Annotated in this window: 39 protein-coding genes and 1 tRNA gene; 28 read left to right on the forward strand and 12 right to left on the reverse strand. The window is 53.1% G+C overall.

Features of this window, described 5'->3' with window-relative positions:
* Window positions 1-78 precede the first annotated feature (78 nt).
* Window positions 79-152 (reverse strand) — tRNA-Lys (locus L0M99_RS08270).
* Between the two features lie 125 nt (window positions 153-277).
* Here L0M99_RS08270 and dnaE point away from each other — a divergent pair.
* Window positions 278-3,826 carry a DNA polymerase III subunit alpha gene (dnaE, locus tag L0M99_RS08275; protein ID WP_024058431.1) on the forward strand — a complete coding sequence of 1,183 codons (3,549 nt, stop codon included), beginning with the start codon at window positions 278-280 and terminating at the stop codon, window positions 3,824-3,826.
* 543 nt (window positions 3,827-4,369) lie between these two features.
* Here the strand turns inward: dnaE and L0M99_RS08280 are convergent.
* Entirely contained in the window at window positions 4,370-4,594 is a 225-nt protein-coding gene (locus L0M99_RS08280) for an RNA-binding S4 domain-containing protein (protein WP_038108798.1), read from the reverse strand.
* Window positions 4,595-4,673: 79 nt separating this feature from the next.
* Here L0M99_RS08280 and L0M99_RS08285 point away from each other — a divergent pair, with 79 nt between their 5' ends.
* From L0M99_RS08285 to L0M99_RS08325, 9 genes are all read left to right on the forward strand, one after another.
* Entirely contained in the window at window positions 4,674-5,444 is a 771-nt protein-coding gene (locus tag L0M99_RS08285; protein ID WP_238128346.1) for a hypothetical protein, read from the forward strand.
* A 78-nt stretch (window positions 5,445-5,522) separates the two neighbouring features.
* Window positions 5,523-6,848 carry a histidinol dehydrogenase gene (gene hisD / locus L0M99_RS08290; protein WP_238128347.1) on the forward strand — a complete coding sequence of 442 codons (1,326 nt, stop codon included), beginning with the start codon at window positions 5,523-5,525 and terminating at the stop codon, window positions 6,846-6,848.
* Between the two features lie 16 nt (window positions 6,849-6,864).
* Window positions 6,865-8,115: a dicarboxylate/amino acid:cation symporter gene (locus L0M99_RS08295; protein WP_024058435.1), complete on the forward strand. Its 1,251-nt coding sequence runs from the start codon at window positions 6,865-6,867 to the stop codon at window positions 8,113-8,115.
* 104 nt (window positions 8,116-8,219) lie between these two features.
* Window positions 8,220-9,371: a histidinol-phosphate transaminase gene (locus L0M99_RS08300; protein ID WP_238128348.1), complete on the forward strand. Its 1,152-nt coding sequence runs from the start codon at window positions 8,220-8,222 to the stop codon at window positions 9,369-9,371.
* Entirely contained in the window at window positions 9,368-9,967 is a 600-nt protein-coding gene (gene hisB / locus L0M99_RS08305) for an imidazoleglycerol-phosphate dehydratase HisB (protein ID WP_024058437.1), read from the forward strand. Before L0M99_RS08300 ends, hisB begins: the two co-directional genes overlap by 4 nt.
* Window positions 9,964-10,731: a hypothetical protein gene (locus tag L0M99_RS08310; protein ID WP_024058438.1), complete on the forward strand. Its 768-nt coding sequence runs from the start codon at window positions 9,964-9,966 to the stop codon at window positions 10,729-10,731. Before hisB ends, L0M99_RS08310 begins: the two co-directional genes overlap by 4 nt.
* The gene (gene hisH, locus L0M99_RS08315; protein WP_024058439.1) at window positions 10,724-11,362 is read left to right on the forward strand and encodes an imidazole glycerol phosphate synthase subunit HisH; all 639 of its coding nucleotides are present in this window, start codon (window positions 10,724-10,726) and stop codon (window positions 11,360-11,362) included. The genes L0M99_RS08310 and hisH overlap by 8 nt, the downstream gene beginning before the upstream one ends.
* 9 nt (window positions 11,363-11,371) lie before the next feature.
* Window positions 11,372-12,097 (forward strand): bifunctional 1-(5-phosphoribosyl)-5-((5-phosphoribosylamino)methylideneamino)imidazole-4-carboxamide isomerase/phosphoribosylanthranilate isomerase PriA, encoded by a 726-nt coding sequence (gene priA / locus L0M99_RS08320; protein ID WP_024058440.1) that lies wholly within the window; start codon window positions 11,372-11,374, stop codon window positions 12,095-12,097.
* 1 nt (window position 12,098) lies between these two features.
* Window positions 12,099-12,887, forward strand: coding sequence for an SseB family protein (locus tag L0M99_RS08325; RefSeq protein ID WP_024058441.1), 789 nt, complete (start codon window positions 12,099-12,101; stop codon window positions 12,885-12,887).
* 29 nt (window positions 12,888-12,916) lie between these two features.
* On the opposite strand, the gene L0M99_RS08330 is transcribed toward L0M99_RS08325, so the two are convergent.
* Genes L0M99_RS08330 through L0M99_RS08340 form a run of 3 tightly spaced genes read right to left on the reverse strand, consistent with a single transcriptional unit; the run spans window position 12,917 to window position 15,623 of the window.
* Window positions 12,917-13,936 carry a metal ABC transporter permease gene (locus L0M99_RS08330; protein WP_024058442.1) on the reverse strand — a complete coding sequence of 340 codons (1,020 nt, stop codon included), beginning with the start codon at window positions 13,934-13,936 and terminating at the stop codon, window positions 12,917-12,919.
* The gene (locus tag L0M99_RS08335; protein ID WP_024058443.1) at window positions 13,933-14,670 is read right to left on the reverse strand and encodes a metal ABC transporter ATP-binding protein; all 738 of its coding nucleotides are present in this window, start codon (window positions 14,668-14,670) and stop codon (window positions 13,933-13,935) included. The genes L0M99_RS08330 and L0M99_RS08335 overlap by 4 nt, the downstream gene beginning before the upstream one ends.
* Window positions 14,661-15,623 (reverse strand): metal ABC transporter substrate-binding protein, encoded by a 963-nt coding sequence (locus L0M99_RS08340; RefSeq protein ID WP_238128349.1) that lies wholly within the window; start codon window positions 15,621-15,623, stop codon window positions 14,661-14,663. The genes L0M99_RS08335 and L0M99_RS08340 overlap by 10 nt, the downstream gene beginning before the upstream one ends.
* Window positions 15,624-15,865: 242 nt before the next feature.
* Here L0M99_RS08340 and L0M99_RS08345 point away from each other — a divergent pair, with 242 nt between their 5' ends.
* Genes L0M99_RS08345 through dnaG form a run of 5 tightly spaced genes read left to right on the forward strand, consistent with a single transcriptional unit; the run spans window position 15,866 to window position 23,180 of the window.
* Window positions 15,866-17,260 (forward strand): glycine--tRNA ligase, encoded by a 1,395-nt coding sequence (locus tag L0M99_RS08345; protein WP_024058445.1) that lies wholly within the window; start codon window positions 15,866-15,868, stop codon window positions 17,258-17,260.
* A gap of 12 nt (window positions 17,261-17,272) precedes the next feature.
* Window positions 17,273-18,619, forward strand: a complete 1,347-nt coding sequence (locus L0M99_RS08350; RefSeq protein ID WP_238128350.1) for a YibE/F family protein — start codon at window positions 17,273-17,275, stop codon at window positions 18,617-18,619.
* Window positions 18,609-19,823 carry a tRNA dihydrouridine synthase DusB gene (dusB, locus tag L0M99_RS08355; protein WP_238128351.1) on the forward strand — a complete coding sequence of 405 codons (1,215 nt, stop codon included), beginning with the start codon at window positions 18,609-18,611 and terminating at the stop codon, window positions 19,821-19,823. Before L0M99_RS08350 ends, dusB begins: the two co-directional genes overlap by 11 nt.
* Window positions 19,824-19,858: 35 nt before the next feature.
* Window positions 19,859-21,112: a deoxyguanosinetriphosphate triphosphohydrolase gene (locus L0M99_RS08360; protein ID WP_238128352.1), complete on the forward strand. Its 1,254-nt coding sequence runs from the start codon at window positions 19,859-19,861 to the stop codon at window positions 21,110-21,112.
* 49 nt (window positions 21,113-21,161) lie between these two features.
* Window positions 21,162-23,180: a DNA primase gene (dnaG, locus tag L0M99_RS08365; protein ID WP_238128353.1), complete on the forward strand. Its 2,019-nt coding sequence runs from the start codon at window positions 21,162-21,164 to the stop codon at window positions 23,178-23,180.
* Between the two features lie 104 nt (window positions 23,181-23,284).
* Here the strand turns inward: dnaG and L0M99_RS08370 are convergent, their stop codons facing one another.
* Together L0M99_RS08370 and L0M99_RS08375 are read right to left on the reverse strand one after the other, a co-directional pair.
* Window positions 23,285-24,259, reverse strand: a complete 975-nt coding sequence (locus L0M99_RS08370; RefSeq protein ID WP_238128354.1) for a diaminopimelate dehydrogenase — start codon at window positions 24,257-24,259, stop codon at window positions 23,285-23,287.
* A 102-nt stretch (window positions 24,260-24,361) separates the two neighbouring features.
* Window positions 24,362-25,147 (reverse strand): glucosamine-6-phosphate deaminase, encoded by a 786-nt coding sequence (locus L0M99_RS08375; protein WP_238128355.1) that lies wholly within the window; start codon window positions 25,145-25,147, stop codon window positions 24,362-24,364.
* Between the two features lie 172 nt (window positions 25,148-25,319).
* Here L0M99_RS08375 and L0M99_RS08380 point away from each other — a divergent pair, with 172 nt between their 5' ends.
* The 4 genes from L0M99_RS08380 (at window position 25,320) to L0M99_RS08395 (ending at window position 29,554) form a co-directional block, all read left to right on the forward strand.
* Window positions 25,320-26,363 carry a LacI family DNA-binding transcriptional regulator gene (locus tag L0M99_RS08380; RefSeq protein WP_238128356.1) on the forward strand — a complete coding sequence of 348 codons (1,044 nt, stop codon included), beginning with the start codon at window positions 25,320-25,322 and terminating at the stop codon, window positions 26,361-26,363.
* A 184-nt stretch (window positions 26,364-26,547) separates the two neighbouring features.
* On the forward strand, window positions 26,548-27,912 hold the full coding sequence (locus tag L0M99_RS08385; protein ID WP_238128357.1) for an MFS transporter: 1,365 nt from the start codon (window positions 26,548-26,550) through the stop codon (window positions 27,910-27,912).
* 7 nt (window positions 27,913-27,919) lie between these two features.
* A complete protein-coding gene (locus tag L0M99_RS08390) occupies window positions 27,920-28,765 on the forward strand; it encodes a hypothetical protein (protein ID WP_238128358.1) in 846 nt (281 codons plus the stop codon).
* Window positions 28,766-28,774: 9 nt separating this feature from the next.
* The gene (locus L0M99_RS08395) at window positions 28,775-29,554 is read left to right on the forward strand and encodes an inositol monophosphatase family protein (RefSeq protein WP_238128359.1); all 780 of its coding nucleotides are present in this window, start codon (window positions 28,775-28,777) and stop codon (window positions 29,552-29,554) included.
* A 158-nt stretch (window positions 29,555-29,712) separates the two neighbouring features.
* Here L0M99_RS08395 and L0M99_RS08400 read toward each other — a convergent pair whose 3' ends face one another.
* The 3 genes from L0M99_RS08400 to L0M99_RS08410 all read right to left on the reverse strand — a co-directional run bounded on the left by L0M99_RS08400 (window position 29,713) and on the right by L0M99_RS08410 (window position 35,607).
* A complete protein-coding gene (locus tag L0M99_RS08400) occupies window positions 29,713-32,082 on the reverse strand; it encodes a glycogen/starch/alpha-glucan phosphorylase (RefSeq protein ID WP_238128360.1) in 2,370 nt (789 codons plus the stop codon).
* 171 nt (window positions 32,083-32,253) lie between these two features.
* Window positions 32,254-33,987, reverse strand: coding sequence for a glycoside hydrolase family 13 protein (locus L0M99_RS08405; RefSeq protein WP_238128361.1), 1,734 nt, complete (start codon window positions 33,985-33,987; stop codon window positions 32,254-32,256).
* A gap of 30 nt (window positions 33,988-34,017) precedes the next feature.
* On the reverse strand, window positions 34,018-35,607 hold the full coding sequence (locus L0M99_RS08410) for a DEAD/DEAH box helicase (protein WP_283217142.1): 1,590 nt from the start codon (window positions 35,605-35,607) through the stop codon (window positions 34,018-34,020).
* Between the two features lie 291 nt (window positions 35,608-35,898).
* On the opposite strand from L0M99_RS08410, the gene L0M99_RS08415 reads away from it, so the two are divergent.
* Window positions 35,899-36,504 carry a ferritin-like fold-containing protein gene (locus L0M99_RS08415; protein ID WP_238128362.1) on the forward strand — a complete coding sequence of 202 codons (606 nt, stop codon included), beginning with the start codon at window positions 35,899-35,901 and terminating at the stop codon, window positions 36,502-36,504.
* Window positions 36,505-36,541: 37 nt separating this feature from the next.
* Here the strand turns inward: L0M99_RS08415 and L0M99_RS08420 are convergent, their stop codons facing one another.
* On the reverse strand, window positions 36,542-36,769 hold the full coding sequence (locus tag L0M99_RS08420) for a DUF3107 domain-containing protein (RefSeq protein ID WP_024058461.1): 228 nt from the start codon (window positions 36,767-36,769) through the stop codon (window positions 36,542-36,544).
* A 259-nt stretch (window positions 36,770-37,028) separates the two neighbouring features.
* Here L0M99_RS08420 and L0M99_RS08425 point away from each other — a divergent pair, with 259 nt between their 5' ends.
* On the forward strand, window positions 37,029-40,310 hold the full coding sequence (locus tag L0M99_RS08425) for a PD-(D/E)XK nuclease family protein (RefSeq protein WP_238128363.1): 3,282 nt from the start codon (window positions 37,029-37,031) through the stop codon (window positions 40,308-40,310).
* Window positions 40,307-43,792, forward strand: coding sequence for an ATP-dependent DNA helicase (locus tag L0M99_RS08430; RefSeq protein ID WP_238128364.1), 3,486 nt, complete (start codon window positions 40,307-40,309; stop codon window positions 43,790-43,792). Before L0M99_RS08425 ends, L0M99_RS08430 begins: the two co-directional genes overlap by 4 nt.
* A 13-nt stretch (window positions 43,793-43,805) precedes the next feature.
* Here the strand turns inward: L0M99_RS08430 and L0M99_RS08435 are convergent, their stop codons facing one another.
* Window positions 43,806-44,891: a phosphotransferase gene (locus L0M99_RS08435; protein ID WP_238128371.1), complete on the reverse strand. Its 1,086-nt coding sequence runs from the start codon at window positions 44,889-44,891 to the stop codon at window positions 43,806-43,808.
* A 510-nt stretch (window positions 44,892-45,401) separates the two neighbouring features.
* Between L0M99_RS08435 and L0M99_RS08440 the strand changes: the two genes are divergently transcribed.
* From L0M99_RS08440 to L0M99_RS08465, 6 genes are all read left to right on the forward strand, one after another.
* Window positions 45,402-45,725, forward strand: a complete 324-nt coding sequence (locus L0M99_RS08440) for a hypothetical protein (RefSeq protein ID WP_024058465.1) — start codon at window positions 45,402-45,404, stop codon at window positions 45,723-45,725.
* Window positions 45,726-45,985: 260 nt separating this feature from the next.
* Entirely contained in the window at window positions 45,986-46,486 is a 501-nt protein-coding gene (locus L0M99_RS08445; protein WP_238128365.1) for a PH domain-containing protein, read from the forward strand.
* The gene (locus L0M99_RS08450; RefSeq protein ID WP_238128366.1) at window positions 46,487-48,166 is read left to right on the forward strand and encodes a PH domain-containing protein; all 1,680 of its coding nucleotides are present in this window, start codon (window positions 46,487-46,489) and stop codon (window positions 48,164-48,166) included. It abuts the gene before it with no gap.
* A gap of 584 nt (window positions 48,167-48,750) precedes the next feature.
* A complete protein-coding gene (locus tag L0M99_RS08455) occupies window positions 48,751-49,638 on the forward strand; it encodes a patatin-like phospholipase family protein (RefSeq protein ID WP_238128367.1) in 888 nt (295 codons plus the stop codon).
* Window positions 49,639-49,772: 134 nt separating this feature from the next.
* Window positions 49,773-52,445, forward strand: a complete 2,673-nt coding sequence (locus tag L0M99_RS08460) for a YhgE/Pip family protein (RefSeq protein ID WP_238128368.1) — start codon at window positions 49,773-49,775, stop codon at window positions 52,443-52,445.
* Window positions 52,442-54,793 carry a YhgE/Pip domain-containing protein gene (locus L0M99_RS08465; RefSeq protein WP_238128369.1) on the forward strand — a complete coding sequence of 784 codons (2,352 nt, stop codon included), beginning with the start codon at window positions 52,442-52,444 and terminating at the stop codon, window positions 54,791-54,793. Before L0M99_RS08460 ends, L0M99_RS08465 begins: the two co-directional genes overlap by 4 nt.
* Window positions 54,794-55,176: the final 383 nt, after the last annotated feature.

A 55,176-nucleotide genomic window follows, 5' to 3' on the forward strand; every position in this document is an offset into this window, starting at 1 on the left:
CCCCGAACCCTCTGATTAAGAGTCAGATGCTCTAGCCAGTTGAGCTAGTGGCGCAGGTAAAAGCCAAAATGACTTTCGTACGCCACCGGGGACTCGAACCCCGAACCCTCTGATTAAGAGTCAGATGCTCTAGCCAGTTGAGCTAGTGGCGCATCGCTGCTAAACGCAACGAATAAACTCTAACCCGCCAGGTGCGTCCTCGCGAAACCAATACCGGCATTGGGAGCAGTTTCACACGTGGAAGAAACAAAGTTGGCGCCAGGCTAAACTGGGGGACATGGCGCCAGCGAATGATTTTGTTCATCTTCATGTTCACACTGACTATTCCATGTTGGATGGTGCCGCCCGGATCGGAAAACTAGTGGAGCGGGCGGTAGAAATAGGCCAACCAGCCGTAGCCATCACCGACCATGGCTATCTTTTTGGCGCCTACGAGTTCTATGCTGCTGCCCGCAAAGTAGGAATAAAACCCATAGTTGGCCTCGAAGCCTATATCACCCCCGGAACCTCCCGTTTTGACCAGACCCGGCAGCGTTGGGGAGAAGAAAGTCAGCGGGCAGATGACGTATCAGCACGCGGTGCCTACACCCATATGACCCTGCTATCGCGCACCACCGAGGGGATGCACAATCTGTTCCGCTTAGGCTCGCTCGCCTCCATCGATGGACAGATGCAAAAGTGGCCGCGCGCTGACCGAGACCTGCTGGAACGTTACTCCACCGGGTTAATCGGAACCAGTGGGTGCCCCTCGGGAGAAATCCAAACCCGCCTGCGCCTAGGACAGTGGGAAGAAGCCAAAAAAGCCGCAGGGGAACTACAAGACATTTTCGGTAAAGAAAACTTCTTTATCGAACTGATGGATCACGGGCTGCGAATCGAACGGCGGGTGCGCAACGAGCTACTAAAACTGGCAAAAGTTATCGATGCCCCCCTGGTAGCTACCAACGACTCCCACTACGTCCTCGAAAGTGACCAACCCACCCAAGATGCTCTGCTGTGTATCAACTCAGGTTCGCGTCTCAACGATGCTGACCGCTTCCGTTTCGAAGGCTCCGGGTATTACCTGAAAACAGCAGAGCAAATGCGCGAACTCTTCTCCGAATTCCCTGAAGCCTGTGATAACACCCTGAAAATCGCGGAAATGTGCGAAGTGCATTTCAAAACCACTGCCGAGGGCGCCGACTATATGCCCCAGTTTGAAGTACCTGCCGGAGAGGACACCACCAGCTGGTTCGTAAAAGAAGTCCAACGTGGCCTGCACCGGCGCTACCCGCAAGGCATACCCGAAAAATCTCAAAAACAAGCCGACTATGAATGCGGGATCATCACCCAGATGGGATTCCCCGGATACTTCCTGGTGGTAGCCGACTATATTAACTGGGCGAAAGCGCAAGGAATCCGGGTAGGGCCAGGGCGCGGATCGGGAGCCGGATCCATCGTGGCGTACGCGATGGGGATTACCGAACTTGACCCCCTCGAACATGGGTTAATGTTCGAACGTTTCCTTAACCCCGAGCGGGTATCCATGCCCGATATTGACGTAGACTTCGATGAGCGCCGGCGCGGAGAAGTAATCGATTACGTGACCGAAAAATACGGGAAAGACCGGGTCGCGCAGGTAGTCACCTACGGCAAAATTAAAGCCAAACAGGCCTTAAAAGACTCTTGCCGGATCATGGATAAGCCCTATGCGCTGGGCGATCAGCTCACCAAGAAAATGCCGCCCGCGATTATGGGTAAAGATATTCCGCTCTCGGGAATCTACGATGACAAGCATCCGCGCTACGGGGAAGCCAGCGAGTTTCGCCAATACGTTTCCGATAACGCGGGCGAGGTAAAGCCAGTTATCAAAATGGCGCAGGGGCTAGAGGGCATCACCCGGCAATGGGGAGTGCACGCCTGCGCGGTAATCATGTCCAGCCATGATTTAACCGATATCGTGCCGATGATGAAACGACCCGCTGACGGGGCGATTATCACCCAATTCGACTATCCCACCTGTGAAACCTTGGGACTGTTGAAGATGGATTTCCTGGGGCTACGCAACTTGACCGTAATCTCGGACGCCCTCGACAATATCGTGGCCAATGGGAAAGAAGCCCTAGATTTAGAGCAAGTTCCCCTAGATAACCGCCCCACCTATGAACTACTTTCCCGGGCGGAAACCCTGGGGGTATTCCAGCTAGATTCTGCGGGGATGCGGTCGCTGATGCGGCTAATGAAACCCACCGAGTTCTCCGATATTTCCGCGGTCGGCGCCCTGTATCGTCCTGGCCCTATGGGGGCGAACTCGCACACCAACTATGCTTTGCGTAAAAATGGACGCCAAGAAATCGAGCCCATTCACCCCGCCCTCTCGGAAGCCCTAGCCGACATTTTGGACGAAACCTACGGCCTAATCGTCTATCAAGAGCAGGTAATGGCAATCGCCCAAAAAGTCGCTGGCTATTCCCTGGGGCAAGCAGATATTTTGCGGCGCGCCATGGGCAAGAAAAAGAAAAAGGAGATGGATAAACAGTATTCGCGCTTCCATGACGGGATGATCGAACGCGGATACCCCGAGGACGCAGTCAGTAAACTATGGGAAATCCTGGTGCCGTTCTCCTCCTACGCTTTCAATAAATCGCACTCTGCCGCCTACGGCCTGGTTTCCTATTGGACGGCGTATCTAAAAGCCAACTATCCCACCGAGTATATGGCGGCGCTGCTGACCTCCACCAAAGACAACAAAGATAAACTGGGGCTTTACCTGCGAGAATGTCGTCGGATGAATATTGCGGTGTTACCTCCGGACGTTAATGCCTCCGCCTCGGATTTCACGGCGGTTGGCGAGTCTATCCGTTTCGGCCTGTCGGCGGTGCGCAATGTCGGTGTCAACGTGGTTGCCGAAATCGTTAAAACGCGCAAAGAAAAAGGCGACTACACTTCCTTCCATGATTTTCTGGACAAAGTGCCCATCGAGGTTTGCAATAAACGAGTAGTCGAATCCTTGATTAAAGCGGGGGCTTTCGATTCCTTAGGGCACGCTCGCCGCCCCCTCGAGTCTATCCATGTCGAGGCCGTCGACTCCGTAATCGACGTGAAACGCAACGCCGCCATGGGGCAAGAAGATCTCTTCGGGATGATGGATGCCGATGAAGGAGTTACCTTCACCGTGCAAATCCCCGATCTTCCCGAATGGGATAAACAACAAAAACTAAAATTTGAACGCGACATGTTGGGGCTTTATGTTTCTGACCACCCCTTACAGGGGATGGAGACGATCCTTGCCCACAATAGTGACACTGAAATCGTGGATCTTTCTACCGAAGATGGAGTCCGGGATGGCCAAATGATTCAAATATGTGGCCTGATAACTGGGGTGCAAAGTAAAACCACCAAGCGAGACGGGAACCTGTGGGCGATCGCCACTATCGAAGATATTTCTGGTTCCACCGATGTGCTCTTTTTTCCGCAGACCTACCAGAAGTACTCCCAAGATTTGGTGACGGATGAAATCGTGAGTGTGCGCGGGCGGGTGCGGATTCGAGACGAAGAAGCTTCCCTCTATGCGCAAGAAATGACGCTGCCCGATATTAGCCAAGTCTCTAACGGTCCGTTAAATATCTATATCGCCGCCAATCGCCTTACCGAAGATATCGCGGAGCAATTGCGAGACATCCTGGGTTCCAGTCCGGGACAAAGCGAAGTCCGGATGCATCTGCGTGGTTCTAAAGGCGTAACTATCGTGCAGCTGGGTGATGATTTGCGGGTAAATCGCGGCTCCGGTTTAGCCGGCCAGCTAAAAACCCTACTCGGCCTGCACTGTCTAGAAAAGCGGAAATAATCTAAATAATCTACCGTGCGGGTCGGGCGCGGGGAATTATTTTTTCCTCCTGCATTCGGCCGCGTACAGGGGCGGATTTTACCGCCCGCCCCGAAATCCGGAAAATGCTCTGGCATTTTCACGGATTTAGTGCCCGGAGCCTACCCTGCGGCATAAATCCGCCCCTGCACGCTAGTTGCGTACCTTATGGGAATCTCGCAAAGCTGTCCCCCCTTTGCGTGGGGGAAAAGTTTTTCCTTCCACGCTCGTTGGCATCACCTACGTAAGGGGCGCCTCCCAAACAAGAGTATCGCCAAGCAGGTGCTAAAAGCGCACCAGCGGATTTTTACCGAAATAATAAAAATTCATTATTGAGAGCATCGGATACTCACCAAACAGGTGACCCACTGAATAGTCTTTTTTTCAAGGTGATGCGGAAATGGCTCCCGCTTACGGGTTGGGGGCGGTAAAAGATGCGAGAGGGGGCTTGAGCCGAGCGAAGCAAGGCTCACCGGGGTCCCCGGAGCGCTTTTACCGCCCCCAACCCGTCATTCGCGGGCAAGATTAACGGGAGACTTGGGCTCCGGTAGTACCGGTGGGCAGATCTATTTGCACGATATCGCCAGGGGAGAGGGCACTGCCACGTCGGGTTTCTACCTCGCCATTGACCGTAACTTCACCGGCTTGGATGAGCATGCGCGCCTCGGCACCGTCCTCTACCAGGTTCGCTAGCTTCAGGAACTGTCCTAGCTTTATGGTTCCTCGCACTGGAATCGTCGGAAAAGACACGCTGTTATTATCTGCCACGCGATAAATGATACTAAACTGTTAGCAGTATGGCTTTATTGACGCACGTTGGAGGAGCTAGATGAGCAACCCCGAACCGCACGGATTCCCGCAAGGAGACCAGCAAAGCGGAGCAAACTGGCCTTTTCTAAGATCTGAGCAGGCACAACCGGTCGGCCAGCCGGTTGGATCCCAGCCGCAACCGGCTTTCCCGGCTCCTAGTGCACCCAAGGCGCCAGAGGTTCCCCAATATAATCAGCAGTTCCCGCAGGCGGCAGCACCGGTGCAACCTGTGCAGGCGCAAACAGCTCCGCTTTCTGAAGAGGCAGCGGTTCCGCAGGCTGCCAGTGAGAATCCGCTTCCCGCGTCCGCGAATGAGGACGCCGTGCCGGCTAAAACCGGTGCGGGAAGCGTAAGTGCGGAAGATGATTCCCGGGTCTCTGCTGCAGAGATTCAGCAATCTTTGCAGCAGCAGGCCTTGACACCGTGGTGGTTGGATGCCTTGATGGCCTTGTCCTTGGCCGGAGTAATGGTTTTCAACGGTTTCGGAATGTCGATGGGGCTGCGGATCGGTTCGCTGATCGCGATGGTGATCGCCCTGATTCTGGTGACTTGGTATCAAGGGGACGCCCAAGAAAAGTCGAACGCCTTCCTTACCAGCACCCTGCTGGGGGTGGTTTGTGGCTTCTTAGCTGGGCTGATCGTGGTAGCTGCCTCCCTATATCTGGTGTCCCCGATTCCTGGCTGGTATCCCTGGGTGCTGTGGCTGGTCAGTGCGGTACTCCTGTACTTGACCTATCGCGGTTTCCGGGATTGGGTAATGCGTAACTTGCAGAAGAAGCACCGGAAGTAATTTCACTATATAAGTCAATAGGTTTTATTTACTGGACTAGTCTGCGGTTTATTTTCGCAAAACTAATAACATATCCCCATGCTGTCAATTACTGATTTCCGCACGACCATGCCTACCGGGATGGAACTGCGGCAGGCGCTACCTCGCGCCCAAATGAATATTGAGGACGCGGCAGAAAAAATCCTTCCCGTTATGCAGGCGGTGAAAACGCGCGGCGCCGCTGCCCTGCGGGAGCTGTCTGAACAGTTCGATGGGGTTAGGCCAAAGAATCTGCGCGTGCCAGCAGAAGAGCTCGCCCAAGCGTTGGAACAGCTAGATCCTGCCGTACGTGAAGCGATGGATATTTCTATCGCCCACAATCGCGCCGGTCATCGCGCTCAGGTTCCCAGTGAGCGAGTGACCGAAATAATGCCTGGCGGGATCGTTAGGCAGCGTTGGGTCCCAGTTGAGCGGGTAGGTCTTTACGTTCCTGGCGGGTTAGCTGTCTATCCGTCCTCGGTAATCATGAATGTAGTAACCGCCCAGGAGGCCGGAGTAAGCCAGATTGCAGTAGCTTCCCCGCCGCAAACTCGTTTCGGGGGTAAGGTACATCCCACTATTTTAGCTGCCTGTCAGCTGCTCGGAGTTAAAGAGGTTTACGCGGTGGGCGGGGCGCAAGCGATCGCCATGTTTGCCTATGGGGCTAGCGGGGAAGAGGGCGTAGATCCCGATCCGCTTTGCCAGCCAGTAGATGTGATTACCGGACCGGGGAATATTTATGTGGCGGCTGCGAAACGACTAGTGCGCGCAGTTTGCGGAATCGATGCCGAAGCCGGCCCCACGGAGATCGGAATTATCGCCGATCAAAGCGCCAATGCTACCTTGGTGGCCGCAGATATGATTTCGCAGGCTGAGCATGATCCTAACGCTGCTTCCGTGCTTTTTACCGACTCGCCCGAGCTGGCCAGTGCCGTAGAAAAAGAGATTGTTCCGGCCGCGCAGCGGACTAAACATTCGCAGCGGGTTTGCCAAGCCCTAAGTGGACCCCAATCGGGGATCGTGCTGGTAGCCGATATCGATAGCGCGATTGCCGCAGTCAATGCCTATGCGCCTGAACATCTAGAGATTCATACTGTAGAAGCAAAGGTAGTAGCGGAAAAAATCCGTAACGCCGGCGCGATTTTTGTCGGTCCCTATACCCCGGTTCCCCTAGGAGACTACCTGGCAGGCTCCAATCACGTACTCCCCACCGGAGGTACTGCCCGTTATGAGGGTGGATTGTCAGTAATGGCGTATCTCAAGCCGATGCAACAAATTGAATACCAGCGCGCCGCGCTAGAAACCATGGCACGTCCCTTGACTGCCTTTGCGGACGCCGAAGATCTTCCGGCACACGAAGAAGCTGTGAACTGCCGATTTAGTTAAAAAGATAGGAACAAGTATGGCTGACTCTAAAGAACGTATCCCCAGCGTGTTTAAACAACTGCTGTTTTGGGTGTTGGTGGCGATCGTGGCCGGGGCGTTCATCGGTCTGATCCCGGGACTTCCTAAAGGATTTATTTCTCCTTTCGCCACTTTTAACGATATTTTTGGTAAATTCTTGAGTTTTTGTATTCCTTTGATCATTTTGGGGCTGGTAGGGCCGGCTTTAGCAGACCTGGGGCGGGGAGCCGGTAAATGGCTGCTGGCCACAGTCGCGATCGCCTACGGTTCAACCCTGTTTGCGGGGTTCGGCACCTACGGGATTGCGTCGGTGGTTTTCCCGCGGATCCTGACCGAATCGGCTCCTGAACTAAAAGAACCTAAGAACGCGGTAGGATCCCTGCTAGGCGATAACCTGAACATTACCCCGGTGCTAGACGTTACCGGTGCGTTGATTTTGGCGTTTATTCTTGGTATTTGCATGGCGGCTCTGAACACTCCCACTTTGCATCGCGCCTACGCGGAGTTCCGGGACATTACCATGTTGATGATTAAACGGGCGATTGTTCCGCTGCTACCACTATTTATTTTCGGCACCTTCCTAAACATGTCCTATTCGGGGCAGATTGCCTTGGTTATCAAAGTGATGATCAAAGTGATTCTGGTGTCGGTGATTCTGACCGTGGTGCTACTGCTAATCCAATATGCGATAGCAGGTGCGATTGCGAAGATTAACCCCTTTACGGCGCTAGGTAGGATGGCGAAAGCCTATTTCACCGCGCTGGGTACTGCCTCTTCGGCAGCCACCATTCCGGTGACCTATCAGTGTGCCCGCAACAACGGGGTCTCTGAAGAAATCGCTGGTTTCACGGTTCCGCTGTGCGCCACCATCCATCTGGGTGGTTCCACGGTTAAAATCACTGCTTTTGCTCTGGCAGTTATGCAGATGACGGGGCAGCCTATTTCCTTCGGCAAAATGGCGATGGCCATCATTATCTTGGGGATTACCATGGTGGCGGCACCGGGGGTTCCCGGCGGCGCAATCGCGGCTGCGCAAGGCGTTTTAATGGGCTTCTTGGGATTCTCTCCCGAACTGTATTCGCTGATGGTTGCGCTGTACGTGGCAATTGACTCGATCGGTACTGCCACTAACGTGACCGGGGATGGCGCGATCGCCATAGTGGTGAATAAGCTGGCGGGTGGCTCGCTGGGTAATGAAAAAGGTAAAGCCATGGCCACCGCCGAAACCATGGTTTCGGCCTCTGACTAAGTAAGTGCCTATTTTGCCCTCGCTGTTATTGGTCGGTTTCGTCCTTAGAAAACGAAATCAGCTAATCGGCGAGGGCAAAGCATTATCTGGGTATTGCCTTTAGAATGGGAGCCAGAAAGGAACGATTATTTATGGAACAGGCTCCCTTGCTGCCACTGCGGGAAGAACTTGCGCAGGTCACCCCGTATGGGGCGCCGCAATTGGATGTGGCTGCCCGGTTAAATGTAAACGAAAATCCCTATCCTCCCAGTTCTAAGATGATCGCCGATATTTCTCGCGCGGTTAGCGAAGCGGCGGCAGGTCTCAACCGTTACCCCGATCGAGATTTCACTGCCCTGCGGAAAGCTCTAGGCGGCTATATAAAGCGCGAATCTGGTCTGGACTTTCCGGTAGAACAAATCTGGGCAGCTAATGGCTCCAATGAAGTGATGTCGCAGCTACTGGGAGCCTATGCGGGGCCAGGGCGCACAGTGTTGGGAACCGATTATTCCTACTCGATGTATCCGGAATACGTGCGGGGTGCACACTCGAAATATGTGACGGTGCCCCGGCAAAGTGATTGGAATATTGATGTTGCTGCCCTGCTTCAGGGACTGCGAGAAGTCCGTCCCAGCGTATTACTGCTGGCGAATCCCAATAATCCGACCGGGACTGCCAGTAGCCAAGCTGAACTAGTGCAGATTTTGCAGAAAGCTAAAGAAACCGGGCCGGTGATTTCCGGTAGGTCCACTGCTACCGTGGTGGTAGTTGACGAGGCCTACGGGGAGTTCCGGGATCCGGATCAGCCCAGCGCCCTCGCCCTCTTAAAGGAATTTCCACACCTGGTGGTATCGCGCACTATGTCGAAATCTTTTGGGATGGCGGGACTGCGCCTAGGATACCTGGTGGCGGCCAAGGAAGTAATCGCCGATATTATGCGGGTGCGTTTGCCCTATCACCTGTCTGCGCTTACTCAGGCGGCGGCGATTGCGGCCTTGGGGCATGCCGAAGAACAGCTCCAACAGTTAGCGCAGTTGCGTGAGCGCCGCGATAACTTGGCGTCATGGCTGGAGGGTAAAGGATACACGGTACCTAAAACCCAGGCTAACTTTGTGCTATTTGGTCCCTTCCCGGATCGACATCAAGTGTTCAGTGATTTATTGGAGCGCGGGGTGTTGATCCGCGAGGTAGGTCCGGCAGGATTCTTGCGGGTAAGTATTGGCACCGCCACAGAAGATCAAGCATTTCGTGAAGCATTCGAGGAGGTAACCAAATGAGCCGCAGCGGGAAAGTCACCCGGAAAACCGCGGAATCAGATATCACGGTAGAAATAAAACTAGATGGCACTGGAAAAAGTCAGATTAGTACCGGCGTGCCTTTCTATGACCATATGCTCACCGCGCTTTCCAAGCATTCCTTGATAGATATGAATATTGCTGCTCGCGGCGATATTGAGGTGGATGTGCATCACACGGTGGAAGATACCGCTATTTGCCTGGGAATAGCTCTGCGTGAGGCTCTGGGGGATAAAGCGGGGATCCGCCGTTTCGCTGATGCCACCGTGCCCCTCGATGAAGCGCTAGCGCGGGCAGTGGTTGATGTGGCCGGACGCCCCTACTGTGTGCACCGCGGAGAGCCAGCTGGCCAGGAATATCACCTGATTGGCGGACATTTCACCGGTTCGATGACCCGCCATGTGTGGGAGTCTTTTGCCTATAATGCCGGGATCTGTCTACATGTGGAGGTACTTGCGGGGCGCGACCCGCACCATATTGTAGAAGCACAGTTCAAAGCAGTAGCGCGGGCGCTGCGGGGCGCGGTAGAAACCGATCCGCGGGTTAGCGGTGTTCCTTCCACTAAGGGTGCGCTGTGAACGCCGCGAACTTTCCCAATCAGGATGATCCGCGCGATAAAGAACCCCGCGAGGAAAATTTGGCGGGCGATAATGAATCCTCCTCTAAGCCAGAGGATTACTTTGACCAGGTAATCGCGCAATCGGGCATTAGTGGGGAAGAGCTCGATGGGTTCAGCGAAGAAGTTGACCAGGATCTGCAGGCCTGGCAGCATTTAGAGGCGCTCCCTCCGGAGGCCGGAGATGTGGCGCTAGTGCTCACCAACCTGCTAGAGGCAGTACCGCTAGCCACGATGATGGCCGCTCACGAGATTGATGCCCGGATCGTGGAAACTGAGTCCGGGTGTGTAGTGTGGAAACGCCTGACTCCTACTCCCGATGATGAGTTAGAAGCGCTCCTAGGGGAGGAGCGGCCAGTTTGCCCAGAGGCGGAGGAACTCGCCCTCGCGGTTTCAAAAATTACTCCCTATGGAGCAGTCCTGTTTGTTTCTACTTTGCGTTCGGATCGTGATGATGACCCGGGGGTACAGGGGCAGATTACCGCGCGCGTGTACTATGACGGACGGTTTGACCGTACTATTCCAGCCGGCCCGCTAGTTTCTTGCGCTGATGAACGGGTAGAAGATCTGCTACTCGGGCGGACTTCCCCCGAAGATTATCCCGAGATCCGTCCCCCCCGCCTGCGTGATTTACCGGGGATTTTGCTGCGACAATTACGGGGACTGCAAGAAGATACTAATCGCGGGGAAGACCCCGATAGGCGGGAGGCTAAGGGCGGTGACTAAACAGGTAGCGGTGTTCGACTATGGCTCCGGCAATGTGCGCTCGGCGGTTAACGCCTTAAAGCGCGTTGGGGTCAAGGTTATCCTGACCAGCGACTTTTCTACCTGCCTGGAGGCTGATGGGTTACTTGTTCCCGGGGTAGGGGCATTTGCGGCAGTGATGAAGGATCTGCATGCTCGCCGCGGTGACACCCTAATTGACCGGCGCTTAGCGGGCGGGCGTCCGGTGCTCGGAATCTGTGTGGGGATGCAAATCCTATTTGAACGCGGCCTTGAGCACGGCGAAGACACCGCCGGGATGGGGGAATGGCCAGGAATCGTAGAAAAACTACGTGCCCCGATTCTGCCCCATATGGGCTGGTCAAAGATCAAGGTAGGTCAGGGTTCGCAGCTTTTTTCCGGGATTAAAGATGAGCGTTTTTACTTCGTGCACTCCTACGGGGTAACGGCTGATCCTTCCGGGCATTATCGGCAATCCTCGCGGATGAAACCCCCGATTTTTTCTTGGGGCACCCACGGAACCCCTTTTATCGCCGCGGTTGAAAACGGTCCCCTTTCGGCTACTCAGTTCCATCCCGAAAAATCCGGCGACGCCGGCATGGAACTGCTTCGTAACTGGACACAAAGCTTCTAAGGGAGAAAAATGCTAGAACTTTTACCGGCAGTAGATATAGTTTCTGGCCAAGCCGTACGCCTACATCAAGGCAAAGCGGGCAGCGAAAAAGTTTATGGGGTGCCCTTAGAAGCTGCCCGCAGCTTCGAAGAGGCCGGAGCTCGCTGGCTACACCTGGTGGATTTAGACGCCGCCTTTGGGCGGGGGAATAACACCCAAGTGGTGCAAGAAATCGTTGAACAGGTGAATCTGCAGGTAGAGGTATCCGGGGGGATCCGTGACGACGAATCTTTGGAACGGGTACTTTCGGCGGGAGCCCGCCGGGTAAATCTGGGTACCGCCGCGATTGAAAACCCCGAGTGGACTTGCCAGGTGATCTCCAAATACGGTGACCAGATTGCGGTGGGGCTGGATGTGCGCGGACATACGCTGTCGACTCATGGCTGGACCAAAGACGCCGGTGACCTCTTTGAAATGATTGAACGGCTCAATGCGGCCGGTTGCACCCGCTATGTAGTCACTGATGTAATGCGCGATGGCACCTTGACCGGCCCGAATACCCAATTGCTGCGCGAAGTGTGCGAGGCAACTTCCGCGAAAGTGGTAGCCAGTGGGGGAGTGAGCACCCTGGATGATTTACGTACTTTGCGCGAGCTCACCGGTATCGGGGTGGAGGGCGCGATTGTAGGCAAAGCGCTTTATTCCGGGCAGTTCACCATAGAACAAGCCCTGGCGGTTGCTAGCGGGAGAGCCTAGCTTGGAGCTTACAGGCCGCGCCAACGCGGAATCTAGCGGCAGCAAATCTCTGCCCGCCAAACAAGAAAACGCGATTTTACGTGCCCTGGCTCGTAATAATAATTCCGCCGATAAAGGCGAGATAGAACCGGCTATGGCCGCGGCTTTGAAGCTTAGCGGTCTAAGGCAGCGCCTGGTAGCAATAGCGGCGGCTTTAGGGGATGGACGCGTAATCTTGCCAGTATTACCCCATGCAGCCTCTTCGGAGGGCGATTGCCCCAGCGGGCAGCTGCCCCAGATTCACCTAAAAGGTACCTCCGCTGCGCTGGCAGTTCCCGTTTATTCGTCGCTTGCAGCTATGAATGAGGCCGTGGCTGCGGGTTTGGGCAGCAAACTCGACCCCTCGGCGGGCACGGAGAAACTGCCGCGACCCTTACCAGTGGGCGCCCGCGCCCTCGCGATTGCTGCGCTTGATTCTCCCGGAAGAATGCTGCTAGATGAAACTTACCTGTTGCCGCGCCCACTGCTAAATGCTTTGGCCTGTGCAGATACCTGGGTTCCCAGCTGGGAGAATCCCGCTTTACTGGCTGGAATCTCCCGGGTGATCGGGCAGGTGCTGCCGGGAGCCGATTGGGAAATTGTTCCGCAAATCGCTGGGCCAGATCGACTATTGCTAGCAGTAGACCCTAATCGCCCGGGGCTGGCGGCAGCTTTTCAAGCGCTGCAAAGAGGAATAAACGCCTTAGACAATTTAGAGGCCGCCGCGGATTTATTGGAAGTAACTCCGGTGCCAGCTCGTGGTGGAAACTAGTTTAGATCCCAGGTATTGACCTGGCAGGACTAATGATGTCCACAGTCAGCGGGTTCTTGCGGGGTTTGAAGATGGCGGCGATATACCAGGGGACGCAGCGCTGCCGCCAGTGCGTACAGGATTATCAGCCCCATCACGATCGCCGATCCAGAGGCGGCGGCCGTGAAGTAAGAAAAGACTAACCCCGCAATACACATCACTACCCCCAGCAGCATTGCCCATCCCATAGTGGCGCTGAAAGAGCGAGCATAAATCTGGGTGATGGCTACCGGCACGATCATCAGCGCCGAAACTAGGAGCACTCCCACTACCCGCATCGCAGTCGATACCGTCAGGGCGCTAACTACCGCTAAGCAGGTGGTCAGCAGTCTTACCGGAATCCCGGAAGCGAGGGCGAACTCCTCATCGTTGCAGATAGAGAAGAGTTCTCGGCGCATCCCCAGGCCAAACACTAGGATCAGCAGCGACAGGGCGATCGTGAGGTAAACGTCTGACCAAGAAACGGCGGCGATTGAGCCAAATAGGTAGGAATTTAATTGGTTGGTGGTGCCCCCGGCCAGGGAAATCACCAGCACCCCGGAAGCGATCCCTCCATAAAAAAGTAAAGCCATCGCCACGTCTCCGCTGGCTCCACCTTTGGCACGTACCAATTCAATAATCACCGCGCCTACGATTGAGGCGATTACTGCCCCCGGGATCGCTAAAGTATCTCCGCCCGCAATTTCCGTTAGATTACCCACTACCCAACCTAGCGCCACTCCGGTAAGAGCTACGTGTCCGATCCCATCCCCTAGTAACGATAGGCGGCGTTGCACCAGGTAGGTGCCGATAATGGGGGCGCTCAGTCCCACCAGTACGGCCACGATTAGGGAACGGAGAAAGAAAGGAGAGGCCAATAGACTTGCCCAATCGGCTTCAAAGCTCGGTAAGGGCGCGAGAGCGCCGCGGCTAGCGGAGGACGCAAGCTGGCTGGCGGAGGGCGCGAAACTAAGTTGCAGGCTGGAGGAGGCTAGAGCCGGGTAAGAAATACTGGTGGTGGCAGTAATCATTCTTCGTTCCCCTCTGCTCCCGGAAGCGGAGACAGAGCCTCTCTGGGGTTATCGCTGGCGATCTGTCCGGAAACTAAAGTTATGGTGCGGTCGATCAAGGGAGCTAAGGATCCATGTTCATGCAGCACAATCAACATAGTCTTCCCGGCTGTTTTTGCCTCCGCAATGGTTGCAGCTAGACTCTTTGCGCTTTGCCGGTCAATCCCGGCCAAGGGCTCATCCATAATTAAAAACTCCGGATCGCGCACTAGGGCGCGGGCAATTAAAACCCGTTGCTGCTGGCCGCCCGACATAAACTGAAACTTTTTGTTCTCCGATCCAGCTAACCCCACTTTTGCTAGCGTCTGGCGGGCGCGTTCCCGGTCGGAGCGTTTGGGGCCTACTCGTCCTTTTCGCAATAGCCCGGAGCGGACTACTTCTAGGGCAGTAGCCGGAACGGTACCGAGGGCGCTTTTGCGTTGAGGAACGTACCCCACTTTTGCGAGGGCTTTCGCATAGTTTTTATCGCCCACTCGGGCACCAAAAATCTCTAAGCTCCCCGAGCTGACTGGATTCAGTCCCACTGCGGCGCGCACCAAAGTGGATTTTCCGGAGCCGTTTTCCCCGCACAGCGCCACGGTAGTTCCGGGGGTGATCTGCAAATTGATATTTTCCAGGATCAAATTGCCCTGTAGGGCGACAGATAAATCCGTCGCCCTAAAAGGTAGAGATGTTTTGGTCTCAGTTACTGACATTTCATCGCTTTGCTCAATTTTTCCAGGTTATCCTGCATTACCTGCAGGTAATCTCGGTTCTTATCTACTTGGATTTCCAAGGGGTCGAGTACTTCAGATTTGATCCCGAGTTGCTCGGCTAAAGTCTTAGTGTCTTTATCTCCGAGGGCGCTCTCCGAAAACAATACGTTGACTTTCTTGTCCTTGGCAATATTTGCCACTTCCTGTAGGCGAGTCAGTGAGGTTTCCGCTTCCGGATCCACCCCTTTTACCCCTACTTGTTCGAATCCGTAGCGATCTGCCAGATAGCCGTAGGCTTCGTGAGCGGTAACTGCGGTAGGGGTGGCGCATTTATTCAGGCCAGCGCGATATTTTTTATCCAGGTCAGCTAGTTTGTCTTGCAGCGCTTTCCCGTTTTTCTGGAAAGTGTCGCCATGATCCGGATCGGCCTGAGTAAGGGTGGCAACTACTTGCGGTACCACTTGGGATAGCCGCTGAGGATCTAGCCAGAAGTGAGGGTCGAAACCGCCGTGATGATGGTCGTGAGCGGCTTCTTTATGTTCGCCCTCGTGATCGTGTTCTGCTTCGTGTTCGGATTCGTGCTCCGCCGCTTCTTCGGCAGATAGTTTCTTCAGCTTGGCGGCCTTGGCTACATCCAAAGTGTTCTTCGGGGCTGCTTCTTTTACCGCGTCGTCAACGGCGGCTTGGAATCCCGATAGGTAGATTAGGGCATCCGCCTGCGAGATGGTGGTGAGGTCTTTCGCGGATAGCTCTACTTCGTGGGCTTCACCCGAGGGCGTCAGGTTGGTTACGTCCACTTGCTCTCCACCAACTTGGCTGGTTACGTAAGCCAGGGGGTAAAAGGAGGCTACGGCCTCGACTTTCCCGCCGTCCTCTTTCCCGCTTTTTGCGCTCGTGGAGCATCCGCCCAGAGCTAGAGCGGCAATCGCTGCGGCGCAAACTATTTTTTTCATTCTTTGCTGCATAGCTCATAATATAAACGATAACCGTTCTCAAGACCAAGGTGCGCGAAGCTAGCCTAGAGTGCTAAAAACTCCAGGTAAAAGCAAATTTCTGGGATTTTTCGGCGGATTAATCCAGCTTTTAGAGTTGTAAGTCACGCTCTAGCGCTCCGGTTCTGGAAAGTGCAGGCAACCCGGTAGAATCTGGGGTGGTAGCGCCTTGGCGCAGCAAGTTGAGCTTAAGGAGAAATATAGTGGCTGAAACGCCCTCGAAGTTGGATAGTGTCATCAATCTAGCAAAGCGACGCGGCTTTGTTTACCCCTGTGGGGAAATCTACGGTGGAACCCGTTCTGCCTGGGATTACGGCCCGCTAGGGGTAGAGCTGAAAGAAAATATTAAACGGCAGTGGTGGAACCGGGTAGTGCGCTCACGCTCCGACGTGGTCGGCCTGGATTCTTCGGTCATCTTACCGTCAAAAGTCTGGGAAGCCTCCGGACATCTGAAGGCTTTCACTGACCCGTTGATTGAATGCACCGCCTGCCATACCCGTCACCGTGAAGATGACCTGCAGGAAGCATACGCGGAAAAACACCAGTTGCCTTCAGCAGATGAGGTGTCCATGGAAGATGTGCCGTGCCCGGCTTGTGGTAAACGCGGACAGTGGACCGAGCCGCGCGCCTTCTCCGGGCTACTAAAGACTTTCCTGGGGCCAGTTGACGATGAAAAAGGATTGCACTTCCTGCGTCCGGAAACCGCGCAAGGGATTTTCATCAATTTTGCAAATGTGATGTCCTCTGCCCGGATGAAACCGCCCTTCGGGATCGGGCAGATCGGGAAATCTTTCCGTAACGAAATCACCCCCGGAAACTTTATTTTCCGTACCCGCGAGTTCGAACAGATGGAACTAGAGTTCTTCGTAGAACCGGGAACCGATGAGCAGTGGCACCAGTACTGGATTGATGAACGCCTAGCTTGGTATCAGGACTTGGGGATAAGCGAAGATAACCTGCGCCTATATGAGCATCCGCAAGAAAAGCTCTCTCATTACTCCAAGCGCACTGTCGATATCGAGTATGCCTTCGGCTTCCAGGGATCGAAGTGGGGCGAACTTGAGGGGATTGCTAACCGTACCGACTATGACCTGGGCGTTCACCAGCAGGCTTCGGGCAAGAATTTGGATTACTTTGATCAATCAAAAGGTGAGCGCTGGACGCCCTACGTGGTAGAGCCCTCTGCGGGACTTACTCGCTCGCTAATGGCCTTTATGGTAGAGGCCTATAACGAGGACGAAGCTCCCAACGCCAAGGGAGGGGTCGACAAGCGGACGGTACTGCGCCTAGATCCGCGCCTCGCTCCCGTTAAGGCTGCGGTGTTGCCGCTTTCTCGTAAAGACGAACTGACCGGCCCGGCGCAAGAGATTGCCCAGGAACTGCGGGCGAACTGGAATGTCGAGTATGACCAGGCAGGACAGGTTGGCCGCAGATATCGCCGTCAGGATGAAATCGGCACGCCGTTCTGTATCACCTATGACTTCCAATCCGGTGATGACCAGTGTGTGACTGTGCGTGAACGGGACTCGATGGAGCAAGAACGGGTAAAGATCGCGGAGCTTACCTCCTACTTGGCGACCCGCTTGGTGGGCTGCTAAGGCAGGACGCGTTTGCATCAGCACCTAAGTTCTTCGCGTAGGGCTCGCCCGGACTCGCGAGCCCTACGTCGGGCTAGACGCATTTTAACCGCGCTGATAGTACCAGTTTTACTGGCGATTATTATCGGTATTGTCGCTCTTTACAGCCCGAAACCTATAGGGGATGCCCAGCAGGATTGGTCTGAGCAAGCACCTAACCGTTTGAGCGGTCAGGTGACGGGCTTGAACGGGGAAAAATGTCTGATTGCGGGACTGAAAATGCCCAAAGGGGCTGCTGATCCCACTAATGGCTTACCAGAACGCCAACCTTTGGTGTGCGTAAAAGTGCTGGAAGGACAGTGGAAGGGCAAGGTTGTCCCCGTTAGAGTTCCCGAAGAGTCTAAATCTGCGATCCGAATCGGCACCGCGGTGTGGATGATCTATGACACCGATGCCATGGCTACTGGTACCCCATTCTTGTTCACCGACATAAAACGGGGGAACGCCTTAGCTATTATGGGGCTGCTCTATGTGATCATCGTGGTAGCGGTGGCAGGCAGACGTGGCTTCCTAGCGCTATTGGGGCTGGCAGCCTCGACTCTGGTAATCGTATTCTTTATCCTCCCAGCTCTAATGGCGGGCAAACCCCCCATGTTGGTGACCTTAGCGGGGGTAGGGGCGATTATGTTCCTATCGGTCTACTTGGCGCACGGGATTACTATCCGCACGACTACCGCGCTCCTGGGAACCTTGTTAGGGCTGATAGTGACGGTGTTACTCGCCTATGCCGGTACTCGGGCAGCCGGGCTAAGTGGAGCTAGTGACGAGGATGCCCTGATTTTGGGAACCCAGCTACCCGCCCTGGGGCTGCCCTCGTTATTTATTTGCGGGATCGTGGTAGCCGGTTTGGGGGCTTTAAATGATGTGACCATTACGCAGGCTTCTGCCGTTTGGGAACTTGATGAGACTGATCCGCAAATGCCGCGAAGAAAACTGTTTTCACGGGCGATGCGGATTGGGCGTGACCATATTGCGTCTACGGTTTATACTCTGGCTTTCGCCTATGTAGGTACGGCGTTGCCAACTTTGATTTTGGCGATGTTATCGCAGCGGCCTTTCTTAGAGCTGCTCACAGTTTCCCAGATTGCCGAGGAAATCGTGCGCACTCTGGTGGCCTCGATCGGGTTGGTACTGGCGATTCCCGCCACTACGGCGGTGGGGACCTTCCTCGTAAAATTTGTGCGGGCTTCCTCCCCGTCCCTGGGGTCTCACTCTGCTTCCGCGGATAATCTAAAGTCAGATGAGCCGGTAGGTGGGTATCTAGCAGGGGAGGATACGATAACAACAACGCTTAAAGGAGGCGGTCGGGATGCCAACTAAACTCGGGGAAGTAACGGTTGGCACCCCCATCGCCCTGGCGCCGATGGCGGGGGTAACTAATGCTCCCTTTCGGCGCCTGTGTCGTGAGCAGGCCGTTCAAGCATTAAAGGACTTAAGGATCACCCCCACGAGCGGGGCAGCCAGTGGGCTCTATGTTTGCGAAATGATTACAGCCCGCGCCTTAGTGGAAGGCAATTCGCGCACTCTAGCTTTGATCAAACCAGACCCGGAAGAGACCTTTCGCTCCGTCCAACTGCACGGGGTAGACCCGGAAACTATGTATCAAGGTGCCCGGATGTTGGTGCGTCAGGGCCTGGCTGATCACTTGGATATTAACTTTGGTTGCCCGGTGCCTAAAGTGACCCGCAAAGGTGCCGGGGCGGCGCTACCTTGGAAAACAGAGCGTTTTGGACAGATAGTGGCGGCAGTGGTCGCTGGAGCCGAGGCCGGCGAAAAAGATTCTCCGCGCGCTACTCCTGTGCCGGTCACCGCCAAGATTCGCATCGGGATCGACGCCGAACACGAAACCTATCGGGAAGCCGGAAAACTGGCACAAAAAGTAGGGGCGAGTGCCGTGGTGCTGCATGGTCGCAGCGCTAACCAATACTATTCGGGCAGTGCTAATTGGCAAGCCATTGCCCAGTTGCGACAAGATTTAGAAATCCCGGTTTGGGGTAACGGCGATATTTTTTCTGCCGAGGACGCCCTAGCAATGCTGGCACAAACCGATTGTGCGGGGGTAGAGATTGGGCGTGGTTGCCAGGGGAGGCCATGGTTATTCTATGACCTGGCCAGTGCGCTTAACGGCTCAGCTAATCGCGCTCGCCCTAACCTGGGACAGGTATGTGAAATGGCGCTGCGGCACACGCAGATGCTTAGTTCTTGGATGGGCAACCAAGAACGTGCCCTGCGGGATATGCGTAAACACTTGGGTTGGTATTTTAGAGGCTTCGCTGTCGGAGGTGACTTCCGCCGCGCCCTCACCAGTGCTAATAGTATCCAAGAGCTGGAGCAATTGTTTTCTACCCTGGATCCGTCTTTGCCTTACCCCCCGGCCGCCGAGGGCAAACGCGGGCGGCGGGGTAACCCCCGCAAAACTCATTTGCCGGAAGGGTGGTTAGCTACCCGAGAGGTAGATGCGGCGGCTGCCCGCGTCCTTCAGGCAGCCAAGCTCGATACTTCTCTAGATCAGGGCGGATATTAAACGCAAATACTTGCGCACAGGCTAGAGTGAAATATATGAAAACCGCGCCCTATTCTCCCCGTGACCGCGAACGCTGTCAGGAGGAGCCGCCCAAATCATCGCATCGCACCGAATTTGCTCGGGATCGCGCCCGGATTATGTATTCTTCGGCGCTGCGGCGTCTGGGGGCTAAAACCCAGGTGCTCGGGCCGGCCACCGATTCTTTTATTCGTACCCGCCTGACCCATTCGATAGAGGTTTCCCAGGTAGGCAGGTCAATCGCGCAAGAAATGGGATGTGACCCCGATATTGTAGATGCCGCTTGTCAAGCCCATGATCTGGGGCATCCCCCTTTTGGGCATAACGGGGAGCGCGCCCTCGACGAAGTTGCCCAAGATATTGGCGGTTTCGAGGGGAACGCCCAAACTTTCCGGTTGCTGACCCGCTTAGAACCTAAAGTTATGAGCACCGAGGGGCGCCCTCTGGGACTAAATCTGACCCGTGCCACTTTGGACGCGGTGTGTAAATATCCCTGGCTTAAAGGGCAAGGGGCGAACAGCGAGTATTCACGCAAGAAATATAATTGCTACCGCGAAGATGCCCCGGTCTTTAACTGGATGCGCAAATTTTCTCCCCCGCATCAACGCTGCCTAGAGGCACAAATCATGGATATTTCTGACGATATCGCTTATTCCGTGCATGACATCGAGGACGGTGTCCAAACCGGAGAGCTAGATCCGGCCACCTTGGGGGAAAATAAATCTTTAGAGCTGGTGTTTGAAACAACAGTTAACTGGTACGGAGATGCCCCGGGCAATGAGCTTCAAGACGCCTGGGAACGGATTCGTTCCCTGCCCCAGTGGCTAGCTAGTTTCGATGGTTCCTATCGGGATATGGCGCGGCTAAAGAATATGACGTCCCAATTGATCGGGCGTTTCTGTTCTGCGGTTTCGTCCGCTACTTTGCAAGCGGCAGGAACCGGTCCCTTGCGCCGCTATGATGCTGATTTAGTTATTCCGGATGCGACCCTCGCCGAAATTAAACTTTTGAAGGGGATAGCTGCCGCCTACATGATGGCGCCGCGAGAAACCGAACCTATTTATCTTGCGCAACGTACCACTATCTATGAACTTGCCGACGCCCTCTGGGAACGCCCAGAGGAGCTGGAAGAACCGCATCGCAGTACTTGGCGGGAAGCCTCGGGAGATGACGGCCGGTTGCGAGCGCTAGTTGATCAAATCGCTTCTTTGACCGACACTACTGCTAACCAGTGGCATGCCCGCCTATGCGGCATGTTCCGTTCGCTGTAAGATTCGGAACCCGTATCCCGGCCGCGCCGCCCTCGCCTATGATTAAGACATGGCTGGGTTAATTCGACGCGAAGATATTGATCAGGTGCGCGAGCGTGCCCGCATTGATGAAATCGTGGGCGAACAGGTAGCGTTGCGCCCCGCCGGGGTCGGCGCCCTAAAAGGGCTTTGTCCTTTCCATGATGAACGCACTCCTTCCTTTCATGTGCGCCCCGCGCAGGGGTACTATCACTGCTTTGGGTGTGGTGAAGGTGGGGACGTGATTAAGTTTGTTGAAAATGTTCATCACCTTTCTTTTACCGAAGCGGTGCAATACCTGGCAGATAAAACTGGTGTTACCCTGCATTATGAAGACACTGGGGCTGCAGAAAAGAAGGATCCGAATCGGGTTTCGCGCTCACGGATATTGGAAGCCAACCGCAACGCCGCCCAGTTTTTTCGTTCTCAGCTGGGTAGTAAAGAAGCGGTAGGGGCACAAAAGTTTTTGAGTGCCCGCGGTTTCGATGCCGACATAGCGGCCAGGTTCTCATTGGGATATGCTCCCGACTCCTGGGATGCGCTGCTATCATTTTTGCGTAAACGCGGATTCACCGAGCCGGAATTGGCGGCATCAGGACTGTTTTCTAGGGGACAACGCGGTCCCTATGATCGTTTTCGAGGACGGTTAATCTGGCCTATCGCGAATTTGACAGGCGAAGTAGTAGGTTTTGGGGCGCGTCGGCTAGGTGAGGACGATAAAGGACCGAAGTATCTGAATACTCCCGAAACTGCGGTTTATAAGAAATCGAAAGTGCTGTACGGGATTGATAGAGCAAAGAAAGCGATCAGCAAGCAGCGCCGCATCGTGGTGGTGGAAGGCTATACCGATGTGATGGCTGCCCACTTGGCGGGAGTCGAATGTGCGGTTGCGACCTGCGGTACTGCTTTTAGCTCTGATCATGTGCAGATTGTACGCCGCCTGCTAGGGGATAACGCCGACCCGGCAGCCGGAGTGTTGCTGTCTTCGGGCAAGGCACGCGGCGGGGAAGTGATCTTTACTTTCGATGGTGATGAGGCCGGGCAAAAAGCGGCTCTACATGCTTTTGGGGAAGACCAGGCTTTCGCTTCCCAAACTTTCGTGGCGATTGAACCCTCGGGGAAAGATCCTTGCGATTTGTGGCAAGCACAGGGAGCCGGTGCGGTGCGAACCCTGGTGGATTCGCGGCGTCCCCTTTTTGAGTTTGTTTTGCGCACCACTTTGAAAGCCCATAACTTGGATACTTCTGAAGGCCGAGTGGCCGGTTTGCGGGCGGCGGCCCCGATAGTGGGACGGATCCGGGATGTGGCATTGCGTTCGGAATATACTCGCCGCCTAGCTGGGTGGGTGGGGATGCCAGAGAATGAGGTGCGCCAGATTGTGCATAATGCTTCCCGGGCTCAACCTAGAAGCCCTCAAGGAGCAGGAAATGGCGCTGCTGCCAGCCCCTATGGGGTCAGCGAAGCCGCCAGATCGGGAGCGGGCGGAGACTCTGCCGCCCCCGGTGTGCCCGGGGCAATCAGCTTGCCGGACAGCTCCGATCCAGTTGCCAATCTGGAAAAACAAGCTCTGGAGTGCTTATTACAACTGCCAGCCAGCCTATTTGGGCTCGGAGTGGAAACGGTGTCTCCTGTTGCTTTTCGGGTACCCATGTTTAGCGCCCTTTTTGCGGCATTATCCTCCCTGGGGGGATTAGATAAATACGCGGAGCTTTGGCGGGGTGCCGAGGACGAGCTGGGGGTCAAAGGGCAGCGGGCGATCCTGCTAGCGAATAAACGGTGGGTGGAACTTGTGGGATCGAGTGTCTCTGCGCAACTAAAAAGTTTGGTGTCGGCGCTGGTAGTTTCGCCGCTTCCGCAAGATGATCCCGCGCGCCTAAATGACTACGCCCGCGGGGTGTGGGGGGCGATGATTCGCGGTGATCTTGCCCGCCAAATCGCTGATACTAAGGCACGGCTGCAACGCTGTGATCCGCAAGATGAACGCTATCAACAGATTTTTGCCGAATTAATGAGCTTAGAAAATCGCCGTCGCCAGTTAACCCAAAACTAGTAGCCGGCTGCTGCCCGCAGCGGAAGTGATGTGGTATCGCTGCGGGCAGCACCACTTAACAGTGCTGCCCGCAAAGCTGACTGCAAATAATTTGCTGCCTGAATCTACAACAATTGGGCACGCAAGCCCTCAGGGGAGGACGGGGAATACCAAGCGGGAGGCAGGTCTAGGACGCTGGCGGCTCCGCGATGTCCATGCTGGTGTAGGCGAACTAGCGCGCGAGCACTAGCAGCCACCATAGACCCGGTGAAATCGGGGTTGGAATCTAGTTGCAGCTGGAAGCGCACCAGATGTTTAACGCCCTCTTGAGTGTGACCGAGACGGAGGACTTGCCCTCCGTGGGGCATGCCGGCGTGATCGCGTGCCAGTTCCTGGGCAGAAATAAAGTTGACGGTGGTTTCATAGTCCGAAAAATATTTCGGCATTTCTTTAATTTCGCGGGTAATCCGCTCTTTATCGGCGCCTTCAGCGGCAACTACATAGCACAGGCGCGAGTGCTTATCTGCCGTGCTCAGCTGGGGGTTTTCTCCGCTTTCTACCGCCTTGATTGCCGCTTGGTTGGGGACAGTGTATTGCACTGCGCCCTCGACCCCTTCGATCCGGCGAATCGCGTCCGAGTGTCCTTGAGATACTCCGCGCCCCCAGAAAGTTTGGGTATAGCCGGCCGGGAGCACCGCCTCGGTGAGGGTGCGCGCAATCGAGAACAGACCCGGATCCCAGCCGGTAGAAATCAGGGCAGAATGTCCCGCTTCCTTGGCGGCAGCGTCCATATCGGCAAAATAGGCGGGAATATCGGCGTGAGTATCAAAAGAATCAACAGTGTTAAAGTATTTAACCGCTGCCGGTCCTTGGGTGCGCAGGTCCGTGGCGCTGCCTCCACAACAAATGCACACATCAACTTCTCCAGAAAAATCCGCCATCTGCGAGACAGAATAAACCGGGGTGCCGGCAGTTTCTAAGTCTTTAGGATCTCGGCGAGTAAATACCGCCACCGCCTGCATATCTTCAGCGGTATTAACTGCTCTTTCAACCGCGCGTCCTAGATTGCCATATCCATTAATTGCCACTTTTATAGTCATAGCCAGATACTACAAGTTGCACCCTGTTAGATGTGAAAACTGCCCAAAACCTAGACAGGGAAACGTCTAGGTTTTGGGCAGGACGGCAGTTAGGTATGTCGCTTAGTAGCTGAGCGGCAAATCGGGGTATTCGGCTTGCCAAGTTTGCCGATAGTAATCGGTCAGTTGCAATTTGCTGGCGGCAGCTTCATCAGCGATGATGATCGCATTTAGGTGGTACTGCAAAATGGAGGCGGGCCAAAAAGCGCTGACCGCGCCCTCTACCGTTGCGGCAACGGCATCGGCTTTTTGGGAGCCGAAAGCCAACAAGACTGCTTGACCCGATTTCATAATGGTGGATAGCCCCTGCGTGACTGCCTGCTTGGGGACATTAGCTTCATCGTTATCAAAGAAGCGGGCGTTGTCGGCAATAGTTTGGGCGGTCAAGGTCACCACATTGGTGGGGTTAGCTAGGCTGCCGGTCGGTTCATTAAAACCGATATGGCCATCGGCACCGATTCCTAGAATCTGTAAATCAACTCCGGGAGCGATTTCTGCTTCATAATCGCGTGCTGCCTGGTGCGGATCGGCGGCAGTACCATCGGGGGTGTGCAGATTTTCGTCCTTTAGCCCGGTCTTTTCGCTGCCAACCAGTTCACGGCGCAATACGTTACGGTAACGTTCGGGGTGGTCGGGAGCGATTCCTACATATTCATCTAGAGCCCAGGCGGTGCATTCTTCCAGACTGAACTGTCCTTGCGCATGGGCGGCGCGGAGCTCAGCGTATAGTCCTTCCGGGGTAGAGCCAGTTGCTACCCCCAACCTAAATCCCGATTTTACTTGGGGAATAATAATTTTTGCCGCTAGCTTAGAGGCATCTTCGGGGGTGGGGGTAATCGCAATATGCATGTAGATCTCCTTTGGTAGGACTACTCCATCGTTGGCTATTGAAAGTCCCTTCCATTATTTCACACCTGCTAACTCGGAAAGGATTGCTAGCGGCTAAGGTTAAGATTTCCGGTTTTCCCGTTACCGAGGTTGAACGTGAGAAAATAGGGTTAGACGCTAGTAGGAGGACGAAATGGCGCAGCGCAAAAGAGTTACGTTAAAAGATGTTGCACGAGAAACTGAGTTATCAATATCTTCAGTTTCGCTTGCATTGCGCAATGACTCGCGAATCTCCGAACCGGTGCGTGAACGGGTTAAGGAAGTTGCCCACCGTTTGGGGTATCAAGTGGATTTGTCGGGGGCGATGCTTCGCAGTTCTAAACCTAAGATAATTGGAATAGTTGCCCAGCTAGATCAAGAGTTACATAACAAATATGTCGAGAATATTAACCGTTGCGCCCAAGAAGCTGGCTATCGTACGATCACTCAAAACGCTTCCCTATTTAATGATTATCGGCAGGGATTAGAGGCTCTGTCTCAGCTGCGGATTAACACTTGTGTAGCGATTAATCCTGTTTTTAGCGGTGAGGAACTCCCGGCAAACTTAACTCCCGCAGTAGTGGTGGGGCAAAGCGCTCTGGCGGGCGCTGACTTGGTGCGTTCTTCCAACTATAGCGGGCTGCATGAACTGGTTTTGCATCTAAAATCTTTAGGTCATGCAGAAATAACTTACTTGGATGGTCCAAAAAGCTATTCATCTAAAATTCGTCGCCAGGCATTAATGCGAGCTGGCGAGGAAGCGGGCTTAAAAGTCCATCCGATTTTGGCAGGTAACACTGTCGATGATGGCTTTAAAGTCGTGCAGCAACTTTTGACTGATTCTTGGAGTTGCCAAAAATCTCGTAATGATTTAACCCGGGTTGCTTTATTGGGGGTCACCGCGCTGGCTTGTTATAACGATCAGGTGGCGCAGGGGGCTATGGTGGCTTTATATCGAGCTGGTTTTTCTATTCCCGCTGATATTTCGGTGAGCGGGTTCGATAACTCTCTGGGGGCGTCCTCCCTGGCTTTTAATTTAACCACTGTGGATAGGGGGGCGGCGAAAGTTGCTGAGCACGTGACTTCGCTGGCGATTAGAAGAGCTTCCGGTCAGGTGGCAGCGGCGCAAGAGCTCACTGTGGAGAGTTCTTTGGTAATTAGGCGCTCTACCGGTACAGCTTTCTTCCTGCAGAACTAGGAGGGGAAAAGATATTAAAACGTTAAAGCAAAAAAATCTAAAAATAGCGTTTTTGTACTCTTTTGGAAATTAAGACTGCTGATAAAACATATTCAAACGTTTGACTTAATGTGAGGGATATTTTATTGTATGGCTATGTGCTAAAGCACATCTAGGAATTATTTGCAGCAAAGGAGCTACGAATATGCGTTCAAAGTTGAATAACCTGGGATTCACGGCGACTTCATTCCTGTCGCTGGTGCTAATCACAGTAAATGCGCAGTTAATTTATGCTTTTTGGGACATTAGGAACACCATTCCCAAAGATTTTCCTACCGCCATGGGGGTAACCGACGCTCAGGCAGGGAACCTATATTCAATGCAAGGTTTAGTTATTATCCTGGGAACCATTGCCTTGGGCTGGGTAGGCGATCGTTTCGCGATTCGTACTATCATGCTGATTTCTTCTCTGGGTGCGGGAGGGATTTCCCTATTCATCACCGTATTCTCACCTAATCTCTCCCTGGGGACGCTGCTCGTATGCTTCTTCTTGATGCTGCTGTTTACCGAGGTATTATTCAAACCAGCCAACTTCAAAGCAGTTAGCCTCTCAACCACTGAAGAACATCAAGGCACTGCATTTGGCTTTTTCGAGTTTGGACGCGGTCTGCTCGCGTTCCTGGTTTCTTTGCTTTGGACCTTGATGCTGGCATCGGGAGCCAGTGCTCGAACCATCATGTACACTTCCTCGATAATCGTCCTGGTAGCCGGGCTAATGGTGTTCTGGGCGGTACCAAAAGGGCAAAAAGTCGGCAGTGAAGACACCCAAGCAGCTAACACTGTAGAGGCAATCAAAGGGGTTGGGAAAGTAGCTAAACTGCCGATAGTCTGGCTCACCGGTATCAACGTTTTTTGTATCTATGGCACTTTCGTAGCTGCCGGAACTTATTTTGCCCGCTTCTTACAAGCCGGATACGGAACTTCGGCAGTGGCTGCCGCCGTGTTTGCAACTACCGTAATCGGCTTGCGTATGTTGCCACTGGTTTCAACGATTCTGGTAGAAAAAGTATTTAAATCAACGGTAAAGTTCATGAGAACTATGGAGATAGTTCTGGTAGTTCTACTGTCGCTGATTGCGGCAATCTTCTTCACTAACAGCCCAGCTATCAGCTCTTATCCAGCTGGTCAAGTACCGGGGAACCTGATATCTAGTGGAATGTTCTGGGCGCTAATCGTGATGATGCTCTTGGCATCTGCCACCACCTTTATGATTCGGGGTGTCTACTACGCTCCCATCGGAGAGTTCGGCATTGCCAAGAAGAATTCTTCAGCTGCTATGTCTTTCGCAATCACTGTCGGATATATCCCGGCGTTATTAGCCCCCATTGTGCTCGGTGGTCTGATTACCCCCTCCATTACTGATAGCAACGGAAAAGTAATAACCGAAGTGCTAACCTCCACCAATGTACTGGGGTCTGCATTCTTAGGATTGGCAGCTTTAGCTCTGGTTGCAGCGGTAATGTCACACCTCATGGTGAAAATGCAGCGCCGCCAAAAACAAATGAACTGAGGGCAAAATGAAAGCAACTGTTAAACACGCAGATTGGATGGCTCATCATCCAGATTCAGTTCCCATCGGTAACCTGACTATCCCAGGAACTCATGATTCTATGACCGCAACCTGTCCGCAAAGATACTATAAAACTCAGACTCTCCTGCTTGCAGAACAATTAGATATAGGGGTCAGGTTTTTAGATTTGCGGATTCGCTCTAGCCTGGTTGCAGCTCACCGCGAGTGGATAAGCACGATTAAAGCTACGGAGATATTGCAAACTATCCGAGAGTTTCTAAAGAATCATCCACAAGAGTTCCTCTTGGTTAGATTCCAAAACGCAAATGAAAATAAGGATGATTTTCCGCAGTATTGCCAGCAAATTACGAAACTGATTGCTGAAAATCGAGATTTATTCTTCCTATGGAAGAAAGAAAGTCAGATTCCCATCAGTGAGCTAACTTTGGGGCAGTTACGCGGAAAAATCCTGGCATTGGAATGTGCCCCCAGCCAGTATGAATCGACGTATTTACCAGACTGTGTTTGGGCATATCCCTGGCATGAAGCCGAGAAAATACGGCTACAAGACTTATGGGATGGTCCCAGTTTAGAAGCTAAACAGCAGGCAATCTTGCAACTAGGGGAACAGGCTGGAACTGGTGAGCTACGTTTGAATCATATTAGTGCTACCAATGGACAGTTAGGATTCCCCGATGCCTATGCCGCTCAGCTAAATCCGTGGATTTTAGATATTTATACCAAGGACGAAGCTAGATGCAAGCAAAGGGCGCAGGTGCTAATTTTTGACTATCTTACCCCTGAGATTGCTCAAACTTTGATAGATGCTGGGCTAAGTAACTGCCAGAACTAGGTGAGGAACATGGAAAAGCCGGAATTACTGAAACTATTGGATTATGCAGTAGCTACCGTTAAAAAAGCCGCAGCTATGGCGCTTGAACCGGGAATGGAACTAAATATTACCGCTAAAAGCAGCCGTAATGATTTAGTTACCGATGTTGATAAAGAAATAGAGCAGTTTATTGCGAATCAACTACTGGAATTTAGTGGCTACCCAGTGCTCGGAGAGGAAGGACACCAGGTTGATTCTTTCGAGGGACGGGTATGGCTAGTAGATCCCATTGATGGGACGATGAATTACATAGAAACCAAGCGAGATTACGCAATTTCCTTGGCATTATGTGAAAACGGAGTCCCGGTTCTGGCAGTAGTGCAAGATGTAGTGGCTGATAAGACCTATACCGCGACTTTAGGGGGAGGGGCTTATTGCAATGACCTTCCCTTAGGGGCGGTGAATTCGGATATAGATTACCGCCAGGTAGTTCTGCTAACCGATTTAAAGGAAATCCGAGCGCTTCCTCGCTTAGCTCAAGTTTTAGAGGAATCGCGGGGACATCGCCGATACGGTTCTGCCGCCTTAGAAATGGTGGAAGTAGCAGCCGGTAGGGCAGGGGGATTTATTCATCTTTGGGTATCCCCCTGGGATATAGCAGCGGCGACTTTAATCTGTCGGGAAAGTGGATGCATAGTGTCCCGCTTTGATGGTACCAGCATGGATGTGCGCCAGAAAGGTTCCGTTTTGGCAGCATGGCCTACCGTACATTCCGGGCTGCTATATCGGTTGGTGCAAGCTCCTGCCTAGCGGGTTAGCGCAGCCGAATGCCAGGATGAAACCTGGTGGTAAGGCAGCAGATTTGTCCTGGGAAAACCGGATAGAAAAATAGTCGCGGGGTGGAAGAATCCTTCTTCCACCCCGCGACTATTAGCTATTGACTTATCGCCAAGAATCGGCTTCGGCAGCTAGATTTTTTGCGCCTGTATCTTCCAAACGTCTTTAGCGTAATCAGCTATGGTGCGATCAGCGCTGAAGCGTCCAGATTCACAGATGTTGATCCAGCATTTACGCGCCCATTCAATTTGGTCAGCGTATTCGAGGGCGGCGCGATCACGCACTTCCCGGTAATCAGCGAAATCACCCAGTACGTAGTAGACGTCCGCAGGTTCGTAGCCGTTGGAATCTAGTAGCGAACCCAAAAGATCATGGAACAGGCCAGTACCGCCATCATCTAAAGTGCCATCAACAAACGCATCCAGAGTCCGTTTTAGTCCCGGCACGGTTTCATAGAGCTTGCGCGGATCGTAAGTGCGTCGCAGCTCCGGTAGTTCCTCTTCCTTGGCGCCGAAAATATAGGCGTTTTCTTCCCCCACTGAATCCACGATCTCTACATTCGCACCGTCTAGAGTACCCAGGCAAAGTGCTCCATTCATCATGAACTTCATATTGGAAGTTCCCGATGCCTCTTTACCAGCAGTAGAAATCTGTTCGTGAATATCGGCAGCAGGAATAATATGTTCCGCCGGGGAAACATTGTAGTTTTCGACAAACACTACTTGGATAACTTTAGAAACCTCAGGGTCACTAGCGACCAGTTCCCCAATAGTGTTAATCAGTTTAATAATCGCTTTGGCTCGCACATATCCGGGAGCAGCCTTAGCCCCGAAAATGAATACTCGATGTGGCCAAGGCTTTTGCGGATTATCTTTGATCCGGAAATACAGATCCAAAATATATAGCGCGTTTAACAGCTGCCGTTTGTATTCGTGCAACCGCTTGATCTGCACATCGAAAATCGCAGACGGATCAATCTTTTGTCCAGAGCGTTGCTCCAGCCACTGGGCAAAGTCCCGTTTATTATCGGCCTTTACCCCCAGTAGCTGCGCCATTAGATCCGAGTCATCAGCCAGCTTACGTAGGCTCTTGAGCTGATCCATATCGGTAACCCAATCAGTAGAACCCAGCTTTTCAGTAAGCAGGTTAGCTAGACGAGGATTACACTGTTTGAGCCAGCGCCGGGGCGTAACTCCATTAGTCTTGTTATTAAACTTTTGTGGCCAAATCTCGTACCAGTCTTTCAAGGTCTGCCGTTTAATGATTTCGGTGTGCAGGGCAGCCACCCCGTTAATCGAAAATGCTGCGTAGCAGGCAATCCAAGCCATATGGATACGGCCACCATGAATCGGAGACATATAGTCAATCCGGGCAGCGTCAAAGCCCAGTGCCTCTAGTTCCATCCGGAAACGACGGTCAATCTCGGCTACGATCTCCAGGATCCGGGGGAATAGGCGCTGGAAAATTGCGTATTCCCAGGTTTCTAGAGCTTCAGCGAGCACCGTGTGGTTGGTGTAGGCAAAAGTGTTCTGTACGATTTGCCAGGCATCTTCCCAATCCATCCCGTGATCGTCAAGCAGAATCCGCATCAATTCCGGAATCGCCAATACCGGGTGGGTGTCATTTAGCTGGATACAATTGTATTTCGCGAAATCACGCAGGTCATCACCGTGATGGTTGATGTAGTTCTCTACCATGTCCTGCAGAGAGGCAGATACAAAGAAGTACTGTTGACGTACCCGCAACACTTTGCCTTCGAAAGTAGTGTCATTGGGGTACAGAACCCGACACAGGTCAGCCACCCGTTCCCGCTCAATAATAGCATCGGTGAACCGCTGCGAATTGAAAGCCTCATAGTCGAACTCTTCCATCGGTTCTGACTTCCACAGGCGCAAAGTATTTACGTTATCGGTGCCATAACCGGTAATCGGCATATCGTAGGGAATCGCCCGCACTTGCATATCTGCGAAGTTAATAAAGCAGGGCTCTTCCTCGCGGCGAATAACGAAAGGATAACCTTCCTCCATCCACGGATCCGGATGCTCACGTTGGTTACCGTTTTCAAAGGCCTGCTTAAATAGGCCGTAGCGGTACAAGATTCCATATCCGCGCACTGGCAGGTTCATAGTGGCGCAAGAATCCAAGAAGCAGGCAGCTAGGCGTCCCAAGCCTCCATTACCGAGGGAGGCATCGTGTTCGGCTTCCAGAACGTCGGTGAGATTCATGCCGAAGGTGTTTGTAGCTTCTTTCGCCTGTTCTAACAGTTCCAGGTTATCCAGGTTGTTGAGCAGGGCTCTGCCCATTAGGAACTCAGCCGAGAAGTAATGCTCTTGGCGTCCCGCGGCATACTTTTTTGTGGTTGCTTCCCAGTTTTCTGCGATACGTTCTACAATCGCTTGCGACATTCCTGTCCAAAACTCCATAGGGGTGGAGTCTTCGGCGCGGCGTCCAGAAATAGAACGAGTAAATGAACCTAAAGAATGGGTAAGGTTGTCTGCCATATTCAATCTCCTTACAAGGCTTACGATTCCAAGGCTATCGGTTAAAGGGAAAATGACCGACTTAAATCCACTATTTTGTCAGTGGCATTAGTTACACCGGTTTCATGCGGATAAATGGCCCGGTTTTCCCAGCTTTTCGGGGGAGTTGGCGCAGTTAAGTCCAGAAAACCCTTAGATTTCGATCCAGAGAGTTTGTTCGGGCGCGATTTTATCTTCGCTACTGTCACCCAAGTTATGGGAGGAACCGATTCCTGGGGTTGACAGGAGGGTTTTTGCCGAATCTGTTACTGCGACCTCCGGTAAGGGACGCGAACCCGCCCCCAGGTTGGTTACTACCACTACCTGACGCCCGTTCGCTCCGGTAACCTGTAAAGCCAGTACCTCCGGATCGCTTTCTAACCAGGTAGATTCGCCCATTCCCAGGCCGAGGTCGCGGCGAACCGTAAGCATTTTGCGGTAAAAGTTTAACGGAGAGTTCGGGTCTGAATCTTGTGCCTTAACCGACAGCTCGCCCCAATCATCTGGTTGTGGCAACCAGGCGGGGCTAGCGCCTGCAGGAGAAAACCCAAAGTTAGAACCGGGTTCATCCGACCAGGGGAGCGGTACCCGGCAGCCGTCGCGTCCTCGTACCCTAAAGCCGGAACGCTGCCAGGTGGGATCTTGTCGTGCCTCATCCGGAAGCTTAGTGGCATCAGGTAGCCCCAATTCTTCCCCGTTATACAGGTAGATAGAGCCGGGCAGCCCCGCGAGGAACGCGGTTGCCGATAGCGCCCGAGTTAAACCGATTTCTCGATCCGGTTGCGGGTCACTTGCCCCGATCCCGTTATCGGTATTCGCTCCGTTGGGGTAGCCAAAACGGGTGGCATGACGGACTTTGTCGTGGTTAGACAGTACCCAAGTGGGGGGAGCGCCCACCGAGGCCGAGGCCTCTTGGGTGCGCCGGATTACTTTCCGCAGAGCGGCTGGCTCCCACTGGCAGTTAACTACCGAAAAGTTGAAGGCCTGGGACATTTCGTCCTCGCGCACATACATAGCTTCTTGCTCCGGGGTATTGACCCAGGCCTCGGCTACTAGCATCCGGTCACGGCCATATTCATCTAGCACCTGGCGCCATTCGCGATAAATATCGTGGACTCCCGGCTGGTTAAAGAACGGTCCCACATCGAGGGCACGTCCATTATCGCTATTTGGGCCTTCATAGTTAAGGCGATCCGGCCCCACCAAGTCATCGGGCAGCGCGGGATCCTTGACCAGGCCGTGAGCCACATCCACTCGGAAACCATCTACGCCGCGGTCCAACCAAAAACGTAGGTAGGACCGGAAAAAGTCGTGAACTTTCGGGTTTTCCCAGTTGAAGTCGGGTTGGGAGGCATCAAAAATATGTAGGTACCACCAGTCCCGGTCGCTAGCTTTACCAGTTAGGGGCTCCACTTTTGACCAGGCAGATCCGCCGAACATAGACCCCCAGTTGTTGGGAGTGGTATCCGCGCATTTGCGGAACATATACATATCGCGTGCCGGATCGCCCGGCTCCGCGGCTAGCGCCTGCTTAAAGAGGGGGTGATCCCAAGAGGAATGATTAGGAACCACATCGATGATGGCTTTCATTCCGCGCTCATGCAGCTCAGCGAGAACTTTATCGAAAGTCTGTAAGTCCCCATATTCGGGATTAATATCCAGATAATCGGCTACGTCGTAACCGGTGTCGTGTTGAGGGGAAGGATAGAAAGGGGAAAACCAGACGGCATCGATTCCCAGTTTTTCTAGGTAGTCAATTTTTTCTAACACCCCGGCCAGATCGCCGATCCCATCACCGTTGGAATCGGAAAAAGAACGGGGATAAATCTGATAGATAGCGGCACTACGCCACCACTGATCCCAGTCACCTCGCTGAACGCGGTTCATCTATTTCTCCTTCGTGGTTGTTTAAATAGCCTAGTCTTCACTGCCTTTGCGACGACGCCGGCGCGCACGCCGAGGACGCGGCTGACGCTGGGTACCCGCCCCTTGGTGACTATCGCGTTCCCGACGCCGATCCCGTCCGCCCCGAGAGCCTTTACTCCGTCCGCCTCCTGAGCGACCGCGAGAATTATTTCCGCGCCCTGAACGTCCGCGCCCCCGACCGCGACCTCCGGTCTCCCCGAGATCTTCAAGTTTTTCGGCGGCCAGTCCGGCGCGTTTACGCATCGAACGCGGTAAGCGCCCGCCGGCATCCTCGGGAATATCCAAATCGGTATAAAGGTGCGGGCTGGTGTGATAGGTTTCCACCGGTTCGTCCGCCCCCAGCGATAACTCTTTGTTGATCAGCTTCCAGCGGGGAACGTCATCCCAGTCCACGAAGGTGATCGCGGTTCCCGAATTCCCGGCGCGGCCAGTGCGCCCGATGCGGTGAATATAAATCTTGGCGTCCTCGGGGCACTGATAGTTGATTACGTGGGTGACGTCATCAACATCAATGCCGCGCGCTGCCACATCGGTGGCTACCAGGACATCGACTTTCTCGTGTCTAAAAGCTCGCAGCGCCTGCTCGCGAGCACCTTGCCCTAAATCGCCATGTAAGGCTGCGGTTGCGAAGCCGCGTTTGCCAAGATCTTCTGCTACCCGGGCAGCAGTGCGTTTAGTGCGCGTGAAAATAATGGTGAGGCCGCGTTCGCGAGCCTGCAAAATCCGCGCCAGTACCTCAACTTTATTAAGGGCGTGGCAGCGGTAAATCACTTGCCGAGTGGTTTTCACCGTGGCGCCTTGATCATCGGGATCTTGCGCCCGAATATGGGTGGGATGTTCCATATAGCGGCGGGCTAGCGCCACAACTTCTCCGGGCATAGTGGCGGAAAACAGCATCGTGTGGCGATTGGCGGGGGTGCGCGAAAGGAGTACCTCTACGTCGGGAAGGAATCCCAAATCTAGCATTTCATCGGCTTCATCTAGCACCATAGTGCGCACTGACGACAAGCTCAAATGCCCTTGTTTCATGAGGTCAATCAGGCGACCGGGGGTGCCGACTACAATTTCGACTCCTCGTTTCAGATCCGCTATTTGGGGCTCGAAAGCCCGTCCCCCATAGATTTCGCAAATACGCACTTTGCGGCGGGCAGCTGCCTGCGCGGTTTCCCTCGCTACCTGGATGGCGAGCTCCCGGGTGGGCAAGACGATTAAGGCTTGCGGATGGCCAGGGTCTAGCAGGTCTTCGTAGCCGTCCTCATCTGGAGCCACCACGTCCTCCAAAACCGGGAGCGCAAACCCCAAAGTTTTACCAGTACCGGTCTTAGCTTGGCCGATAATATCGTGGCGCCCGAGCGCTACCGGCAAAGTGAGGGCTTGAATCGGGAAGGGGTGGATGATTCCGGCATCTTCAAGAGCCTGGCATTGCGGAGCAGAGACCCCGAAATCAGCAAAAGTTTTTTCGGAAAGATCTATAGAGGAATCGCCCACTACATCGGCTTGCGCCTGCTCAATCTGTGGCTCGTGTGCTGCGGAAGTGTCAGCAATTCCACTGGTTGCTTGTGTATTTTCTTCAGTTGTCAATCGAATACCTTTCACGGGGATTGTCCCCTGGAACTATGGAGGTAGCCGATCGCAAAAAATCTTGGCTCTGCACATGAGAGGCCGGGGCGAGATGCCCTATTAAAAATACTTCGTTTACGAAAACGATCGGTCAACCCGTCTTCTTCTCTTCCATCCTAACCCACCGTCTGGGAGGGGAAACAATATGGGTAACGCAACTTACAGTTATTTAGAAGCAACTTTGAACGCTAGAAGCGACTGGAGCCTGTTCAAAAGCGAGAATCAAACCCCAAGGCGCGTTAGTCTAAGAGGGTGAGTGACGCACAGAGACTGGGACTTATCGGATACTTCACCCTGGCTATGCAGCAGCGGCTAGCAAAAGACGCTTCGCTATGCCCCACGGTGGATCAAGAAATCGCCTTAGGGGGCATGTCGGCTCGGGCTTGGGAAAACTATCAAAAAGTAGCCCAGGTTAGCCAAAACCTCGGGGTTGATCTACCAGAAGAGATGAAGCAATATATGGGACTGACCGTCCAGCTAGAGGAACGTTTGCGTCCTACTGACTGGTATGAACGCCTCGTCAAAAGTTACGTAACGATTGGAGCCATGTCCGATTTCAACCGTAGCTTAACTGCGGGACTCTCCTCGCCAGCACAAGCAGAGCTTTCCGAGGTCTCCTGGGACTGCGGGCAAGAAGCTTGGGCGGCGCCGGTAATCACTCAGGCGTGTGCTACTCAGGTGACGGTACCGGCCAGGCTGTCCCTGTGGGGACGGCGGGTGCTCGGAGATGTGCGTTCTACTTTCCGTCAGGCCATTGTGGGCTATCCCGAATTAACGGCTGAGGACGGGGAAGATATTCCCGAGGCGATCAAGGAACATCACCGGGCTCGAATGGAGCGTACCGGACTGAAGGCTTGATAGCTGCAGAAATATAACGCCCGGGTAGGCCGGGTGTTTAGCCGATTCCGAAACCCACCCGCTGCGGTTGTGTTTCGCTTATCTGGCAATAGGCGATTAGACGCGGGTTGATCAGTACCTGCTGACCCTGCTTATTAGTTAGCGATAGCAACTCTTCGGGCTTATCTAAAGCTGCCTGTAAAGTGGTTTTAATCTGGTCAGCATCCATAGCTACTTCCAGCTCTAAAGTTTTAGCTACACCTTTAAGTCCCAGTGAGATATTCACGTTTTCCTCCGTTTTACAATCGTCTAGCCTTATCCTACCTGCTTGCCACCGGGCGCTGCCCGCTTGCTAGCTAATAGCTAAAGCTTTGGATACGCTTTCCAATCCTAGCTGCCACCTACTACGCAAAATCCTGCCTGCGTGTTGGGAGTTGAGGGCGAGTTTCCGGGGTACCTGCAGTGGATCCGAATCGGGTAGCGGGAAATCGCGCCAGAGCAACCAACCCACTACCGGAACTGAAGTTTTTCCTATAATTATTTGTATGTCTTTTAGTCTGCACGCCGTTCCTTTCCCTGCCGAATTGGAGATTCCGAAGCTAGGAGAAAAGGAAAAGCAGTTACTTGAACAGCTGCAATCGCCTAGTTCGCTAATAGTGCGGGGGCCAGCTGGCAGCGGGAAAACCATTTTGGCTCTGGCAGCTATGGAGTTACTTCACCGCCACCACAAACAGATAATAGGAATAGCTCCTTCCCGCGCGCGAGCAGAATACTTAAATACCGCGCGGGCGAGTCGAAAACTTCCTATCTCTCGTCCATTCATTACCCCTACTGCCTTGGCTTTCCAGGTACTTACAGATTTTGCTAGCGCGCGGCGCGAACAACTCCCCGAACCGGTATTGCTGACCGGATCACAAGAAGACGCCCGGATTCAGGAACTATTAAAGCAGGTAGATGCGCCTTGGCCGGAATATATCACCCCTGAGGTCAGGCAAACTGATTATTTCTGTTCAGAAATGCGTGCCCTGTTTGCCACCTGTGCCCATTGGGGAATCAGCGCGCAACGTCTAGATGAGTTAGGTAGCGAACTCGCGGTTGCCGAGTGGCAGGCGGCGGCGGTATTGCTTAGTCAATACGAGCCCTCTTATAAAGACAACAGCTGGGATGCGGCGCGGATGCAAGATCGCGCTGGTCAAGTCTTAAACGGCTGGGAACGCGACGCCGCATTACTATCACCGCCCCAGCTTCCTGACTGGGTGGTAGTTGACGACCTGCAAGATTGCCCGGCCTCTACTGTGCGTCTGCTAACAGAAATGGGAAAGAGAGGCACGAAAGTTTTTGCCCTCTACAATCCGGAGGTGGCGGTGGAAACCTTCCGTGGGGGTTACCCCCACGGCGGTAGTTACCTGGCCGAGCAGCTGAAATGCCCTCTGGTCACGCTAGAAGAGTCTTTCCGGGAAACTTCGGGAGGGTTGCAGCTTTTAGATCCCCTCAGCGCTAAGGCGGACTGCGATAGTAAGCGCGAACAAAAATTTGCGGAGTTTTCTACCGTTTCCTCCCAAGCTCGGGCGATCGCGGAATATCTCCGCTATCAGCACCTAATTCGGCAAGTCCCGTGGGCAGATATGGCGATTATTGCGCGGAACCGCTCCCAGCTAGACGAAATAGTTTCGCTTTTACGGGGCCTGGAGATTCCCGTAAATGAGCGGCAAAGGCCGATACTTTTCAAAGCGAACCAAGTTACGGGCGCCATATTGTCACTTTTTACTCTGCCGGGACAAAGCGAGCTCGCAAAACAGAGGAGTAAATATAGCCCCACTCCTTCCAGCTCAGATAATACTTCTTGGTCTACCTCGCAGTATCTACTTGATGACAAGCTAGTTTCTCCGCGAGGTAAAGCAATTCGACACCTGTTGCGCTCTCCGCTTTTCGCTTTGGATTCCCTGCAGATGCTGCGCTTGGAACGCGCGTTAGTGGGCGCCGATATCGCTGTAGAAGCAAAAATAGAAGACTTTTATGCTTCCATCGGCACCCCCCGTTTCCCACTTACCCAGGTGGAAATGGTAGGGGGCGGACAGATCTTTATTCTCTGTCACCAAGTTTTAACTGCAGCATTATCCAAGTTGGAAGAGCCTCCGCTAGTGGTTCTAGAAAAAATTTGGGATTTGCTGAATCTTGAAGATTCTTGGTGTCAGCGCGCCCTTTCTGGAGACGAGTTTGCTGATCAAGCCTTAGATGCGGTTATTGCCTTGGTTCGCCACGCCGAGATTTGGTCACAGCGCCACTTAAATGCCGATATGCGGGCATACTGCCAGGTGCTCTTGCGACAAACCCAAGCCGAGGACGTGCTAACCGGCACTCATGGGATAGGTTCGGCGGTAGCTTTGGAAACCGTGTTTTCTGCGGCCGGACGCACCTGGGATACCTGCGCAATCATTGGAATGCAGGACGGGCAATGGCCGGCTATTTCCGAGCGCGGTTCCCTACTGCGCTCTGGGGAAATCTCGGATCTGCTCCATGCCACCGCTCTGCTTAGTCCCACTGGAAAGCTACAGTTTGCTCCTGGGGAATCTCGCAGTCGTGCCTTAGAGAGGGAACGATGCCTGGCAAGATCCGCCCTCAGTCGAGCTCGCAGCAAAATGTTGGTTACCGTGTGCAGCGACGCTGAGGAAAACCCTTCAATATTTTTTGATAATCTGCATGCCCGCTTGGAAACTAGCAATTTTTCTGTCGCGCAATACCTGGGCAGTGATTGGGATCAACAGCTGGGAGCCGGCGAGAATCTGCAAACCGAAAACCGCGGTGATCATCAGTTATTCCCTTCATTGCGTTCCCTGGTGGGACACCTAAGGGGAGTGCTCGCCAGTAACACGGATGGGGAAACTCGCCAAAAAGCAGTGGAAACTTTAGCGTTTCTAGCTTCTAAAGGAGCTCGGTTCGCCAATCCTGATACTTGGCGTCAGGTAGGAATAGATAGTGACTGGTGGACGAATCCCGCCGGACTAAAATCTACTGGTAGCCGGGCAGTAATATCGCCCTCTGCTTTAGAAAATCTGAACGAATGCGAATTCCGCTGGCTGCTCTCACGGCGGGGAGGGGAAAAAGTCGAGGCTACCGGTCACGCCGCTTGGGGAACTCTCGTGCACCAGATTGCTGAAGAAATGACTAACAGTAGCTTGTCAGAGCGTTTGGCGTTCTTCTACGCCCACTGGCCACAAGAAACAGAAGCCTTCTTTTCGCGCCAAGACGGGAAAAAACGAGAAGAAATGGTGCGCCGCCTCAGCCGCTATCTAGATGATCATAAAATGCCGGCGGTAACCGAAATTAGCTCCTATGCGGTGGTATCCGACGCAGCGATGGTGGCCGCCCGACTAGATCGTTTAGAAGCTGGCGAGGACGGGATAAGAATAGTCGATTTTAAGACGGGCAAGACGGTTCCTAGCGAAAAGGAACTAGCGGAACATTTGCAGCTTGCCTGCTACCAATTGGTTTTAGAAGCTGCGCTGCTAGGAGGAGATAGCCGGTCCCGCCAGATGCTGGCACCAGTGCTAGCCAGGTCACCAGAACAGATTCAAAGCGCAAGTTTGATCTATCTTTCCAAGCATAAACGGAAAGCTAGGGGAGAAACTGACTATGAAGAAATCGCGAAAGAAATGGTGCAAGCGCCGTTAACTGATGAGCAAAAAGGATTATTGCTCGACAATATTATCCAGGCGGCAAAAGTGGTTTCCGGGTCGGTATTTCGGGCGGTGGAAAACCCGCGATGTGACCGTTGTTCCCTGCGTTCTAGTTGTCCCCTAAAAGCTGAAGGAGAACAAGTGCTATGAATGATACCCCAAATATTCGCTACTCTCCAGCGCAGATTGCGGCAGCCATTGGACAGTATTCGCCGAATGAAGATCAAGAAAAAGTTATTACTGCCCCTGTTGATCAACCAATGATGGCTATTGCTGGTGCCGGTGCCGGAAAAACTGCCACCATGGCGTTTCGAGTAGTATATCTGGTGGCCAACGGCTTAGTCGCTCCCGATCGGGTGCTGGGGCTTACCTTTTCAAATAAGGCGGATGCAGAACTGGCTAGCCGCCTGCGAGATAACCTGCAGGTCTTAGCAGCTAACCCCGACTTTTCTGAGGTAGCAGAGGTATTAACCGATCCGGAGACCGGCGGGACGATCCTGCCGGTAACCTCTACCTATAATGCTTTTGCAAACCAGATTGTGCACCAATATGGTTCGCGTTTGGGGATTTCTCCGGCAAGCATGCTATTAGATGAGGCGCGTCGCTGGCAGATTATGTACGAAATTGTCAGTACCTGGCCGGGAGATTTAACTACTGATAAAACTGTGGCTACTACGGCAGGTAGGGCTCTAGCTATCGGTTCCCAGGTACGCGACCAGCTATTAGACATCGCAAAGGTGCGAGCCGGGTTAGAGCAGATGCGGGAACTTTATAGCTTAGGCAAGCCGAAAGGAAGGTCGCAGAAACCGAATGCTAAGATGCAAGAATTCTTGGATTCATTAACTCATCGCAGTGAGCTACTAAATATTTTTGAAAGCTACGAGGAATACAAAAAAGAAAATGGTTACCTCGAATATGCTGATCAAATCTACTATGCGGCTATGCTAGTTTCCCGTTTCCCCGATATACGGGGTGCGCTGCGCCAACGCTATGACGTGATATTGCTGGACGAGTTTCAAGATACTTCCGTAGCGCAGCTAAAACTATTTTCTACTATTTTTACTGGTAAAGGCGCGATGGCAGTAGGTGACCCCAACCAGGCTATCTACGACTGGCGGGGTGCCTCTGAGCTTTCGATGCAAAATTTCTTAACCGAATTCGGGGTTGCCCCTCAAGAAATGACCAATCATATCCAGGATATGCCGGTCACCTATCGCAACCGGGAAGAGGTTTTAAAGGTAGCAAATCAGGTGGTATTGCCTTTAAGTAAACTTGCGGACGGAGAAAGCGCCCAGCAGGTTGAGCAGCAAATTCGCTTCTTGACTCAGGTTCCTAACCCGGAATATAAGCTAGATCCCGCTCCTGCTCCCGATGTTTTTGCCGCTCCCGCGTCCTCGGTAAAAGCTAAAGAACTGATTACCTGTCCGCAAAAGCGGGACGAGGCCGGAAAAGTCCATTTCTACTTTGCAAAAGACTGCGAAGAAGAAGCCGAACTGGTGGCGGATTTTTTTGCTGAGCGCTGGAGGAAACGCGACGAGATAGCTCTCAAAAATAAGCAGCTTCCACCGCAAAAGCAGGAAAGCCTGCCTACGGGGGCAGTGTTACTGCGCAAGCATTCCCAAGGTCCGCTAATCACTCAGGCGCTACGCCGACGGGGACTTCCAGTAGAGGTCACCGGGGTGGCAGGACTCATCTATGATCCGGCAGTTGCCGACGTGATTGCGGCACTGCAAGTATCCGCAGATGCCGGACAAGGGGATTACCTGATGCGGCTAATTACCGGGTGCGGCATAAGCCCGGCAGATATTGACCTGCTGTGGAGATGGGCAAGGTATTTGGCCAATCCTGATGAAAACCCCGATATTAATCCCCAAGCCTTCCTAATGGATGCGCTAGATAAACTCCCGGAAGTGGGATGGACGTGCCCGGGAGCTGGCAGCGCCTTTAGCGCCGAAGCGCATCGGCGCCTGAGTATTCTCCGCACCCAGTTGGCTACTGTGCGTCGTCATATCCATGACCCCCTCGGTTTGCTAGTACAACGCACGATTTTTGCTTTACGTCTGGACTTGGATGTAAAAATCCGCCCAGACGGGGGAGTGTCCGAGCGTTGCCTAGAAAGCTTTGTCAAAATCGCCCGCGAATATGAATCCAGTGGAGTCAGCGCGAATCTGCACAGCTTTTTAGACTGGCTCCGGCTCGCGGATGAACAAGGCTCTGGCCTCGACATGCCCTTACAGGAGCCTGATCCGAACGCTATTCAACTAATGACTATTCACGCCGCCAAAGGCCTGGAATGGACTTGGGTCGCAATTCCGGGCCTAGATGAAAGCCGCACCCACCAGGGAAACCTTCCCAAAGCTCCCTTTAAAGCGGGGAACGGTAAATGCAGTGAATCATCTTGGATTACCGATGTCGCGATGATTCCCTATGACTTACGCCCAGATAAGGAAGTACTACCAACTATCGAGCGCGGCCTGGAAAAAAGCGGTTATGACTTTGCAGAACAGGCCTATTCCGATAATCCCAAAGTTATAGAAAGCTATAAATGTGCTTTGGGATTTACCTCGCAGTTAGCTGACCGGCGCCTGGCCTATGTGGCTTTTACTCGCGCGGAGTCGGAACTATTAATTGGCGGCAGCGCGCACACCGCTACCACCAGCACTGAACGGGTACCCTCCCAGTTCTTAGTGGAGATAGATCCCAGTGGGAAAATGCGGGAATTGCGAAACCGGAAACCGGCGGAAGAAGATGACTGGATGCCACTACCCAGCGAAGTCCTCTGGCCGACGCCTCCATCTGTACAGCTATCGCGGCTTTCCAGTGCCGCCAATGAACTGAGGACGCTAATAGCAGGCGCGCAAGATGATCGCTGGCTCCATAGTTTATTGTCTGCCGAAGATCCCGAAGAACTATTAACTATCGCAGCTAAACATTCCGATTGGATGCTTCAAGCAGTACAGCTAACTCGGGATGAACAAGCGGAAAAGGAAAAGCAGGGTCAAGTGGAGCTTCCGGTTTCAAGTGGGGTTACGCGGGCGCGCAAATTACAGGAGGATCCGGAGGGGTTTGCGTTGAGCCAACGGCGTCCACTGCCAGCATTTCCTTCCGGAGGCGCTACGGTAGGTACCTTGTTCCACCAGTGGGTTGATCAAGAACTGCGCGGTTGTGTGTATTCGGTTCCCCAGGATCTAGATAAAGGGCTGCTTAAATCGCTGCAGAGACTACAGCAAAAATGGAAATCTGGAATCGTGCACCCTGATCGCGGTTGGGAGTATCTGGAGTCCGAGATTGAATTCGCGGCGCCGATGGCGACCAAATTAGTGGCACGCATCGATGCGATTATGCGCAATCCCGCTACCGGCAAGCCTACGATTATTGACTGGAAAACCGATGCCTTAACCTTTGATAGTTCCGGCAATATAAGCGCAGAAAACGAAGATGCGGTAGCGAACTATATGCGCCAAATCAATACTTATCGCCTGGTTTACGCCGATTCGCTGGGACTGAACTTGGAAGAGGTAGAGGCGGCACTTTATTTTGTGCGCTATGACTTAGTATGCAATCTGGACGAATGGAGTGAGCGCTTAAGCCTTCCCCAAAAACTCGAAGAGCTATTCCCACATCTGGTCTAGGTACTTTTGATACCTATGCGTTCTCGTTAGCTACTGAGTTATCAGTGACTATCCCGTCCTCGTCCTCGGCTACGGATTCTTCCCTAGTCGCTAGTGGCTCGCTGGCAGAGGAATCTCCCGGATTAGCGGTGGCGTCTTCTTCGCGGGAGTCATGATGCTTCTGGGTAGAGTCATCGCGGAGGGCGGGTAGCAGCCCGGTACTATCTAGGGTGTCTGCTAACTGGGTAATTAACTCGCGAGCATCAGTGATGATTTCTTTACTGTTTTGGTGCACCCCGTGCATAAGCCATTCCAAGAGTACTAACTCCGAATTAAGCTCAATTCGCGTGTTAAGTTCCGGGTCTTCGTAAAGCCGGAGTTTTCGATACTGCTCTAGGACTGCTTTGGCGAACTCATCGGAGGATGAGGAAACCACCCAGGCTAAGTCACGGGCAGGATCACCAAATCGAGCCTGTCCGAACCCGGTGATGCCACTGATAGTTTCTTTATCTATATATAGGTAGCTTTCTTGCAAATCTGCGTGGATAAAGGCACTAGCGAAACGCCAGAGGGAAATATCTTCTAAGCGTTCCTCCCAACGTTGCCACAGCCGGGGCGGTACGGCCTGGGTAGGGGCAGCTTCATCAAGTAGGCTTAGCCAAGGCCGGCGAATCTGGTCGGCAGAAAAGGTGGGACGCTCACTGGCTTGCAAAACCCGGGCGGGTAGCTCGTGCAGCGCAGCTAGCGCTTCCCCTAGGGAGGCAGCAAGCTTATCGGAAACCGTAAAATCTTCTGATTGAGCAGGCCTTCCGGGGAAAGCGGGATGGACGAGGGCATGTTTTCCTCCCACTATTCGCACTGTGTGGGATGGCCAGGGGAGGTGGAAGGGCAGGCGCGCGCCGTCGTGGGAGAGCTCCTGCATAATCTGGGTTTGGGTTAGTAGCTGCTTGTCCGCGTGTTCAGTGGTAGGACAGTTCACTAGCCACTTGCGTTCAGCGGTATCTTTGACTGCGCATACGCGCAGATCTTCGGTTTCAAATCGAGGCGAGCATAGCGAAACGAAGTCAGTTTCGGGTAGCGCGGCAGCGGCCATTGCAGCTAAGGGAAGGAAATTATCCATGTCATTCACGGTTTTAGATTATCAACTATGCCGCGCTTGTGGGTTGAAGTAGCCGGGCAAGCTCGGTTTTCTGCGCACTCTATATATACGTAGAGAGCGAATCCCGAGAGGATGTACTTAGGTGCCTGGGCGAGGGTAGCTCTTCTGGTGGAAGTAATGCGGTAGGTGCATAGAACACTTTATGTGAGCGCGGGCACTAAAAGATTTGAAGTGATGAAAAAGTTATTAAATCTAGGTCACAGTTCAATGGTTTTTAGGGAGAAAACCCTAAAAATTGCCAATACTTACCGGATGGTAAGTATTGGCGTTATCAGTTTGTTACAATCCATAAAGTGTCTATAATGGCTGATAGAGGCATTAATTCTAAAACTGGCCTACTTTCCACTACATAAGTTTTTGCGAATCGTGACGTAGATCACGCATAAATTAGAGCAATTAGCTTGCTTTCATTTGACCGGGTGGTAATATTAATACCAACAAGAAAGAATTCAGGTCGTGAGGGAGACTGAAATGAACAAGGGAACTTCGATCAAGAAGATGGCCGCTTGCGGAATCGCTGCGGCAGCGTTGATTCCTGCTGGCGTGCTGACCGCACAGGCTGCCGAGGGGCTGTCCAATGAGGGCGTTCAGACCACCGTTCAGATTCAGGCTCGTACGACCGAAGTTAGCGGCAACCTAACCGCTAACGATGTTGATGCTACGGCTTATGCGGCCAACAATCTCTCCGCGATTGACCGCATGGGCGGCGCCGGTTCCCTCGCCGGAATCGTTATCTTGGGTGGCATCGGTGCAGCCGGTGCTATCAGCCTTACACGTTCCTTTATGATCGGGTAGATCCTCTTACTACCTGAAAAAACCCCGGGCATCCCTCAACTGCCCGGGGTTTTTTGTGCCCAAAAATGTGTTCAAAATAAGCAAACACTAAAAAGGACAGTAGTCCTTAACAAATGGGCAATAGCCTGGCGCTATCTATAGGTCTTCTGCGAGGGCAAGCGTCAAAGGGGCGCTGGCTCCGTGTCAATGGGAGAGATTAATGCCCCCGCTCTGAGTGCTGAGAATGGTGCTGATAGGATAAAAGCAAAAAAGGACATTAGATGGTTTCCTCTCAGTTAGATCCATTCGCACCGGCAGGGGTGAAGTTTCGTCCGGTTTCCCTGGAACTTATTAAGGTACGTTTGGCAGCAGTAGCATTTTTTCTACTTTGCTTCGCAGCAGTAGCGATAATTCTATTTTTAGCCCTCCCCGAAAAATGGATCGGTCTGGGGGTGATCGCACTGGTGCTGGGAATAGCTCTTTGGCTGCTATGGCTAATTCCGCGACAAGTGCGCGCTATGGGCTGGGCAGTTACCGGAACGGACTTGCAGATTCGCAAGGGGATAATGTTCAAATCCTTAACTGTGGTTCCCTTGGGCAGGCTGCAATATGTGGACGTAGAAGAAGGACCGGTTGCTCGTCATTTCGGGATTGCACAGGTAAAACTGCATACCGCTTCGGCAACTACCGATGCACAGCTGCCGGGAATTCCTCGCGAAGAGGCCGCGCAATTGCGGGAAGAAATTTCGGAACTTGCTGAAACCAATCTTGAGGGTATTTAGATGGGCGATCAATACCACGAAGTAACAAATGAAAACTCTTCGGGATATTCCGAGGAGACCGCTGCCACAACTGCTGACAGACAGCATTCCCTGACCGTGGCCGATTCTGTTAGTGCCCCCGCTGGTCGGGTAGCAGAATCTGCTTGGCGACGAGTACACTGGCTCACCCCGCTGCTACAAGTGTGGCAGGCTCTGGTGATCATAGTGGTAGTCGTCCTAACCCAGTCGCTTAATAACGTGATCATGCTGATCAAGAACCTCCGGGAAAACGTACCGGGACATCCGGGAATATTGCTGCTAGTGATTGCGGTACCGCTGGCGATGCTAACGCTGTTAATCATCTACCTGTATTTCGCCTGGCGAGCGACCTCTTGGATAGTAACCGCTACCGATGTGCAGTATCGCCGCGGGATTTTCTTTAAAAAACACCGGAAGATTCCCCTAGATCGCGTGCAATCAGTAGATGTCTATCGACCCTTAGCTGCTCGTATATTTGGATTGGGAGCCTTGCGTGTGGAGTCGGCAGGTGGGCAAGGCTCGCGGGTAGAAATCCAGTTTCTGGCCAATAAATATTTAGATCAAGCCCGCCGGGAAGTAGTAGCCCGGATAGCGGGGCGCCCCCTCCCTAGTGAGCATTCCCCACAGCAGCGTGGCCAAGGTTTGGCGGGGACTGCGCTTTTTGCCGAGGACGATTACCACTTAGCTGCAGACGAATACGAAGTTTATCGGGTTTCCCCAGGACGCCTGATCGCCTCTGTGCTGTTGACTTCCCAAACAGTCTGGTTGCTACTAATGGCGCTGATCGTGGCGGTTGGCGCCATCGTACTGTTCATCATGGCGGATCTAACTGTGCAGGGGATAGTCGCGGGAAGCATCATCCCCACCATTATTTCCATTGGAATTATTCCCCTGATGATACTGTCTTATGCCTGGTCGCGTTTTAACTCCGGTTTCAATTTCAGTGCCAATATTACGCACGACGGTATCCGGGTCACCTCGGGTCTGCTTGCGCTCAAATCCCAGACCTTGCCGCCGGGACGGATTCACGCAATTCGCTTTCTGCAACCTTTATTGTGGCGACCTTTTGGATGGTGGCAAGCAGAAGTTACCCTCGCCGGGCATGGGGTGGAAACCAGTGGCGACCAAAAGAAGCAAGCTGCCGATAACCTGCTTTTACCAGTAGGAACTTTGGAGCAAGCAAAAATTATTTTAGACATGGCGATTCGAGATTTAGGGATTAACGAGGGCGCAGAAAGTGAAAAACTGCTACAGACGGCTTTCAACGGTAAGAACTCGGATTCGGTGGGTTCTTTCATTTCCATTGGTAAAAAAGCCAAGTTGCTAGATCCCTTTGCCCGTTTGCGCCGCGCCTTTGCTGCTACCGATACCGTGCTTATCTATCGTGATGGGTGGCTTAGACGCAAAGTTACCTTTGCGCCTCATGAGCGAGCCCAATCGGTGACTACCAGTGCCGGTCCCCTGCAGCGGCATCTGGGACTGGCCGGGGTGCGCCTGGATTTGGTACCCGGCACTGCCACCATGAAGGTTCCGCACCTAGATGCACAGGTAGCAGCTCAGCTCGCCAGTGATGAACTGGCGGCCTCGAAAGTGCGCTCTAAAGTGGAGCCGAATGCCCAGTGGGCAGAGCGCATGCTGCAAACCCTGCGTCCTAGCATGTAGCAAGTTTGGCAAATGTGGGCAGGGAGGCTAGGTTTTTCCTCTCTCTCCGCCCAGCACGGGAATAAGTTTTTCCTCCTGCCCAAAATCCGAAAAGGCGTTGCCTTTTCGGATTTAACGCCCGCCTAACCGACTCGGATAAAACTTATTCCCGTGCATAGTGGTGGGGCGGGCAAGTTTTGCAGGAACCGATCTTATTTCGCGTTTATTACCTGCGCGCCGAGCGCTGACAGTGACATCGCGGGGAGGCTGGGTTTTATCCGAGTGGGTGCGGTGGGCATAAGAATTCGGAAAACGTCGCTACGTTTTCCGAATTTCTTGGGCGGGAGGAAAAACCCAGCCTTCCCGCACACCGGACTAGCCTAGGCAGGAGGAAAAACTTATCCCCCGCCCCCAGGCAGGTGAGAGGCGGAAACCAGCCTGCGTGGACTCACGGGGTCTCCGGAGTGCTTTCATAGCCCGTCTCGTATCGTCAGTTACTGGTAGTGACAGTCGGGAGGCTAGGTTTGACCGGTTGTTGGGGGCGCTAAAGTTCCCGGAATCAGGTACTATGGCAAGCCGTATGATTGTTTTTGGGGTGAGACGGTATGGAACAGTTTGAGAATAATGTCTTTGACACTGCATTGCTGCTCGAAGGTGGGGGAATGCGGGGTAGCTACACTGCGGGGGCAATAAATATGCTCTTGGAGTCAGGAATCTACTTGAATTATGTCGCCGGAATTTCCGCAGGTGCTACCAACTTGGTGAACTATTTGGCGCGTCTTCCACAGCGTTCTAAACGCTGCTTCATTGATATTAGCACCGACCCCGATTTTGGCGGATGGAAAACAGCAGTAAAAGGTAAAGGGGTTTTCGACACTCACCACATGTACTACGACCTGACCGAACCTGGGGGAATGCTCGAGCTGGACTACGGGCGTTTTACAGCAAATCCCGCCGAATGGCGGGTAGGGGTATATAACGCGCAGCGTGGAGAGGAACTATATTTCTCACGCAATCAGGTGGATTCGGAGCAAAAGCTGACCCACGTATGCAAGGCCTCGGGATCGATGCCTATAGCTACCCGAGTCACTTATATTGCCGGTGAGGCCTGCATGGACGGGGCAATAGGTCCCAGTGGCGGAATTCCTTTGGACGTGGCGCAGGCAGATGGATACGAAAAGTTCCTGGTTCTGCTGACCCGTCCGCGGGAATATGTTAAAGAAAACCGCTTACCTGATTTGGCATACCGCTGCTTGCTAACTCGTTACCCGAAGGCTGCTAAGGCGGTCATTGAACGCCCTATCAATTACAACCGGACCCGAGCCGAACTAGAGAGGTTGGAATCGGAAGGTAAAGCTTATGTGTTTTATCCGCAGCATATGGGGGTGGCGAATTTTGAAGATAATCCCGCCAAGCTGGAAGAGAATTTTTCCGCTGGCTACCAGCAGATGCAAAGTGAACTCCCAAAGGTCAAAGAGTTTTTAGGACTCTAAAATCGGGCAGGTTTACTGACCTAAATCTGGTGGTGAACGCGCAAAACTCTGTGGCACCGGGATTCTTCCAGGGGCGAATACTAAGGGGCGCAGCGGGAACTGTCAGAATTCTAACGTGAGGTTATGATTAGACGGTGAGAGATAGTTGGCGGGTGTTCACTCGGGACTTGAAGCGGATTATTGCGGTTCCGCTTTCCCTAATTATCGTATTCGGTATCTTGGTTACCCCAGCCCTTTATACCTGGCTGAACATTTTGGCTTTTTGGAACCCCTATGTGGAAACGGGAAATCTGCCTATTGCGGTAGTGAATAACGATGCGGGAGCCTCCTCTGCGCTGACCGGTAAGCTCAATGTTGGTGACCTCGTAGTCGAACAATTATCAGACAATGACCAGCTCGGCTGGCAGTTTACCGATCAAGACACTGCCGATCACAAAATCAGAACCGGGGAAGTGTATGCAACTTTAGTTATCCCGAAAACCTTTAGCGAAGACTTAGTCGATATTTTTAGCGGCAAACGTAAACAGCCGACTGTTGAATACTGCGTCAATGAAAAGAAAGGCGCTATTGCGCCCAAAATTACCGATGCCGGAGCAAATGAACTCGATATTCAAATCACCTCAGCTTTCCGGGGAAAAGTCGGTGAAGCCATTGCGCAGGCTCTGCGTGAGGGTGGTTTAGAGATCGACGCGAGTATTCTTGGCGCTGAAGGAAGCACTCTGGATGCCTTGGGCGGTATCAACCGGGATCTCAATGATGCGCAAGGTGCCTTGGACTCCGCCAATACCTCTTTGGCGGGTTCCTTACAGACTATGAAAAAAGTCCGGTCTGCGCTTTCTGCAGCTGATCCGGCATTGGCTGATGTTTCGGCGGCTTTGCAGGATGCCCAAGGCATTCTAGGAACGGTGGTATCCGATGCTTCCGAATTTGCTGTTAAGGCGGGACAAGCCAGTATTAACGCTCAAAAGGCGCTAAATGAGTCCTCGGCGGCGGCTAATTCAGCGGTGTCTAATGCAGCGAATAAACTCACCGAAATGGATTCGCAGCTGCAGTCAGGAATTAAGAGGGCGAATGATTCAATAACGAAAATGCGTGATCAGATTGCGGTTTTGGAAAGATTCCCGCAGACGCAAAAGCTTGCTACCAAGCTGAAAACCCAGCTGGATGAGATGGAGAATCTGCTCGCTGTGGTCGGGAAAACCGGGTCAGACGCGGCAAAGACCGCCGAGGATTTAAAAACGCTGATGAAATCCTTTGACCAGTCTCTATCCGATGCGCAACGCAACGCCACTGGTCTACGTGAACAGTCCGCTAAGGCTGCCTCTGCGCTAAATGCCCGGGTGACGCAGCTGTCACAACAGCTGGGAGCCATTAAATCCGCGGTGAGTGTTGCGCGGATTTCTCTTAGAGAGATTTCGGCGCTGACCCGCGGCGTTGATGAGCAGATTGTTAACACGCAAAATGTGCTTGACCAGGTGCAGGGGGACCTAAACGGGTTGTCTACTACGGCTCGCGGAGCGCAAACCGATGTGGCCGCGCTGGCAACCGCCCTCCGGACAGGCACTTTGAAAACAGTTATAGGCCTGGATTCAACTAATATTGGGCGCTACCTGACCGCGCCGGTGAAATTCGACCAAAAGACACTGTTCCCCATCAACTCTTATGGCTCGGGAATGGCAGCTATGTTCATCAATCTTTCTATGTGGATTGGTGCACTTATTCTGGTCATTATTTTCCGAGTAGAAGTCGATAAAGACGGCTTTGACTGGTTGAGTTTGCGCTCGGCTTATCTGGGACGATTTATGCTCTCCGGTGCGTTGTCTATCGGGCAGGGGTTGATCGTTAGCGTGGGCAGTTTACTGTTGGGAGTGAAAGCGGCCAGCGCTCCCGCTTTCATTGCTACCTCCATGCTGATTGGGCCGTGTTATTTGGCAATTATCTATGCCTTGGCCGCTGCATTCAGTCACGTGGGGCGAGCGCTGGCAATCTTGCTGGTAGTGTTGCAGATTCCCGGTGCCTCGGGTATTTATCCGATCGAGCTCATGCCCAGATTCTTCCGCCAGCTTTCCCCGATACTCCCATTTTCTTACGGCATTGATGCAATCCGAGAAACTATCGGCGGGTTCTATCACGGGCGTTACTGGCATGTTATATCCGTTCTATTACTCATGAGCGTCACGATGTTCCTCCTGGGGTATTTGGGCAGGCGGCGTTTCGGTTACTTCACCCAATTGTTCTACGACGATTTGGCTCGCACTGAACTGGTAGTGAATGAAGACGTTCAGCTGCAAAGTCGCGGTTACCGTTTGAGTAACATCATTGCGCTTCTGGCTAACCGGAAAGAGTTTTCCACCCGGATTAAGCTGCGTCAAGAGGGGTTCAATGCCCGTTATCCCGCTTTGATTAATGGGCTGAGTATCGTGGGGATATTAGGACTGGTAGTACTAGGGATGATTTCCTGGATAACCTCCGCCAGTAAGTCCGTGCTCCTGGGAATACTAGCTATTTGGGGAGTCGCTATTATTGGAACCTTAGTTGGCGTAGCCGTGCTGAAAAGCTCCATAGAACGAGCAGAGAGGCTGTCGCATTTGACGCAAGATGAACTGTTCGAATCTCTGGCTCGCCAGCGACAAGTAAACGCAAGCAAAACTGCGGGTAGCTCCAAGGGTCTGAGCGGCGGAAAAAACTGGGGTAGCGGGGAACATCGCCTCACAAGAGCAACACCAGCGGCAGAGACGACGGATCAAAGCGGAGACAGGTCGGTGAGCGAAACCGATGCCTCGGCAAGTAGCGAGGAGACACGATGAACGAAATATTTTTTATCATTCGTGACGACTTCCGTCAGATTCGCAGCAGTATCATGGTTCGGATTTCCATAGTTCTATTGATTGCCGTGCCTTTGTTCTTCACCTGGTTCAACGTGCTGGCCACCTGGAATCCCTTCTCAAACTCGGGAAGATTGCAGATTGCCGTTGCCAGCACCGATGAGGGTTACACCAGCAAAATCCTGAACGTAAAAGTCAATGTGGGAGACACCGTACTCAAGGAACTGGCGGTAAATGACCAGTTTGATTGGGTATTAACCAGCGAAGATAAGGCATTGGAAGGGGCGCGCTCGGGAGAGTATTACGCGGCAATTGTATTGCCCAAGGATTTTTCTCACTCCATGTTCACGTTCTATGCTGGCGGGGCTGCCCCCGCAAATATCACGCTGTACACCAACGAAAAGAAGAACCCGCTTTCAGCAAATCTCACCAACCAAGGCGCGCAAGGCGTCACCGCGAAAATTAACACAACTTTTTCGCAAACCTTGGCTGAAGTAACCGTAGGAATCGCTGAGGACGTGTCCGATTACCTAGACACTGCCGACACTCAGGTAGCTCTGGATCGGTTGAGCAACCACCTCGAAACCCTTTCTGCACAGTTAAATTCGGGGGCGAACACATTCAGTTCTTTGTCTACCTTGATAGGTTCGGCAGTGCCGCTAGCTACCGGAGCCAAACAACTGGCTGCAGGGGTACAAGACTCTTTCGAGGGGGCAATAGGGTCCACCCTCGATTCCGGGGGCAAAAGTGCCCAGGGCAGCGCCAATCCCTTCGCGGCCATCTCCTCTGAGCTGGATGATGCGGTGAAGTTGGCAGGAAGTAATCTTGCCAATCTGCAAAAACAGTTGGATAAATTGCTGGATTCCGCCAATAGCACCACCCAAAGCAGTGCTGCCACCATCGAAGAGTTGCAGACTCTGCTAGATAAACAAATCGCTGGCTTCCAACGTACGCGGGACGCCCTTGAGCAGGTACTGAGGCCAGGAGGGGCAGATTGGCAGGGGGACAAGCCTGCGGTTGACCGGTTGCTGGCAGATATGGACGCGGCGATTGCGCGCCAACAAGTACTTTCGGAACAGCTGGGCGCTATAGCCGCTGACCTGCGTCGAGGAGGAACTCGCGATTGGGAGCTGAGGCAGACGGCTAAACGTTCCATAGCAGAAGCAAAACAGGCTATTGACACCGCTCGATCCAATTATGAGAAAAACTTGCAGCCAAAAATAAAAAGCCTACGGGAGAACCTAGAATCTGCCGGAGAGAATGTGGAGGTTTTCCGTTCGCATCTGCAGGCGGTGCAAGCCGACCTGTCGGAAAGTTCAGGTGGGATGATCGAGACTATGCGCCGCTCTCAAAAAACCTTGGACAATACCGCTAAAAAGATGCGGGACGGTGCCAGTCGCTTGAACCAAGCGCATGAGCAGATTACGTCCGCCCGGGCAAAAGGAGGCTTGAACCAAATTGCCACCACCTTGGGAGCTGACCCCGAAGGTTTTGCCCGTTTGATTTCTTCCCCCGTAGCGGTAGAACGTAAGGCGGTGTTCCCAGTCGCCACTTTTGGGGTAGGTATGACTCCACTCTTTACCGTGATCGCCCTGTGGGTTGGGGCGCTCCTAGCCGGGGTTTTTCTGCGCACTGACGTTTCTGCGAATGTAGGTAAACGCTACCTGGACACGATTGCAGCCCGAAAACCTGCAGATACTTCCGATGATCCAGAAACGGATGAGGGCGAATCGTCTCGCTCAGAAGAGGCAGACACGAAACCTGACGAACCAGAACCGACTTCGGGTGCGAAAGCGACCACGAAAGCCACCGCAAGAAAACCTCTATTCACCGGAGCTCAAGAGTACTTGGGACGTTACTTTATGTTCTGGATGATTGGGATGGCTCAATCCACATTGCTTATGCTCGGGCTGATTGTATTCGTGGAAATCGAACCAGCGCACCCCTTCCTGCTGATTATGGCGGGATGGGTAATTTCTACCGTCTTTACCAATATCGTTTATACCCTGGTGGTAGCACTTGCCAATGCCGGTAAAGCCTTAGCAGTCTTACTGTTGGTACTACAGATTTCTGCAGCTGGCGGAGCCTATCCGCTGGAACTTTTGCCGCAATGGTTTCAAAACATCAGCCCCTTGCTGCCCGCCACTTATGCGATTAACCTGATGCGTTCGGCTATCGCTGGGATTTATGCAGGGGACTTTGCCTATAACCTGCTGATAATCCTGATATTCCTAATTCCGAACCTGGCTCTCGGGGTGGTTTCGCGGCATACGATTGCGGGACGGATCCACGACACCGCCCAGAAAATCGAAAAAACGAAAGTCATGTAACCGGTGCAAAGCGCGCGGAGAGGCTAAGTTTTTCCTCCCGCTTCGCAAGCACGGGAATAAGTTTTTCCTCCTGCCCAAAATCCGAAAAGGCGTTGCCTTTTCGGATTTAACGCCCGCCTAACCGACTCGGATAAAACTTAGTCCCGCGCATAGGGGTGGGGTGGGCAAGTTGTACAGGAACCGGTCTTTTGTCCCGCTTAATACCTAAGCGCCCAGCGCGCTCGGCTAGCTATAGAACCGTGTGAAAGGTATAGCTGAAGCGAGATGATGTGCCAGGTGGGAGCGGGGCGCGGCTGGGCACTGGCGGTAACATCGCGGGGAGGCTGGGTTTTATCCGAGTGGGTGCGGTGGGCATAAGAATTCGGAAAACGTCGCTACGTTTT

Origin of the sequence: Varibaculum cambriense (assembly GCF_022133705.1) — a bacterium.
Classification (GTDB): domain Bacteria; phylum Actinomycetota; class Actinomycetes; order Actinomycetales; family Actinomycetaceae; genus Varibaculum; species Varibaculum cambriense_A.

Coding starts and splice junctions, on each gene's coding strand:
- dnaE (WP_024058431.1), top strand. CDS start 278: ATGGCGCCAGCGAATGATTTTGTTCATCTTCATGTTCACACTGACTAT.
- L0M99_RS08285 (WP_238128346.1), top strand. CDS start 4,674: ATGAGCAACCCCGAACCGCACGGATTCCCGCAAGGAGACCAGCAAAGC.
- hisD (WP_238128347.1), top strand. CDS start 5,523: ATGCTGTCAATTACTGATTTCCGCACGACCATGCCTACCGGGATGGAA.
- L0M99_RS08295 (WP_024058435.1), top strand. CDS start 6,865: ATGGCTGACTCTAAAGAACGTATCCCCAGCGTGTTTAAACAACTGCTG.
- L0M99_RS08300 (WP_238128348.1), top strand. CDS start 8,220: ATGGGAGCCAGAAAGGAACGATTATTTATGGAACAGGCTCCCTTGCTG.
- hisB (WP_024058437.1), top strand. CDS start 9,368: ATGAGCCGCAGCGGGAAAGTCACCCGGAAAACCGCGGAATCAGATATC.
- priA (WP_024058440.1), top strand. CDS start 11,372: ATGCTAGAACTTTTACCGGCAGTAGATATAGTTTCTGGCCAAGCCGTA.
- L0M99_RS08330 (WP_024058442.1), bottom strand. CDS start 13,936: ATGATTACTGCCACCACCAGTATTTCTTACCCGGCTCTAGCCTCCTCC.
- L0M99_RS08335 (WP_024058443.1), bottom strand. CDS start 14,670: ATGTCAGTAACTGAGACCAAAACATCTCTACCTTTTAGGGCGACGGAT.
- L0M99_RS08340 (WP_238128349.1), bottom strand. CDS start 15,623: ATGAAAAAAATAGTTTGCGCCGCAGCGATTGCCGCTCTAGCTCTGGGC.
- dusB (WP_238128351.1), top strand. CDS start 18,609: ATGCCAACTAAACTCGGGGAAGTAACGGTTGGCACCCCCATCGCCCTG.
- L0M99_RS08360 (WP_238128352.1), top strand. CDS start 19,859: ATGAAAACCGCGCCCTATTCTCCCCGTGACCGCGAACGCTGTCAGGAG.
- dnaG (WP_238128353.1), top strand. CDS start 21,162: ATGGCTGGGTTAATTCGACGCGAAGATATTGATCAGGTGCGCGAGCGT.
- L0M99_RS08370 (WP_238128354.1), bottom strand. CDS start 24,259: ATGACTATAAAAGTGGCAATTAATGGATATGGCAATCTAGGACGCGCG.
- L0M99_RS08375 (WP_238128355.1), bottom strand. CDS start 25,147: ATGCATATTGCGATTACCCCCACCCCCGAAGATGCCTCTAAGCTAGCG.
- L0M99_RS08380 (WP_238128356.1), top strand. CDS start 25,320: ATGGCGCAGCGCAAAAGAGTTACGTTAAAAGATGTTGCACGAGAAACT.
- L0M99_RS08385 (WP_238128357.1), top strand. CDS start 26,548: ATGCGTTCAAAGTTGAATAACCTGGGATTCACGGCGACTTCATTCCTG.
- L0M99_RS08390 (WP_238128358.1), top strand. CDS start 27,920: ATGAAAGCAACTGTTAAACACGCAGATTGGATGGCTCATCATCCAGAT.
- L0M99_RS08395 (WP_238128359.1), top strand. CDS start 28,775: ATGGAAAAGCCGGAATTACTGAAACTATTGGATTATGCAGTAGCTACC.
- L0M99_RS08400 (WP_238128360.1), bottom strand. CDS start 32,082: ATGGCAGACAACCTTACCCATTCTTTAGGTTCATTTACTCGTTCTATT.
- L0M99_RS08405 (WP_238128361.1), bottom strand. CDS start 33,987: ATGAACCGCGTTCAGCGAGGTGACTGGGATCAGTGGTGGCGTAGTGCC.
- L0M99_RS08425 (WP_238128363.1), top strand. CDS start 37,029: ATGTCTTTTAGTCTGCACGCCGTTCCTTTCCCTGCCGAATTGGAGATT.
- L0M99_RS08430 (WP_238128364.1), top strand. CDS start 40,307: ATGAATGATACCCCAAATATTCGCTACTCTCCAGCGCAGATTGCGGCA.
- L0M99_RS08435 (WP_238128371.1), bottom strand. CDS start 44,891: ATGGATAATTTCCTTCCCTTAGCTGCAATGGCCGCTGCCGCGCTACCC.
- L0M99_RS08440 (WP_024058465.1), top strand. CDS start 45,402: ATGAACAAGGGAACTTCGATCAAGAAGATGGCCGCTTGCGGAATCGCT.
- L0M99_RS08445 (WP_238128365.1), top strand. CDS start 45,986: ATGGTTTCCTCTCAGTTAGATCCATTCGCACCGGCAGGGGTGAAGTTT.
- L0M99_RS08450 (WP_238128366.1), top strand. CDS start 46,487: ATGGGCGATCAATACCACGAAGTAACAAATGAAAACTCTTCGGGATAT.
- L0M99_RS08455 (WP_238128367.1), top strand. CDS start 48,751: ATGGAACAGTTTGAGAATAATGTCTTTGACACTGCATTGCTGCTCGAA.
- L0M99_RS08465 (WP_238128369.1), top strand. CDS start 52,442: ATGAACGAAATATTTTTTATCATTCGTGACGACTTCCGTCAGATTCGC.